The sequence below is a fragment of the Paraburkholderia strydomiana genome, from assembly GCF_031456815.1.
Lineage (GTDB): Bacteria > Pseudomonadota > Gammaproteobacteria > Burkholderiales > Burkholderiaceae > Paraburkholderia > Paraburkholderia caledonica.
In genome coordinates, this window is sequence record NZ_JAVDVL010000007.1 from 57672 (window position 1) to 115342 (window position 57671).

Annotated in this window: 50 protein-coding genes and 6 tRNA genes (2 of these 56 cut by a window edge); 24 read left to right on the plus strand and 32 right to left on the minus strand. The window is 62.4% G+C overall.

The window, feature by feature from the left end:
- A protein-coding gene (locus J2W46_RS19755; protein ID WP_310355632.1) for a CaiB/BaiF CoA transferase family protein crosses the window boundary here: on the plus strand, positions 1–874 show its 3' portion. 344 nt of this gene lie to the left of the window's left edge; the window shows 874 of its 1218 coding nt (coding positions 345–1218); its start codon lies beyond the left edge, outside the window; it ends in the stop codon at positions 872–874.
- Between the two features lie 128 nt (positions 875–1002).
- Here J2W46_RS19755 and J2W46_RS19760 read toward each other — a convergent pair whose 3' ends face one another.
- From J2W46_RS19760 to alr, 3 genes are all read right to left on the minus strand, one after another.
- A complete protein-coding gene (locus J2W46_RS19760) occupies positions 1003–1281 on the minus strand; it encodes a DUF2866 domain-containing protein (protein ID WP_020065610.1) in 279 nt (92 codons plus the stop codon).
- Between the two features lie 145 nt (positions 1282–1426).
- Entirely contained in the window at positions 1427–2803 is a 1377-nt protein-coding gene (gene radA, locus J2W46_RS19765) for a DNA repair protein RadA (protein ID WP_310355634.1), read from the minus strand.
- Positions 2804–2908: 105 nt separating this feature from the next.
- Positions 2909–3979, minus strand: coding sequence for an alanine racemase (gene alr, locus J2W46_RS19770; protein WP_310355635.1), 1071 nt, complete (start codon positions 3977–3979; stop codon positions 2909–2911).
- Between the two features lie 218 nt (positions 3980–4197).
- Here alr and lplT (J2W46_RS19775) point away from each other — a divergent pair, with 218 nt between their 5' ends.
- Both lplT (J2W46_RS19775) and thiD read left to right on the plus strand, forming a co-directional pair.
- A complete protein-coding gene (gene lplT, locus J2W46_RS19775) occupies positions 4198–5505 on the plus strand; it encodes a lysophospholipid transporter LplT (protein WP_020065607.1) in 1308 nt (435 codons plus the stop codon).
- A gap of 61 nt (positions 5506–5566) precedes the next feature.
- Positions 5567–6376: a bifunctional hydroxymethylpyrimidine kinase/phosphomethylpyrimidine kinase gene (gene thiD, locus J2W46_RS19780; protein ID WP_310355637.1), complete on the plus strand. Its 810-nt coding sequence runs from the start codon at positions 5567–5569 to the stop codon at positions 6374–6376.
- 10 nt (positions 6377–6386) lie between these two features.
- Here the strand turns inward: thiD and J2W46_RS19785 are convergent, their stop codons facing one another.
- From J2W46_RS19785 to tsaB, 4 genes are all read right to left on the minus strand, one after another.
- Positions 6387–7373, minus strand: coding sequence for a DUF1853 family protein (locus J2W46_RS19785; RefSeq protein ID WP_374726851.1), 987 nt, complete (start codon positions 7371–7373; stop codon positions 6387–6389).
- A 119-nt stretch (positions 7374–7492) separates the two neighbouring features.
- Positions 7493–8719, minus strand: a complete 1227-nt coding sequence (locus J2W46_RS19790; RefSeq protein WP_310355638.1) for a uracil-DNA glycosylase family protein — start codon at positions 8717–8719, stop codon at positions 7493–7495.
- The gene (rimI, locus tag J2W46_RS19795; RefSeq protein ID WP_020065603.1) at positions 8706–9200 is read right to left on the minus strand and encodes a ribosomal protein S18-alanine N-acetyltransferase; all 495 of its coding nucleotides are present in this window, start codon (positions 9198–9200) and stop codon (positions 8706–8708) included. The genes J2W46_RS19790 and rimI overlap by 14 nt, the downstream gene beginning before the upstream one ends.
- Entirely contained in the window at positions 9197–10000 is an 804-nt protein-coding gene (gene tsaB, locus J2W46_RS19800) for a tRNA (adenosine(37)-N6)-threonylcarbamoyltransferase complex dimerization subunit type 1 TsaB (protein ID WP_310355640.1), read from the minus strand. Before tsaB ends, rimI begins: the two co-directional genes overlap by 4 nt.
- A gap of 223 nt (positions 10001–10223) precedes the next feature.
- Between tsaB and J2W46_RS19805 the strand changes: the two genes are divergently transcribed.
- The 3 genes from J2W46_RS19805 (at position 10224) to aceA (ending at position 14318) form a co-directional block, all read left to right on the plus strand.
- Entirely contained in the window at positions 10224–10493 is a 270-nt protein-coding gene (locus J2W46_RS19805; protein WP_027775355.1) for an acyl-CoA-binding protein, read from the plus strand.
- A 429-nt stretch (positions 10494–10922) separates the two neighbouring features.
- Positions 10923–12545 carry a DEAD/DEAH box helicase gene (locus J2W46_RS19810; protein WP_020065600.1) on the plus strand — a complete coding sequence of 541 codons (1623 nt, stop codon included), beginning with the start codon at positions 10923–10925 and terminating at the stop codon, positions 12543–12545.
- A 465-nt stretch (positions 12546–13010) separates the two neighbouring features.
- The gene (gene aceA, locus J2W46_RS19815) at positions 13011–14318 is read left to right on the plus strand and encodes an isocitrate lyase (RefSeq protein ID WP_020065599.1); all 1308 of its coding nucleotides are present in this window, start codon (positions 13011–13013) and stop codon (positions 14316–14318) included.
- Between the two features lie 278 nt (positions 14319–14596).
- Here the strand turns inward: aceA and J2W46_RS19820 are convergent, their stop codons facing one another.
- Positions 14597–15031 carry a universal stress protein gene (locus tag J2W46_RS19820; RefSeq protein ID WP_020065598.1) on the minus strand — a complete coding sequence of 145 codons (435 nt, stop codon included), beginning with the start codon at positions 15029–15031 and terminating at the stop codon, positions 14597–14599.
- A 208-nt stretch (positions 15032–15239) separates the two neighbouring features.
- A complete protein-coding gene (locus J2W46_RS19825) occupies positions 15240–16142 on the minus strand; it encodes a LysR family transcriptional regulator (RefSeq protein ID WP_088174716.1) in 903 nt (300 codons plus the stop codon).
- Between the two features lie 181 nt (positions 16143–16323).
- On the opposite strand from J2W46_RS19825, the gene J2W46_RS19830 reads away from it, so the two are divergent.
- Positions 16324–17160: a (S)-2-haloacid dehalogenase gene (locus J2W46_RS19830; RefSeq protein WP_374726852.1), complete on the plus strand. Its 837-nt coding sequence runs from the start codon at positions 16324–16326 to the stop codon at positions 17158–17160.
- A 119-nt stretch (positions 17161–17279) separates the two neighbouring features.
- Positions 17280–18881: a malate synthase A gene (gene aceB / locus J2W46_RS19835; protein WP_310355641.1), complete on the plus strand. Its 1602-nt coding sequence runs from the start codon at positions 17280–17282 to the stop codon at positions 18879–18881.
- Positions 18882–19029: 148 nt separating this feature from the next.
- On the opposite strand, the gene J2W46_RS19840 is transcribed toward aceB, so the two are convergent.
- Positions 19030–19431 (minus strand): gamma-glutamylcyclotransferase family protein, encoded by a 402-nt coding sequence (locus J2W46_RS19840; RefSeq protein ID WP_088174719.1) that lies wholly within the window; start codon positions 19429–19431, stop codon positions 19030–19032.
- A 140-nt stretch (positions 19432–19571) separates the two neighbouring features.
- Here J2W46_RS19840 and J2W46_RS19845 point away from each other — a divergent pair, with 140 nt between their 5' ends.
- Positions 19572–20483 (plus strand): AraC family transcriptional regulator, encoded by a 912-nt coding sequence (locus J2W46_RS19845; protein WP_020065593.1) that lies wholly within the window; start codon positions 19572–19574, stop codon positions 20481–20483.
- Between the two features lie 16 nt (positions 20484–20499).
- On the opposite strand, the gene J2W46_RS19850 is transcribed toward J2W46_RS19845, so the two are convergent.
- The 7 genes from J2W46_RS19850 to gltX all read right to left on the minus strand — a co-directional run bounded on the left by J2W46_RS19850 (position 20500) and on the right by gltX (position 23477).
- Positions 20500–20964: a GNAT family N-acetyltransferase gene (locus J2W46_RS19850; protein WP_310355643.1), complete on the minus strand. Its 465-nt coding sequence runs from the start codon at positions 20962–20964 to the stop codon at positions 20500–20502.
- A gap of 141 nt (positions 20965–21105) precedes the next feature.
- A tRNA-Asp gene (locus J2W46_RS19855) sits at positions 21106–21182 on the minus strand.
- An 80-nt stretch (positions 21183–21262) separates the two neighbouring features.
- Positions 21263–21338: transfer RNA gene (locus J2W46_RS19860), tRNA-Glu, on the minus strand.
- A 61-nt stretch (positions 21339–21399) separates the two neighbouring features.
- Positions 21400–21476, minus strand: a tRNA-Asp gene (locus J2W46_RS19865).
- A 103-nt stretch (positions 21477–21579) separates the two neighbouring features.
- A tRNA-Glu gene (locus J2W46_RS19870) sits at positions 21580–21655 on the minus strand.
- A 186-nt stretch (positions 21656–21841) separates the two neighbouring features.
- Positions 21842–21917: transfer RNA gene (locus tag J2W46_RS19875), tRNA-Ala, on the minus strand.
- Between the two features lie 150 nt (positions 21918–22067).
- Entirely contained in the window at positions 22068–23477 is a 1410-nt protein-coding gene (gene gltX / locus J2W46_RS19880; RefSeq protein ID WP_310355644.1) for a glutamate--tRNA ligase, read from the minus strand.
- A 391-nt stretch (positions 23478–23868) separates the two neighbouring features.
- Between gltX and J2W46_RS19885 the strand changes: the two genes are divergently transcribed.
- Positions 23869–24828 (plus strand): patatin-like phospholipase family protein, encoded by a 960-nt coding sequence (locus tag J2W46_RS19885; RefSeq protein ID WP_310355646.1) that lies wholly within the window; start codon positions 23869–23871, stop codon positions 24826–24828.
- Positions 24829–24933: 105 nt separating this feature from the next.
- Here J2W46_RS19885 and J2W46_RS19890 read toward each other — a convergent pair whose 3' ends face one another.
- From J2W46_RS19890 to J2W46_RS19915, 6 genes are all read right to left on the minus strand, one after another.
- The gene (locus J2W46_RS19890) at positions 24934–25599 is read right to left on the minus strand and encodes a C40 family peptidase (RefSeq protein ID WP_027775367.1); all 666 of its coding nucleotides are present in this window, start codon (positions 25597–25599) and stop codon (positions 24934–24936) included.
- A gap of 137 nt (positions 25600–25736) precedes the next feature.
- Positions 25737–27329, minus strand: coding sequence for an ABC transporter ATP-binding protein (locus tag J2W46_RS19895; protein WP_310355873.1), 1593 nt, complete (start codon positions 27327–27329; stop codon positions 25737–25739).
- A gap of 68 nt (positions 27330–27397) precedes the next feature.
- Entirely contained in the window at positions 27398–28504 is a 1107-nt protein-coding gene (locus tag J2W46_RS19900; RefSeq protein WP_020065586.1) for an ABC transporter permease, read from the minus strand.
- Positions 28504–29541: a microcin C ABC transporter permease YejB gene (locus J2W46_RS19905; protein WP_204520569.1), complete on the minus strand. Its 1038-nt coding sequence runs from the start codon at positions 29539–29541 to the stop codon at positions 28504–28506. Before J2W46_RS19905 ends, J2W46_RS19900 begins: the two co-directional genes overlap by 1 nt.
- Positions 29542–29616: 75 nt before the next feature.
- Positions 29617–31572 carry an extracellular solute-binding protein gene (locus tag J2W46_RS19910; protein ID WP_310355647.1) on the minus strand — a complete coding sequence of 652 codons (1956 nt, stop codon included), beginning with the start codon at positions 31570–31572 and terminating at the stop codon, positions 29617–29619.
- Between the two features lie 294 nt (positions 31573–31866).
- Positions 31867–32214, minus strand: a complete 348-nt coding sequence (locus J2W46_RS19915) for a hypothetical protein (RefSeq protein WP_027775371.1) — start codon at positions 32212–32214, stop codon at positions 31867–31869.
- A 323-nt stretch (positions 32215–32537) separates the two neighbouring features.
- Between J2W46_RS19915 and J2W46_RS19920 the strand changes: the two genes are divergently transcribed.
- The 6 genes from J2W46_RS19920 to J2W46_RS19945 all read left to right on the plus strand — a co-directional run bounded on the left by J2W46_RS19920 (position 32538) and on the right by J2W46_RS19945 (position 37233).
- Entirely contained in the window at positions 32538–33359 is an 822-nt protein-coding gene (locus J2W46_RS19920) for a GntR family transcriptional regulator (RefSeq protein ID WP_310355648.1), read from the plus strand.
- On the plus strand, positions 33356–35095 hold the full coding sequence (locus J2W46_RS19925; RefSeq protein ID WP_310355649.1) for a fumarate reductase/succinate dehydrogenase flavoprotein subunit: 1740 nt from the start codon (positions 33356–33358) through the stop codon (positions 35093–35095). Before J2W46_RS19920 ends, J2W46_RS19925 begins: the two co-directional genes overlap by 4 nt.
- Positions 35096–35107: 12 nt before the next feature.
- On the plus strand, positions 35108–35353 hold the full coding sequence (locus J2W46_RS19930) for a 4Fe-4S dicluster domain-containing protein (protein ID WP_020065580.1): 246 nt from the start codon (positions 35108–35110) through the stop codon (positions 35351–35353).
- Positions 35354–35402: 49 nt separating this feature from the next.
- Entirely contained in the window at positions 35403–36422 is a 1020-nt protein-coding gene (locus J2W46_RS19935; protein ID WP_310355651.1) for a HEAT repeat domain-containing protein, read from the plus strand.
- Positions 36422–36745 (plus strand): gamma-butyrobetaine hydroxylase-like domain-containing protein, encoded by a 324-nt coding sequence (locus J2W46_RS19940; RefSeq protein WP_310355654.1) that lies wholly within the window; start codon positions 36422–36424, stop codon positions 36743–36745. The genes J2W46_RS19935 and J2W46_RS19940 overlap by 1 nt, the downstream gene beginning before the upstream one ends.
- A 155-nt stretch (positions 36746–36900) precedes the next feature.
- Positions 36901–37233 (plus strand): hypothetical protein, encoded by a 333-nt coding sequence (locus J2W46_RS19945; protein ID WP_310355655.1) that lies wholly within the window; start codon positions 36901–36903, stop codon positions 37231–37233.
- Between the two features lie 93 nt (positions 37234–37326).
- Here J2W46_RS19945 and J2W46_RS19950 read toward each other — a convergent pair whose 3' ends face one another.
- The 7 genes from J2W46_RS19950 to cysS form a co-directional block, all read right to left on the minus strand.
- Complete coding sequence (locus tag J2W46_RS19950) at positions 37327–37953, minus strand: class I SAM-dependent methyltransferase (RefSeq protein WP_310355656.1); 627 nt, start codon at positions 37951–37953, stop codon at positions 37327–37329.
- Positions 37954–38371: 418 nt separating this feature from the next.
- A tRNA-Ser gene (locus tag J2W46_RS19955) sits at positions 38372–38465 on the minus strand.
- A 189-nt stretch (positions 38466–38654) separates the two neighbouring features.
- Complete coding sequence (locus J2W46_RS19960) at positions 38655–39905, minus strand: aspartate kinase (protein ID WP_020065575.1); 1251 nt, start codon at positions 39903–39905, stop codon at positions 38655–38657.
- 409 nt (positions 39906–40314) lie between these two features.
- The gene (gene tilS, locus J2W46_RS19965; RefSeq protein ID WP_310355657.1) at positions 40315–41763 is read right to left on the minus strand and encodes a tRNA lysidine(34) synthetase TilS; all 1449 of its coding nucleotides are present in this window, start codon (positions 41761–41763) and stop codon (positions 40315–40317) included.
- A 59-nt stretch (positions 41764–41822) separates the two neighbouring features.
- Complete coding sequence (locus J2W46_RS19970; protein ID WP_020065573.1) at positions 41823–42794, minus strand: acetyl-CoA carboxylase carboxyltransferase subunit alpha; 972 nt, start codon at positions 42792–42794, stop codon at positions 41823–41825.
- 123 nt (positions 42795–42917) lie between these two features.
- Positions 42918–43997 carry a DNA-3-methyladenine glycosylase family protein gene (locus tag J2W46_RS19975; RefSeq protein WP_310355658.1) on the minus strand — a complete coding sequence of 360 codons (1080 nt, stop codon included), beginning with the start codon at positions 43995–43997 and terminating at the stop codon, positions 42918–42920.
- 47 nt (positions 43998–44044) lie between these two features.
- Positions 44045–45442, minus strand: coding sequence for a cysteine--tRNA ligase (gene cysS / locus J2W46_RS19980; RefSeq protein WP_310355659.1), 1398 nt, complete (start codon positions 45440–45442; stop codon positions 44045–44047).
- A 342-nt stretch (positions 45443–45784) separates the two neighbouring features.
- Between cysS and J2W46_RS19985 the strand changes: the two genes are divergently transcribed.
- From J2W46_RS19985 to J2W46_RS20000, 4 genes are all read left to right on the plus strand, one after another.
- Positions 45785–46597: a tetratricopeptide repeat protein gene (locus J2W46_RS19985; protein ID WP_310355660.1), complete on the plus strand. Its 813-nt coding sequence runs from the start codon at positions 45785–45787 to the stop codon at positions 46595–46597.
- Between the two features lie 48 nt (positions 46598–46645).
- Complete coding sequence (locus tag J2W46_RS19990; protein WP_310355661.1) at positions 46646–47230, plus strand: peptidylprolyl isomerase; 585 nt, start codon at positions 46646–46648, stop codon at positions 47228–47230.
- Positions 47231–47402: 172 nt separating this feature from the next.
- A complete protein-coding gene (locus tag J2W46_RS19995; protein ID WP_020065568.1) occupies positions 47403–47897 on the plus strand; it encodes a peptidylprolyl isomerase in 495 nt (164 codons plus the stop codon).
- Positions 47898–47949: 52 nt separating this feature from the next.
- Positions 47950–48747 (plus strand): UDP-2,3-diacylglucosamine diphosphatase, encoded by a 798-nt coding sequence (locus tag J2W46_RS20000; RefSeq protein ID WP_087751088.1) that lies wholly within the window; start codon positions 47950–47952, stop codon positions 48745–48747.
- 70 nt (positions 48748–48817) lie between these two features.
- Here the strand turns inward: J2W46_RS20000 and cysE are convergent, their stop codons facing one another.
- Entirely contained in the window at positions 48818–49786 is a 969-nt protein-coding gene (gene cysE, locus J2W46_RS20005; RefSeq protein ID WP_310355663.1) for a serine O-acetyltransferase, read from the minus strand.
- A 211-nt stretch (positions 49787–49997) separates the two neighbouring features.
- Entirely contained in the window at positions 49998–50837 is an 840-nt protein-coding gene (locus tag J2W46_RS20010) for an RNA methyltransferase (protein ID WP_027804240.1), read from the minus strand.
- Positions 50838–51276: 439 nt separating this feature from the next.
- On the opposite strand from J2W46_RS20010, the gene J2W46_RS20015 reads away from it, so the two are divergent.
- The 4 genes from J2W46_RS20015 to J2W46_RS20030 form a co-directional block, all read left to right on the plus strand.
- The gene (locus J2W46_RS20015) at positions 51277–52080 is read left to right on the plus strand and encodes an inositol monophosphatase family protein (protein ID WP_020065563.1); all 804 of its coding nucleotides are present in this window, start codon (positions 51277–51279) and stop codon (positions 52078–52080) included.
- A 325-nt stretch (positions 52081–52405) separates the two neighbouring features.
- Positions 52406–53704, plus strand: coding sequence for a lysophospholipid transporter LplT (lplT, locus tag J2W46_RS20020; protein WP_310355665.1), 1299 nt, complete (start codon positions 52406–52408; stop codon positions 53702–53704).
- Between the two features lie 227 nt (positions 53705–53931).
- Positions 53932–56616, plus strand: coding sequence for a DNA mismatch repair protein MutS (mutS, locus tag J2W46_RS20025; RefSeq protein WP_310355666.1), 2685 nt, complete (start codon positions 53932–53934; stop codon positions 56614–56616).
- Positions 56603–57671: the 5' portion of a hypothetical protein gene (locus J2W46_RS20030; protein ID WP_310355667.1), read on the plus strand. It continues 347 nt past the right edge of the window; 1069 of the gene's 1416 nt are visible here — the first part of the coding sequence; it begins with the start codon at positions 56603–56605; its stop codon lies off the right edge, out of view. The genes mutS and J2W46_RS20030 overlap by 14 nt, the downstream gene beginning before the upstream one ends.

The window sequence follows — 57671 nt, forward strand, 5'->3', positions numbered from 1 at the left end:
GTTGATCGAAAGCTTCCGGCCGGGGGTGATGGATCGGCTCGGCGTGGGCTACGCGACGCTGCGTGCGGCCAATCCGCGGCTCGTGTACTGCGCGATCAGCGGTTACGGCGCACGCGGCCCGTTCGCCGATCATGCCGGGCACGATCTGAACTACATCGGCTACGCGGGCGTTCTCGACCAACTCACCGACCGGGACGGCGCGCCAATCGTGCCGAATTTTCAGATTGCCGATCTGCTCGGCGGCGCGCTCAGCGCGGTCACGCAGATCCTCGCCGCGTTATGGCATGTATCGCGCGGCGGCGAAGGCCGTTTCGTCGACGTTTCGATGACACACGCCACTCATGCGCACAACGTGATCGCGCAGGTCGCGCTCGCTAATGGCGATTCCGCGGGAAATGCCGCGAGAGATAGCGCGGCCAGCGCCGCCGGGAACACGGCGCGAAACGCAACGGAACAGACAGCGCCAGGCGCGGGCCTGCTGAACGGCGGCGTGCCCTGCTACAACTTGTACCGTACGCTGGACGGCCGCTGGCTCGCGGTGGGTGCGCTGGAACTCAAGTTCTGGGAAAGCCTGTGCATGGCGCTCGACCGCCCCGAATGGGCCACGCGCCACTGGAGTCTCGGCCAGGCGATCGGTGGACCGGACGCCGTTGCGCTCACACGGGAACTCGCCGACGTCATCGGTTCGCGTGCGCTCGATGAATGGGTCGCGTTGCTGGAGCCGCTTGACTGCTGCGTCTCGCCAGTCTTGACGGCGGCCGAAGCGGCCCAGCATCCATTGTTCAATCCGCAAGCGCATGATGAGCACGACGAGCATGTCGAGCCGGACGAACTCGCAAACGGATCTGAAGACCCGAAGCGACGCGCGCCCTGAAGCGCGACCGGAGCACGATTGAACCGCACTTCAATACCGGCGCGAAACGCGACTGGAGCGCCGGCAAAGCGCAATCGAAGCCTGAGCCAGGCGTAACGCGCTTTAACACGTCGCGCCGGCCCGCAGCCTCACCGCCGCGCCACCGTCTGCCGCGGCAACGTCTGACGCGGCGTCTTTTCGTCGTCGTACAGCAGATGCTTGCGGCCTTCCACATGGCGATTGATGGTGGCGCGCACCTCGGCGGCGGTCGCGTCGCCGGCTACCACGCGGCGCGAAATCTGCCCCGTTCTGTCGATCCACTCGACGATCCGGCAAGTGCCGCCCCACGGCTGGTGAATGGGCGCTGAGACCCGACAGCCGCGCACCTGTATCGGCCCTTCGGCGATGGTTTCATGTGAGTGTTTCAAGGCGCGATCCTTTTTCGGGCATCGGAAGGGATGCAATAGCTTTGCAGCTTAAGGAAAAAGGAAGGGCTTGTTGGTTACAACCAACCTGGAGATATTTACGGCGCATTACGGCGCGCGCGTGGCGCACCACGCGCGCTATCGGCGTCTATTCAAGGGTGCGGACCCGGTCGATAGCCTGTTCGATACGTTCGACCGCAACAACCTGTAAGCCTTCTATCGGCTGCTTGGGCGCGTTGGCCTTTGGAATGACGGCGACCGAGAAGCCGAGCTTGGCGGCTTCCTTCAAGCGCTCCTGGCCACGCGGCGACGGCCGGATTTCGCCGGCAAGACCCACTTCGCCGAATACCACGAGCCCTTTCGGCAGCGGCTTGTTGCGCATCGACGAATGAATAGCCAGCAGCACCGCGAGATCCGCGGCCGGCTCGGTGATCTTCACGCCGCCCACCGCGTTCAGGAACACATCCTGATCGAAACATGCGATGCCCGCGTGCCGATGCAGCACGGCGAGCAGCATCGCGAGCCGGTTCTGCTCCAGGCCGACGGCGAGACGCCGTGGATTCGGTGCATTGGCGGAATCCACCAGCGCTTGAACCTCGACCAGCAGCGGCCGCGTACCTTCCTGCGTGACCAGCACGCACGAGCCCGGCACCGACTGCTCGTGCTGCGACAGGAAGAGCGCCGACGGGTTCGCGACGCCGCGCAAGCCGCGCTCGGTCATTGCGAACACGCCGAGTTCGTTGACTGCGCCAAAGCGGTTCTTGATCGCGCGCACGAGGCGAAACGACGAGTGCGTGTCGCCCTCGAAATACAACACCGTATCGACGATGTGCTCCAGCACGCGCGGTCCCGCGAGGGCGCCTTCCTTGGTCACGTGGCCGACCATGATGATCGTGGTGCCCGACTGCTTCGCGATGCGTGTCAATTGCGCCGCGCACTCGCGCACCTGCGCGACCGAGCCCGGCGCCGACGTGAGCGCGTCGGAATAGACGGTCTGGATCGAGTCGATGACCGCGACGTCGGGCTGCTGCTCCGCAATCGTCGCCTGAATTTTCTCAAGCTGGATTTCGGCGAGCAATTGCAGTTCGCTCGCTTTGGAGCCGGGTTCCAGCAGCGACAACCGTTGCGCGCGCAACGCAATCTGCGCGGCCGACTCTTCACCGCTGATGTAAAGCGCGCGCTTGTCGGCGGCAATCTCGGCGAGCGACTGCAGCAGAAGCGTCGATTTGCCGATGCCCGGATCGCCGCCGATCAGCACCACGCCGCCCGGCACGAGGCCGCCGCCGAGCACCCGGTCGAACTCGCCCACGCCGGTGGAAAAGCGCGGCACGTCGGAGGCTTCGATATCGGCGAGGCACCGCACCGGCGCACTCTTTGCGAGCGACTGGAAACGATGTGTGGAAGGTGTTTCGGCGACCGATTCGACGAGTGTGTTCCAGGCCTGACAGGACGGGCACTGACCCGCCCATTTTGGCGTTTGACCGCCGCATTCACTGCATACGTACAACGTTTTTGCTTTTGCCACGCGTTCTTGCCTGGTTACTGTTGTCTGGTTTTCCTGTTTCGAGCGCGCCGTTCGATGAAGCAGCGCGCTCCGCTATTGCCCCGCGTCAATACGCGTTGCCGGACATTACTCGGCACGCACCGGCACGCGCGGCGCGACCGAGCACATCAGCTCGTAGCCGATCGTGCCGCAGGCACGCGCAACGTCGTCGATCGGCAGCGACGCGCCCCACAGCTCGACGCGCGAGCCCACGTTCGCAGTAGGAATCGGCGTGAGGTCGACGGTGAGCATGTCCATGGACACGCGTCCCACGACCCGCGTGCGCACGCCCTCGACGATCACCGGCGTGCCTTCCGGCGCGACTCGCGGATAACCGTCCGCGTAACCGCACGCCACCACGCCGATGCGCATCGGCCCACGCGCCTTGAAGAGCGAACCGTAGCCGACCGTGTGGCCTTCCGCGATGTTCTGCACGGCGATCAGTTCGGACGTGAGCGTCATGGCGGGCTGCAAGCCGGTGCCCTGGATTGCCGCGGACATGCCCGACGGCGACGCGCCGTACAGAATGATGCCCGGGCGCACCCAGTCGAAGTGCGATTGCGGATGCCACAGCGTGGCCGCCGAATTGGCAAGGCTGCGCATGCCGGCGATGCCCTGCGCACCGCGCTCGAACGCTTCCATCTGATGAGCCACGCCACGCTCGCTGTCGGCGTCGGAAAAATGGGTCATTAGCGTGATCTGACCGACGCCCTGACAGGCGCGCGCCCGCTCCCACGCCGCGCGGTATTTCTCCGGCGTGTAGCCGAGCCGGTTCATGCCGCTATTCATCTTCAACTGGATGTTCACAGGCTTCGAAAGCCGCGCCATTTCCAGCATGCGCAACTGCTCGTCCGAGTGGAGCGCCGTGGTCAGGCTATAGCGGTCGATGACGTCGATATCCGTCGGACGAAAAAAGCCCTCGAGCAAAAGAATCGGGCCGGCCCAACCCAATTCACGCAACTTCACGGCTTCTTCGAGGTCCAGCAACCCAAAGCCGTCCGTTGCACGCAAACCTGGGAAAGCGCGCGCGAGGCCATGGCCGTACGCATTGGCCTTCACGACCGCCCAGATCTTCGATTTAGGCGCATAGCGGCGCGCGACGGCGAGGTTATTGGCGAGGGCGGAGGTGTGAATCGTGGCTGAGAGGGGGCGCGGCATGGAGTATTTTCGTAAAGACGCTTGCGAATCAGCGGCTTACAGGGCGTTTTCAACGCGCGGCAGCCCGCTGGGCGGTGCGATCAAGGATTCTGCTAGTCTGAATGCAGCTATTTTCATGATATAAAGCCGTGCGCACAACCCATTTCGAACGGCATAAGCCCGGACGCATAACAAACGGCCGGGGCGGACAGACCGCAGCGAGGACAGCATCGCATCAGATGAAAAAAGGTTTTTACACCATCATGGCCGCGCAGTTTTTTTCGTCGCTGGCCGACAATGCGCTTCTGATCGCTGCTATCGCACTGCTGAAAGATCTACACGCCCCGAACTGGATGACGCCGCTGCTCAAGTTGTTCTTTGTGCTGTCGTACGTCGTTCTAGCCGCCTTCGTGGGCGCCTTCGCCGATTCGCGTCCCAAAGGGCGCGTGATGTTCATCACGAACACTATCAAGGTGCTCGGCTGCATCACGATGCTGGTCGGCGCGCATCCGCTTCTTGCGTATGGAATCGTGGGTTTTGGCGCGGCTGCGTATTCGCCCGCCAAATACGGGATTCTCACCGAACTGCTGCCGCCTGACAGGCTCGTCGCCGCAAACGGCTGGATTGAAGGCACCACGGTCGGCTCGATCATTCTCGGTACGGTGCTCGGCGGAGCGCTGATCAGTCCGCATATTGCTGCGCCGATCCTGCGGCACCATATCCCCACGGTCAACACGCCCGCTGAAGCGGCGATGCTGGTCATCATGGTGATCTACGTCATCGCTGCGCTCTTCAATCTGCGTATTCCCGACACCGGCGCGCGCTACCCGAAGCAGGAACGCGGCCCGATCAAACTCGTCACCGATTTCGCCGACTGTTTTCTCGTGCTGTGGCGCGACAAGCTCGGGCAGATCTCGCTCGCGGTCACGACGCTGTTCTGGGGCGCGGGCGCCACGCTGCAATTCATCGTGCTGAAGTGGGCCGAAGTGTCGCTCAACATGTCGCTCTCGGAAGCGGCAATCCTGCAGGCGGTGGTGGCCGTCGGCGTCGCGGGCGGCGCGATCTTCGCGGCCTCGCGCGTGCCGCTGAAGAAGTCGCTGTCGGTGCTGCCGGTGGGCATCATGATGGGGCTTGCCGTCATGCTCATGGCCTTCTATACGCGCAATCTGTTCCCTTCTCACTGGGGGCTGTACTTCGGCCGGATGCACGTGCCGGGTTATCTGATCGTCGCTTATGTCTTCCTGATGATCGTCGGCGGCCTGTCGGGCTTCTTCGTCGTACCGATGAATGCGCTGCTCCAGCATCGCGGCCACGTGTTGCTGTCGGCGGGTCACTCGATCGCCGTGCAGAACTTCAACGAGAACCTCTCCGTGCTCGTCATGCTGTGTCTGTACGCGGTGCTCGTCTGGCTCGACGTGCCGGTCACGGCGGTCATCGTGCTGTTCGGCACCTTCGTCTGCCTGATGATGTGGCTCGTGATGCGGCGTCACCAGGCGAACCAGCGCGCGTTCGACTCCGTCGCGCTGATCGGCGAAGTCAAGCACTAACGCGTCTGGGCGCGTCCGCTTCTGCCGCCGCCCTCGCGCCTTCACCCTTTCCCGCTTTGCGATGACCCAACCGATTCCCAATGTGCTGACCATCGCCGGCTCCGATTCGGGCGGCGGCGCCGGCATTCAGGCCGATCTGAAGGCTTTCTCGGCGCTCGGCGCTTACGGCGCGAGCGTGATTACCGCGCTCACCGCTCAGAACACGCGCGGAGTCACCGCGATCCACGCGCCGGACGCGAGCTTCATCACCGCGCAACTCAACGCCGTGTTCGACGACATCCGCATCGACGCGGTGAAGATCGGCATGCTCGCCAACGCGTCGATTGTCCGTGCAGTTGCCGACGCGTTGCGCCGGCACAAGCCCACGTACATCGTCCTCGATACGGTGATGATTTCGAAGAGCAACCATGCGCTCTTGCTGCCGGATGCGGTCGCCGCATTGCGCGAAGAACTACTGCCGCTCGCCGATCTGCTGACGCCCAATCTTCCTGAAGCCGCCGCACTGCTCGACGGCGTGCAACCGGCTGCCGACGAAGCGGGGATGGTCGAGCAAGGCGAAGCGCTGCGCGCGCTCGGCGCCCGCGCGGTGCTGATGAAAGGCGGTCATCTGAGCGCAACCGACAGTCCGGACTGGCTGATCCAGGAAAGCGGCACGCTGCGGCTGGGCGGCCCGCGTGTGCCGGTGAAGAACACGCATGGGACGGGCTGCACGCTGTCGTCGGCGATCGCAGCACTGATGCCGCAACGCGACGATCTGGCGAGCGCGGTCGCGGATGCCAAGGAATACCTGACCGGCGCATTGCAGGCGAGCGATCGGCTCGACGTCGGCAACGGCGTCGGCCCGGTGCATCATTTCTATCGATGGTGGTAACGCGGCCGCGCTACTGCCTTGCGTAGGCCTGAGCCTGCTCAGGCCACTCGTCGGGTACGACAAAGCCACGCGAGCGTTCAACCAGGTTGCCCACCGCGTCTTCTGCCAATGCGGCGATCATGGTCGGGCCGGTTTGCTGGGCGCTTCGAGCGGTAAGCGTTAGCGGATCGATCGACGCCCTGCTGGCGGTCTGCTCCGCGTCTTGACCATAACGCCGGGGCGCCAGCCATTCAAGCCGCGGCAGGACGCGCCAATGCTGCGCATGCGCCGCTGCAAAGTCCGGCCACTCACTGCGTGTCACCCACCAGCCGCGGCCATGCGCGGGGTCGAGTTCGACCGCATCTGCCGGCGTCTCGCCATGCCGATAGAACAACCATCCTTTGACGAACATTTGCGGCGTCCACGGTCCCGGATAACCCGTCGATGCAAAGTCTTCGCGCGCGCTCAAGGGCAATTGATGACTGAGCAGATGGGCGAGCTTGAGGTCGAAGCGGTCCTTGAGGTTCGGGCCGACATAGTCCGATAACTGCGATGACGTGAGAGATGACGAGAGCGATGATGCGGACGGTGATAGCGGCGCGGTTCGCGCGTCGACATTGCCGGCATGCAGATAGCATTTCACCGCAAGTTCCCAGTGAAGCCGCGCACCCTCTTGCGTGTGCAGCAGAAAATCGCATTCGCCCAGCGTGACCCCCGCACGCCGCAGCGGCACGCCCGCCGCGATCAGCCTAGCCGTGGGGCCATGTTGCAGGAACCAGCCGAGCAAGCGTTCGGCGTAGCGGCCGAGGCGAGTCGTGCGCGTTGCGGCGAGATCGTCATGCAGCGGAGCGGGCGCTGCATCGAGCGCGCACAGCCAGTCGACGATGTCGTCGAGTTGCCGCAAGGACGCGAATGGAGTAGCGAGTTCGCCCACCGGCGGTTGCGGACGCAACAAATCGACGCTCAACAGCAGCCAGGCGAGATCGCGAACTGCGCAGTCGCGCAGCTTGTCGAGCAATGTGGGAAGAACGGCGTGCGCGCGTGCAGCATCGGCTGGGACGGAATCTCCGCTCCGAACAGCCGCTCCGACAGAGTAAGCGCCGGCGACGTTTTTGCGCGCCGCCGGCTCGTCCGCGCTCACTGTTTTGCCGCGTTCGACGCTGCGCCGCCGGCCGCACGCCACGTATCGCGCGCGAGGCACAAATCGGCCCATGCTTTGGCCTTGTCCGGCAGGCTACGCAGCAGATAGGCCGGGTGATAGGTGACGATCACCGGCACACCCTCGTACTCGTGGACGCGGCCGCGCAACGACGAAATGCTCGCGTCGGTCTTGAGCAGGCTTTGCGCGGCAAAGCGACCGAGCGCTACGATCAGCTTCGGCTTTACGAGCCCCACCTGGCGTTGCAGATAGGGTTCGCAGCGCGCGACTTCATCAGGCTCGGGATTGCGGTTGCCGGGCGGCCGGCACTTGATGACGTTCGCGATATACACGTTCGCGTCGCGCGCCAGCGTGAGTGAGCGCAGCATGTTGTCGAGCAGCTTGCCGGCCTGGCCGACGAACGGCTCGCCCACGCGGTCTTCGTTCTCGCCGGGCGCTTCGCCGATCAGCATCCAGTCGGCGTTCCGATCGCCCACGCCGAAAACCGTCCTGGTGCGTTTCTCGCACAGCCGGCAACGCTCGCAGGTTGAGACCCGCTCGCTCAGCGCGTCCCAGTCGAGCGTGTGGATCGCGGGAGGTTGAGGCGTGTCGCCGAGCGCGTGCATCGGTGCGCCAGCGTCGCCCGGCGGATGAAGAGGGAGATCGTCGAACCAGGCGAAGTCGTCGGCGGGAGGAGCGTCGAACGAGGACGAGTCTGGCACATGCGGCTCGGCGCTCGCGCTAGCCGGATTGCGGCTTTCGGCGGCACGTGGCGCGCGCTGCTGCGTCGCCTCCGCGCCATTTGCCGATTGATCTGCGCGGCGCGCGGACTGTTCCGCACGCGCAGCCGGCTCTGCCTGCCGCGAATTATTCAGCTGCGCTTCCGGCTGGGACCGCTGTGTTTCGAGACCTCGCGCATCGTTTCCAATCCGCGTCTGCGTCTGCGTCTGCGTCTGCGTCGGCGTCTGCATCTGCTCGTCGTCGGCTTGTCGCGACGGCTCTGCCGCGCGCATAGCCGGCGTGAGCGACTTCTGCGGCGTCAATCCGACCGAAGAAGGCTCGCGCGCATCGAGCCGCGTGAGGTCGCTTGCACGGTGCGGGCGCGGCGCGTCGGCGCCCTGCTCCGCGCCGGGTTCGTCAGCGGCTTCCGGCGTCGCGGCCATCCCGCGACGCACCCAGCGCGGCGCGAGCCCGAACTCTTCCAGTACTGATTCATGCAGCGCCATCCGCGCCCTCCCTGACAAACGATAAACGCATCACGATGGCGTCCTCCCGGCTGCGATGCCGCGCCGGATAATAGTTTTTGCGCCGGCCGATCGACGCGAAGCCGAAACGCTCATAGAGCCGGATGGCGCGATGATTCGACGGCCTCACCTCCAGCAGCAGACCGTCGAGTTTCTCGGCGCGGGTAATGCGCACGGCTTCCCGCAGTAGCGCGAGTCCTGCGCCCGCCCCTTGAGCGGCGGGCGTCACGCACAGATTCAGCAGATGCATTTCGTCGACGACCGGCATCAGCACGCAATAGCCGATCAGCGTACCCGTCACATGCCGCAGACAGACACCGAAATAGCCGTTGCGCAGGGAGTCGCCGAAATTAACGCGGCTCCAGGGGAATTCATAGGCGAGCTTTTCAATGGCGGCCACTTCGTCGAGGTCGCCTTCGGTCATGGGCGACATGTAGCGGTCCGCCAGCAGCACGCCGCTCATTGCCGTCCCTCGCGAGGCTCGGCGTGATGAGCGAGCGCCGCGGCCTGCTCCGCCTTGGCGGCCTTTTCCGCGACGCGCTCAGCCGTGGTCTGCGCGACCTTGTTCCGGATGTACTCGGGCGCGGCCTGATCGGCCGGGACTGTGCGGCCCGCGTGGAACGCACGCAACGCGGCGCACGCGAGCGGCAGCGCATGCGGCAATGCTTCATGATCGACGGTTCGGGCGGCTGCGAGCGCCGGAAGCCGCGCGCCGAAGGCCGCGGCGGCGTTGCCTGCGAGCGTGAACGGTTCGTCGGGTAACACGAGCCGCTCGGGCGTATCGAGCGATGCGCGTTGAACGATGCGCCATTCGCCGTCAACGTCGTCCCACGCGTAGTCGGCCCAGTAGATCTCGTCCATGCGGGCGTCGAGCGCCGCCAGCACGCGTGTAGCGGCCGGATCGCGGCGCCGCGCACTCTCCGCGCAAACCAGCAGCGTGCTGACGGGCACCACCGGCAGATCGAGGCCGAACGACAGCCCCTGCGCGGCGCCAGTCGCCGTGCGAAGGCCGGTGAACGAGCCGGGACCTGAACCGAACGCAATGGCGTTGCAGTCGGCGAGGGTCAGGCCGGCTTCGTCGAAAAGTTCGCGGATTGCGGGCAGCAGGCGGGTGCTGGACACGGCGCCCGTCTGCTCGTGACGGACCCACACACGCGACTCGGCGCGCGCGTGGCCCGCTGCACCGGCGTCGGGGGCAGACAGAAGCGCTACCGAGCAGAATTCGGTGGAAGTATCGAGGGCAAGAAGCACTGTTTGAGTCATGGACCGTATTGTAATCGGCGCCGCGCGCGCGGATGCGGTTTGGTCTCGGCTGCAACGCGCGTTGTTGCCACGCGGCCCACGCTAGCGTGACCACCGATACAAAACTGGTGCGCACTCCCTCTGCTCGCACGTGGCTCGCGTTTGGAATAAGCCCTCGGCCACGCCGTGGCATGCAATTGCTATGATCGTCGGCCACCTAACCATCCCGCCGGAGAGCACGACGATGACGGACCTCGACACGCAATTCACCCAAGCCCAGGAAGACGTCAAACAACTGCCGGAGCGTCCGGGCAACCTCACACTGCTGCGCCTTTACGCCCTGTACAAGCAAGCCAGCGAAGGCGACGTTCAAGGCGACAAGCCGGGCTTCACGGATATCGTCGGAAAATACAAGTACGACGCGTGGGCGGCGCTCAAGGGCACTGCGCAGGACGCCGCCAAGCAGCAGTACGTGGAACTGGTCGAATCGCTGAAGAGCGGCGCGTCCGCGTAAAGTGCAATTGGCGCCGAGCCGCTCGCAGCGGAGCGTCGCGCGATCTCAAGCGCGAGAGTCGCGCCAGGAAATGTCTTAACAGTGGCGCAGTGCAACAAATACCTATACAATGTTGCCTGCGCTTCACTGCTTTGCCCGGTTTTTCATTATCGGCCTTTGCGGCGCAGCGCCTCGTAGCGTTTAGCTCCAATCCAGTTTAGAACCTGTCCCCTCCTGCCTAGCCCCCTACGGGCGATCATGTCCCAGGCTGGCGGCAAGCCAATGTTGGCCTGTCGCATCCGATACAGCTTCTAACGAAAAACTCGCCTTTATTGTTGCGAGTTGCCCCCGTTTTTCGATTTGCTCGCTGCTTCTTTGCTCGCTGAATCCGACGACTTGGGTATGCCGATTGGCGCCGACGTTTTAATTCCCTGTGTTTCAAGGATTCTCATGACTTCGAGCAATACCCCCAGCAGCCCGTTGAACGCCATCGCCGACCAAGCCCTCGGTCTCGCCGACGCACCCGTGCAAGCCGCAGCCGTCGCTGCCGCGCCGGCCGTCGCCGCTGAAGCCGCCGCGCCCGCCGGTCCGACGTTCGCGTCGCTCGGCCTGTCCGCGGATGTCGTCTCCGCGCTGACCGCCGCTGGCTACCAGAACCCGACGCCGGTTCAGCAACGCGCAGTTCCTGCTGGCATCGCCGGTCGCGACCTGCTGGTTTCGAGCCCGACCGGTTCGGGCAAGACCGCCGCTTTCATGCTGCCGGCCATCGAACGTTTCTCGCAATTGCAGAAGGCGCAAGCCAGCCAGCCGCGCGAACCGCGTCCGGCTGACGGCGCACGCACGCGCCGCCCGCAACCGGTTGCCCGTCCGACCATGCTGGTTCTGACGCCGACTCGCGAACTCGCGATGCAGGTCACCACCGCTGCCGCTACGTACGGCAAGCATTTGAAGCGCCTGCGCACCGTCAGCATTCTGGGCGGCGTCGCTTATGGCCAGCAATTGATGCTGCTTGCAAAGAACCCGGAAATCCTGGTTGCCACGCCGGGCCGTCTGATCGACCATCTGGAACGCGGCCGTATCGACCTGTCGCAACTGCAGATTCTTGTGCTCGACGAAGCTGACCGCATGCTCGACATGGGCTTCATCGAAGACATCGAGACGATCGTCGCGGCCACGCCGGCCACGCGTCAGACCATGCTTTTCTCGGCCACGCTCGACGGCAAGATCGGTTCGCTGACCGGCCGCCTGCTGAAGGATCCGGAGCGTATCGAGATCGTCCAGCGCCTCGAACAGCGCACCAACATCGCGCAAACCGTTCATTACGTCGACGACCGCGATCACAAGGACCGTCTGCTCGACCATCTGCTGCGTGACGCGGGCCTCGACCAGGCTATCGTCTTCACGGCGACCAAGATGGACGCGGACCAACTGGCCGGCCGTCTTGCTGACGCTGGTTTCGAATCGGCGGCACTGCACGGCGATCTGCCGCAAGGCGCGCGTAATCGCACAATCAAGGCACTGCGCGAGCGTCGCGTTCGCGTGCTGGTCGCAACGGACGTCGCCGCTCGCGGTATCGACATTCCGGGCATCACGCACGTGTTCAATTACGACCTGCCGAAGTTCGCCGAAGACTACGTGCACCGTATCGGCCGCACTGGCCGTGCTGGTCGCTCGGGTATCGCAGTGAGCCTCGTGCATCACGCCGAACAGGGCGCACTGAAGCGCATCGAGCGCTTCGTCCGCACTCCGCTGCCGGTCAACGTCGTCGCTGGCTTCGAGCCGCGCAAGTCGGCTCCGTCGGGTAACGGCCGTCCTGGCTTTGGCGGCCGTGGCCGTCCGGGCGGCGGCAATGGCGGCGGTCGCCGCTTTGGCAGCGGCTCGGGCAAGCCGGCCGGTAACGGCAGCAGCTCGCGCAGCGGCACCGGCGGCGGTTGGGCCGGCAAGTCGGCTGGCGGCGGTTCGCGTGACGGCGGCTTCGGCGGCGGTTCGCGTGAAGGCTACGGCGGCTCGCGTGACGGCGGCTACGGCGCACGCCGCAGCGACGGCCCGCGTACCGCGCGTCGCGGCAGCTAAAGCGCGCTAGCGCGCGCGGCCAGCAAGCGGTTTGGCTGCTTCAATGCGGCAGCCGCGCCCAACTGGCAGCAGCTAGATCTAGTTGTACAGACCCCGCAGCCTTGCGCTGTCGTCGGGTCGAACGAAAACCGGTGCTCATGCACCGGTTTTTTTTCGCCCGCACTCCCATCACCTCCCAAATTTCACGATGTGCAAAAATTTTTTGCGTCGTAAAAAATCGTGCTGCACGGCACAACTTGGCAATTGCAAGATGGGAAAAATCGTTTCTTAATGTGGAACACAATACGTAAACCTTTGATTTTTATCATTAATAAATATCGGAAAATCGCGCGCAGGCCGCTGTTGTGTCTCCATGGATTTGCCTAGACTCTTATATAAGAGTTCGGGAAACGGAACGCCTTCAAGGCCAACCGCTTCGACGAAGACAGATTTGAACATCCATTTTAGGCAACCAAGGAGAACATTATGACGACGCGCGAAGAACAAGCCCGCCAACTTCAACAGCAATGGGAAACCGATCCGCGCTGGAAAGGCGTCAAGCGCAGCTACACCGCCGAGGACGTGATCCGTCTGCGCGGCTCGGTGCAGGTCGAGCACACGCTCGCCAAGCGCGGCGCGGAAAAGCTCTGGCATAGCGTGAATACGGAGCCGTTCGTCAATTCCCTCGGCGCGCTGACCGGCAACCAGGCAATGCAGCAGGTGAAGGCGGGTCTGAAAGCCATCTACCTGTCGGGCTGGCAGGTCGCGGGCGATGCCAACGTGGCCGGCGAAATGTACCCGGATCAGTCGCTTTACCCGGCGAACTCCGTGCCGCTCGTCGTCAAGCGCATCAACAACACGTTGACGCGTGCCGATCAGATCCAGTGGTCGGAAGGCAAGAACCCGGGTGACGAAGGCTACATCGACTACTTTGCGCCGATCGTCGCGGACGCCGAAGCCGGCTTCGGCGGCGTGCTGAATGCGTTTGAACTGATGAAGGCGATGATCGAAGCCGGTGCCGCAGGTGTGCACTTCGAAGATCAGCTTGCGTCGGTCAAGAAGTGCGGTCACATGGGCGGCAAGGTGCTGGTGCCGACGCGCGAAAACGTCGCCAAGCTGACAGCTGCGCGTCTCGCCGCGGACGTGTCGGGCGTGTCGACCGTGCTGCTCGCTCGCACTGACGCGGAAGCAGCGGACCTGATTACGTCGGACGTCGACGAGAACGACAAGCCGTTCCTGACCGGCGAGCGCACTGTCGAAGGTTTCTACCGCACGAAGCCGGGCCTCGAACAGGCCATTTCGCGTGGCCTCGCTTACGCTCCTTACGCCGACATGATCTGGTGCGAGACGGGCAAGCCGGACCTCGAGTTCGCGAAGAAATTCGCCGACGCCATCCACAAGGAGTACCCGGATCAACTCCTGTCGTACAACTGCTCGCCGTCGTTCAACTGGAAGAAGAACCTGGACGACGCGACCATCGCCAAGTTCCAGCGCGAACTGGGCGCGATGGGCTACAAGTTCCAGTTCATCACGCTGGCCGGCTTCCACGCGCTGAACTACTCGATGTTCAACCTCGCGCACGGCTATGCCCGCAATCAGATGACGGCGTTCGTCGAGATGCAGCAGGCCGAATTCGCGGCAGCGGAAAAGGGCTTCACCGCCGTCAAGCATCAGCGCGAAGTGGGCACCGGCTACTTCGACGCGGTCACGCAAACAGTCGAGCGCGAAGCATCGACCACCGCGTTGCACGGCTCGACGGAAGACGAACAGTTCTTCGACAAGAAAGTCGCGTAACGGCCTCGCGGCCCGATCGCGAAACGTAAGGCAGACAGACGGCGGAACAACGGCGAAGCGGTTTTGCCGGGGGTTCGCCGTCGACAGGGAGGAGTCTCGCCATCGCCGCATCGGCAGATCAACGCCGGGCAATGGCGGGTTCTCGCATGGCGGGGGCTAGACAGAAAGCCAGCACAAATCATTGTGCGGCGAATGGGACGACGCGCCGGCTGACTGCCGGCGCGTTTTCCGCTGGAGCTGCGAGCCGCAAGGCTGCGATACCGTAACGTCTCCGCAGTTCAGCGGTACACCAGCACCGGAATTTTGGTATGGGTGAGCACCCGTTGCGTTTCACTGCCGATCAGCAGGCTGCCGAGACCGCGACGTCCGTGGGAGGCCATGAAGATCACGTCGCATGCGCCCCGCTCCGCAGCTTCGATGATGCCGAGATAAGGCGCCGGATGCACGCTGGTGCGCCTGTCGACGACTACCCCGACACGGCTCGCGGCAAGCTCCACTTCGCGCAGATGTTGTTGCGCTTCGCGTTCGCTGCGTTCGAGAAACTCGGACGGCGGTTCGACAACGATGTCGGAGAACGGCGCATACGGATATTGCGGCAGACATGCGTAGGCGGTGATGCGCGCGCCGACCGCCTGCGCGAGGTCGATTGCGCCGGCCATCGCCTTGCGCGAGAGATCTGAGCCATCGGTCGGAACGAGAATGTGCTTGAACATGTGCCCTCCGTATCCGTATCCGTATCCGGCTGCCCTCTCGCCTTCGTTCGGCGCGGCATTGCCACACTTTTTCAGGCTCGTGAACGGCCCATCCGTCAGCGCCGGCCGAGGCTTCGCGTGCTGGCCTCAAAAGAATTGTAGGTCGTGGATACCTGTCGCCAACCGTTATTGAGGGTCTGTCCGAGTATGGAAAACCCGTTGCGCCGCGTCAGCCCCAGTACTCCGGAAGGCCATACGTATGCTTGAGAAAATCCAGGAAAAGCCGCACTCGCAACGGCAAATGGCGGCGCTGAGGAAACACCGCATGAATGCCGATGGGCGGCGCGGCGAACTCGTCGAGCACGCTCACGAGGCGCCCCGCCGCGATGTCCGCGCCCACTTCCCACCACGAACGCCATGCGAGGCCGTGGCCTTCGAGACACCACTCGTGCAGCACGGCGCCGTCCGAGCATTCCATCGTGCCGGACACCTTGATCGATACGACTTTGTCCGCCTGCTGGAACATCCAGCCACGCTGCTGGTTGGCGCTTGCACCGAGCGCGAGACAATTGTGCCGAGCAAGATCCGCAAGGCTATGCGGCGCGCCGCGCCGGCTCAGATACGACGGCGATGCCACGCACACACGCCGGTTTTCGCCGAGTTTGAGCGACACCAGCGACGAATCGGGCAATTCGCCGAGCCGCACCGCGCAATCGAAACCTTCGTTGACCAGATCGACAAGCCGGTCCGACAGATCGAGCGTGATCGAAACATCCGGATGCGCGACGGTGAACGCCGGCACCAGCGGTGCGACGTGTCGGCGCCCGAAACCGGCCGGCGCGGAGAGCCGCAAGTGGCCGCTCGCCTTGACGCCGCCCGCCGACACGCTCGCCTCGGCGTTCTGCATGTCATGAATGATGCGCTGACAATCTTCGAGAAACGCCGAGCCTTCGAAGGTCAGCGTGATCTTGCGTGTCGTGCGCACCAGCAATTTGACGCCAAGGCGTTCTTCGAGCGCATCGATTCGCCGTCCGATGATCGCGGGCGCCACGCCTTCGGCAAGCGCCGCGGCGGACAGGCTGCCTTTCCCGGCGACAGTGACGAAGGTCTCGATCTGCTTGAAACGGTCCATGGAAGGACGCCGCTAGCGCAGCGAAGTTGGCCGGAGCGCGTCAGATTAGGTGGATGAAAGTAAAAGATCAAGTGATCTTTGCCCTCTTTTTTAGCGCTCAGCAGCGCTAATACAATCCGTCCTGACCTCTGACAGGAGCGCACGGCAATGTCGGCCACAACGACACTCTCCCCCCAAAGCAGTGATTTTCGACGCCTACGGCACGCTTTTCGACGTGCATTCGGTGATCGCTGCCGCGGAGCAGTTGTTCCCCGGACACGGCGACGCCCTCTCGCAGTTGTGGCGTCAGAAACAGATCGAATACACGCAGTTGCGCACGCTGGCCGATGCCGGCGGCGACGCTGCGCACTACCGGCCGTTCTGGGACATCACGCTCGACGCGCTGCTCTTCTCTGCGAAAAAACTTCAGATCACCCTCGGCCGTTCCGCTGAAAAGCGTCTGATGGATGAATACGCGTGCCTGTCCGCGTTCCCCGACGCGGTGCCAACGCTGCGTTTGCTAAGGGACTCGGCGTCTGTGTCTGCGTCCGGGGTTGCGGCCGGGCTGTCGCCGGCATCCGCATCCCGAGCCTCACGCGGGCCGGCCTCTGCAGTAGGCACGTCAGGCGGTTCGCGCCCCGGCCTCGCGATTCTGTCGAACGGTAACCCTCAAATGCTCGACGTCGCGGTGAAGAGCGCGGGCATGAGCGGCCTGTTCGACCATGTGCTTTCCGTCGATGCCGTACGCGCATACAAACCCGCGCCCGCCGCCTATGCGCTCGGCCCTCAGGCCTTCGACGTGCTTCCGCGCGAGATCGTCTTCGTGTCGTCGAATGGCTGGGACATCGCCGGCGCAACGTGGTTCGGCTTCACGACGTTCTGGCTCAACCGGCAAAACGCTCCGCTCGAAGAACTGGGCGTGACGCCGCACGGCACGGGCGCGGGGATGAGCGATCTGTTGGCTTTTTTGAAGACCGTCACATCTGCCGGACGCGCCCACACCACAGCGAGCCGCATACGCCACAGCCCCGGCGCATGAAGCTCCCCTCTCGCAACTCATTGAATCAACTGAATCAACTGAATCAACTGAATCAACTGAATCAACTATCGCTGCATTTCAACTTTGCATTTTGCAATCTGACCGACCAAGGAGAAAACATGGCGAATCCGCTGTCATCGTTGTCGCTGCCGCAGGGCATGGAAATCACCGCTGAAATCAAGCCGGGCTATGAAGCGACCCTCACGCGCGAAGCGCTCGAACTCGTCGCCGCACTGCATCGCACATTCGAGCCGCGTCGTCAGCAGTTGTTGCAGGCGCGGACGGAACGCACGAAACGGCTCGACGCCGGCGAGCGTCCCGACTTTCTCGCCACGACGAAGAGCGTACGCGACGGCGACTGGACCATTGCGCCGCTGCCTGAAGATCTGAAATGCCGCCGCGTGGAGATCACCGGTCCGGTCGAGCGCAAGATGATCATCAACGCGCTGAACTCGGGCGCGGATTCGTACATGACCGATTTCGAGGATTCGAACGCGCCCAGCTGGGACAACCAGATCACCGGCCATGTGAACCTGAAAGATGCCGTGCGCCGCACCATCTCGCTCGAGCAGAACGGCAAGAGCTATAAGTTGAACGACAAGGTCGCCACGCTGATCGTACGTCCGCGTGGCTGGCATCTCGACGAAAAGCACGTGAAGGTGGACGGCAAGCGCGTGTCGGGCGGCATCTTCGATTTCGCGCTCTTCATGGTGCACAACGCAAAGGAACTGGTCGCGCGCGGCTCGGGCCCGTACTTCTATTTGCCGAAGATGGAGAGCCATCTCGAAGCGCGCCTGTGGAACGACATTTTCGTCGCGGCGCAGGAAGCGGTCGGCGTGCCGCGCGGCACGATTCGCGCGACGGTGCTGATCGAAACCATTCTTGCCGCGTTCGAGATGGACGAGATTCTGTACGAGCTGCGGGAACATAGCTCGGGGCTGAACGCAGGCCGCTGGGACTACATCTTCTCCGCGATCAAGAAGTTCAAGTCCGACCGCGATTTCTGTCTCGCCGACCGCTCGCAGATTACGATGACCGCGCCGTTCATGCGCGCGTATGCGCTGTTGCTGCTGAAGACGTGCCATCGCCGCAATGCGCCGGCCATTGGCGGCATGAGCGCGCTGATTCCGATCAAGAACGACGCGGCCGCGAACGACAAGGCAATGGCCGGCGTGCGCTCGGACAAGGCGCGCGATGCCGGCGACGGCTATGACGGCGGCTGGGTTGCGCACCCCGGTCTCGTGCCGATCGCGATGGAAGAATTCGTCAAGGTGCTGGGCGACAAGCCGAACCAGATCGGCAAGCAACGCGTCGACGTGCTCGTCACTGCCACGGACCTGATGGACTTCCGTCCGGAAGCGCCGATCACCGAAGCCGGTCTGCGCAACAACATCAACGTCGGCATTCACTACCTCGGCTCGTGGCTCGCGGGCAACGGCTGCGTGCCGATCCACAATCTGATGGAAGATGCCGCTACCGCCGAAATTTCGCGCTCGCAGGTGTGGCAGTGGATTCGCTCGCCGAAGGGCACGCTCGACGATGGCCGCAAGGTAACGGCCGAGCTGGTGCGTGAACTCGCCGTGCAAGAACTCGACAAGGTGAAGCAGGCCGTCGGCGGCGATACGAAACCGTACGAACGCGCGGCTCAAATCTTCGAAGAGATGTCGACGTCCGAGCAGTTCACCGACTTTCTGACGCTGCCGCTTTACGAAGAGATCTGAGCGCGAACGCCTGTCGTGTTGTAACGACGAGTGCGTGCAACGATTGTTCGAGCGAACGGCCCGTCAGGCGCATGCCTGGCGGGCCGTTTCTTATGCGCGGGAACGCGCATACGGGCGCATCAGCACATACGAGCGCGCGGCGGCCGCGTCAGCGCGTGGCGCGATACTCGACCCAATCGCCGGACTTGATTTCCGGCAGGCCCTTCACCGCGTGAGGCGTGACCGGATAGAAGCGACAGTTCACGACGTTGCCGTCCACTTTCACCATCACTTCCCGGGCCAGAAAGCGATCTTCGACGCCGGGATACACCGCTTCGATCTCGTCGAGCACCGCGACGAGTTCGTCGTCAATTTCGTAGACATCGCCGGTCACGTCTACGCCCTGTTCGTCGACAACGAGTCCCGGGTACGAACCGAAGTCGAACAGATGGCCGCGAACCGTGGCCGTGCCAAGCAGATTCGGCTCCGCTATTTCGTTGCGAGCCGCGGCTTCGCGGATGTCGTTCACTTCGCCCGCCCGCAGCGTGCCATATACAAAGACGGTTTGCATCGTGGTTGGTGCTCCTCGAATAGGTCGTCGGTCAATCGGACATTATGCAACGTCCAACACTATGCACGCTCTACAATGAGAATCCGCTCGGGTTCGGGCCTCGTGCCCGCAGCGTTTTGTTCCGTGGATCGACTTTTGCCATGACTCCGTACGCCGGCTCGGACCGGTCCAGCTTCGTCAGCTTGACCGACACTCCGCCAGAGTTTCAGCCGAACGACACGCATCCGATTCGCGTGCGCTCGCGACCCATGCCGATGGGTTCTCACTTCGCGCGTCATACGCATGCGTGGGCGCAGGTTGCGTATGCATCGCGCGGCGTGCTGCGGGTGGCGACAACTGGCACGACGTGGATGGTGCCGCCCTCTCGCGCGATCTGGGTGCCGCCGCATGTCACGCATGAAGTCGTGGCCGTCGAAGACGCGTTCCTGCGCACGTTGTACATCACCGAAAGCACGGCGCCTGCCGGGCTCGACGCCCCACGCGTGGTCGAAGTCTCGAATCTGCTGCGCGAAGTGATAGCCGCGCTCGACACACCAGGCATCTCGCCCGCCCGCGAGCAGTTGCTCGGCGCGCTTGCGATAGATGAGCTAACCCGTTCAGAGCCACTGCCGCTATCGGTGCCGATGCCGAACGAAAAGCGGCTGCGCGCGCTATGCGAGGCGGTAATCGCGGATCCGACGCCGGGGGAATCACTCGAACAGTGGGCGGCGAGCGTAGGAGCGAGTACGCGGACGATCGCGCGTCTCTTTCGCCAGGAGCTCGGCGTGAGTTTCTCTCAATGGCGGCAACAGGCGATTCTCGCGCGGGCGATTCCGCTGCTGAGTCAGGGACGGCCACTGTCGCATGTCGCGCAGGAGTTGGGCTATCAGAGTCAGAGCGCCTTTTCCGCGATGTTCAGGCGGGCGTTTGGCGAAAGCCCGCGCGCGTTTATCGAGCGGGGATCGGAGCATCGACTGGAAAACGGAGGAGACCGCGACGATCCGCAAATCAACGACGTAGACGGTCCGGTCGCACGGAACCACGCGGACGCGGCGAGCGACGCGGATCGCTAAACCGCCGCCTGGCGGCTCAAACTCGCCGAGCGAGATGACGGATCGCGCCCAACTGGGCAAGCCGCGGGCCGGCCAACTTGTAGCCTTTGCGCTGATAGAGCCGCGCCGCGGGATTGTCGACGAACACACGCAATTGCAGTTCGCGCAGTCCGCGCTCGCGCGCCCATTGGTGCGACATATCCAGCAGATAGGTGCCCGCGCCGAGCCGCCGGTATCCCTCGGCAATCTGCACGTCGCGGATATGAAGCGAATCGCCTTCCTGCGTGATGCGCAGCACGCCAATCGGCTTGCCATCCATTTCGAGGATGAAATTCTCCGACTCGCGCCAACTGCCCAGAAACAGATCGCCGCGCCAGACGAGATGATGGCGCTGATAATAGCCACCCATGTTGCTATGAGTCAGCGCCTCGGCAAACTCGAAATCATCCATGCTGGCTTTACGCAGATGGAACGATGACGAAGCTTCGGTTGGATCGAACATGGCGGCACGGCGAAGAGAAGTCGGATCAACGGTAAAACAGGCCGCGCGCGCTGGCAATGGCTGTTTGTCCCGAGCATATCCAGGCGGGACCGTCAGCGGAAACAAAAAAGCCCACTTCTTACGAAGTGGGCTTTTTGAATCTGGCGGAGCGGACGGGACTCGAACCCGCGACCCCCGGCGTGACAGGCCGGTATTCTAACCAACTGAACTACCGCTCCAGATTTTGACACCAGGCAAACAAGCTGCGCTCGCTTACCGGCAGCACCGTTCAACTTCCAACCGAACGACGCCGATTTTTTGGCGTCCCCTAGGGGATTCGAACCCCTGTACTCACCGTGAAAGGGTGATGTCCTAGGCCTCTAGACGAAGGGGACAACGTACTGCTTACACCTTTAATGAAAAAGCCCGTTCAAGTGTTTATGAACGGGCTTTGTCTGGCGGAGTGGACGGGACTCGAACCCGCGACCCCCGGCGTGACAGGCCGGTATTCTAACCGACTGAACTACCACTCCAGTCTTCACACCCTGGCTTGCGAGCGTCGGTTATTTCTCTGCAAGCTGCGCTGCTTTACTGCAAATCCGGGATTAACCCGAACACTAAAGCGACGCTGATGTTTGGCGTCCCCTAGGGGATTCGAACCCCTGTACTCACCGTGAAAGGGTGATGTCCTAGGCCTCTAGACGAAGGGGACATAATCTTTTCAGACATGTCTTTTACTCGCCGCTGATTCGGACTAACTAGCGCAACGCTAACTGCTAGATAGTTGTTCCGTCAACTGCGAAGACCGCTATTTTAACTACGATACTGCTGCTTGTGAAGTCTTTTTTGCTACAGGTTCCATGCTTCGGAACGACTTCACTCTGCTCTTCTGCTCTGATGGTGGAGGTAAGCGGGATCGAACCGCTGACCTCTTGCATGCCATGCAAGCGCTCTCCCAGCTGAGCTATACCCCCTTGCAGAACAGAAACGAGATTCTAGAGGCCATTCTGCGCTTTGTAAATACCCTTTGAGCAATTGCATGCGACTTTTTTCCGAAGTCGCATGCAAACAATCTCAATGCGTCCGGGAATGCACTCAGGACCACTTGTTGGCCCTACCGTGCCTCATGCCAACGCCTTTTCGATACGACCGACGACCACGTCGCGACCGAACAGCATCAGAACCATGTCAATCGACGGTGTATGCGTCGTGCCGGCCACGAGCAGTCGGACCGGCATTGCCAGTTGGGGCATTTTCAGCTTGTGCGTGCCGAGCGTCGTTTTGAGCGCAGCGGCGATCGCCTCCTTGGTCCACTCCACCGTCTTCAGCGCAGCGGCAAGGTCGGCGAGCGCCGGGCGCACTGCGTCAGTCACATGCTGCTCTAATGCGTCGGCGTCGGGAGCGGGCGTGCGATAGAACATCGCGGCGTTCTCCGCGATCTCCTTGACTGTCGACGCGCGGTCCTTCAACAAGCCCACGACTGCCGTCAGATCGGCGCCTTGAGCGATGGTGGCCTCGTCGATACCCAGTTCCGCGAGGAACGGCCGTGCAAGTCCGGCGAGGCGCCCGTTATCCGCTTCCTTGATGTAATGCGCGTTCAGCCAGTTCAGCTTGTCGTGGTCGTATTGCGCCGGCGACTTGCCCAGATGCTCGAGATCGAACCATTCGACGAACTGCTCGCGCGAGAAAATTTCCGCGTCGCCATGCGACCAGCCAAGGCGCGCCAGATAATTGACCACCGCCTCCGGCAGATAGCCGGCGTCGCGGTAACCCATCACGCTCATCGCGCCATGGCGCTTGCTCATCTTCTCGCCCTGCTCGTTGAGCACGGTCGGCAAGTGCGCGTACACCGGCGTTTCCCCGCCGAGCGCCCGCAGAATGTTGATCTGCCGCGGCGTGTTATTCACGTGGTCGTCGCCGCGAATCACATGCGTAATGCGCATGTCGAGATCGTCGACCACCACGCAGAAGTTATAGGTCGGCGTGCCGTCGGGCCGCGCGATGACGAGGTCGTCCAGCTCCTCGTTCGATATCTCGATGCGCCCTTTTACCGCATCGTCCCAAGCCACCACGCCAGTGAGCGGATTGCGGAAGCGCAGCACCGGCTGCACGCCGGCCGGCGGCTCAGGCAACACCTTGCCCGGCTCCGGGCGCCATGTGCCGTCGTAGCGCGGCTTTTCGCCGGCTTCGCGCTGACGCTCACGCAACGCGTCGAGTTCTTCCGTCGACATGTAGCACGGGTAGACGAGCCCCGCGTCCTGCATCTGTTTCAGCACTTCGCGATAACGGTCCATGCGCTGCATCTGGTAGTACGGACCTTCGTCGAAATCGAGGCCGAGCCATTCCATGCCTTCGAGAATCGCGTCCACGGATTCGGACGTGGAACGCTCCACGTCGGTGTCCTCGATCCGCAGCACGAAGGTCCCTTTCATCTTGCGCGCGAACGCCCACGGGTAGAGCGCGGAGCGAATGTTGCCGAGGTGAATGAAGCCGGTGGGACTCGGTGCGAAACGGGTACGAACGGAGGTGGTCATTAGCGGTTACTCGAAGACTGGCGCCGACGCAGGACAAGCATCGCCCGTAAAGCGCGGCAGCGAACCGCGCCCATACGGCACGACGGCTGCCGTGCATGGACACGAAGGAATTGAAGCGAATGTCGAATTATACCTTTCGTGAGCGCGCGGCCCGCCCTCGTCCGAACGGGCTATTGACGGCCACGGCCAGTGGCTGTGCAACGTTTCATTACCGGCCGCCGCGCGCGCGCCGCTTTGATTTATGATGTGCGCGCGCTGGAGCGGAGACGCCGCCATCCGCGCATTGAACCGGTATTTGCATTTGCCCCGACCTTTGCCTGAGCGCGGCGAAAAGTGGCTACTCGCGCCGTACGCGCCCCACGTGCCCCACGCGCCGTTGCTGGAGAATTCGTTGAAACCTTCGTCGCCTCGTTACGGCCGTCGCAATTTTTCGCTTGCGGCCGCCTCCGCGGTACTCGCCGCCTGTACCACCGCGGGCAGCAAAATCGACGGCGTGTCGTCGTCGAGCCCGGCCACCGCCACGCCTACCACGAACACGCCGCCGCTCGACAAGCCGCAGCGGCCGATTCGGGTCGCCCTTGCGCTAGGCGGCGGCGCTGCGCGCGGCTTCGCGCATATCGGCGTGATCAAGGCGCTGGAAGCGCGCAATGTCCAGGTCGATCTGGTGGCCGGCACGAGCGCCGGGTCGGTGGTCGGCGCGCTCTACGCGTCAGGCATGAACGGGTTCGCGCTCAACAAACTGGCGCTGAACATGGACGAAGCCTCCATTAGCGACTGGGCCATGCCGTTTCGCACGCGCGGTTTTCTGCAAGGCATCGCGCTGCAAAATTATCTGAACACAACGCTCAACAATCGCCCGATCGAGAAGATGGCGAAGCCGCTCGGCGTGGTCGCGACCGACCTGAAAACCGGCCAGCCGATCCTCTTTCAGCGCGGCAATACCGGCGTCGCAGTGCGGGCGTCGTGCAGCGTGCCGTCGATCTTCGAGCCGGTCAAAATCGGCGGGCATGAGTATGTGGACGGCGGGTTGGTGAGCCCCGTGCCGGCGTCGTTCGCACGCAAGATGGGCGCGGACTTCGTGATCGCCGTGGATATCTCGCAGCGCCCCGAAAGCGGCCTGACGGCCAGCTCGTTCGACGTGCTCATGCAAACCTTCACGATCATGGGCCAGACCATCAAGGCGTATGAGCTCGATAAATACGCCGACATCGTCATCCGGCCGAATCTCGCGGCCATGAGCGGCGGCGACTTCTCGCAGCGCAATGCCGCAATTCTGGCCGGTGAGGAAGCCGTCTCCAAGATCATGCCGGAGTTGCAACGCAAGCTGGCCGCGAGCCGCGCGCAGGCTTAGGGTTACTCACGCGCAGTAAGCTCAGGGATCAGACCCGCCAAAACGCAAAAGCCTGCTTCAAACGAAGCAGGCTTTTTTGTTGTTGCCTGAAGCGCCGGCGCTGAATTAGTTGTTGCCGCCAAGCGTAGCATTCACACGTTTGCGCAGATCTTCGCCTTCCTGGTACGACGTCTCGATCCGGCGTGCACCGGTGAAACGCTTTTCCCAGTAGCCGCTATCCATGTCGTCCACGCGGATCGTGCTGCCCGTGGAGGGCGAATGCACGAACTTGTTGTCGCCGATATAGATGCCGACATGCGAGAACGTGCGGCGCATGGTGTTGAAAAACACCAGATCGCCCGGCTTCAGGTCGCTCACGCGGACCTTTTCGCCCACACGGCTCATTTCCTCGGCGCGGCGCGGCAGCGCCATGCCCAGCGTGTCCTGGAACACATAACGCACGAAACCGCTGCAATCCAACCCGGAGTCAGGCGTATTGCCGCCCCAGCGGTAGCGAACACCGATCATGTTGAGCGCGCCGACAACCACGTCGCCTGCCTTGCCGGCCATGCCGGAAAGGAACGAGCGGGCGCCGCCGTCAGTGTTGCTGCTGAGCGTTTGCGAATTGGAGGAGGACGAGGAATTCGCCGGGTTGCTCGGCGAAAATGAGGCATTCTGATTGAAACTGCTGACTTCGTCGGCGAAAGCGCCGGGAGCTGCTGCGATCAAGACGCCAATGAACATCCCGGCGACGGCGCGCGTGCAAGCCTGGGTCAAATTTCTGTGCTGCATTGGTCGGTATTTTTTGCTAAAGAATCAGTGGGATACGGAAAAAAGTTTGGTCGATACTAGCCAGTAAGTATTCACGTGTCAAAACAAATAGAAAAATACAATCGAGACCCGCACCCAATTGGTGAAAGGGTGAAAAATCAGCGGTCCAATGCTGCTTTCAGGAGCTTTCGAGTGTAGGGGTGCTCGGGCGTCGCAAAGATTCTCTCAACCTCTCCACTTTCCACGATAGAACCGTTTTGCATCACCGCCACGCGGTGCGCCATCGCCCCGATCACCGCCAGATCGTGGCTGATGAAAACGAAGCCCAAGTTGTATTTCTGCTGCAACCCGGCGAGCAGTTTGAGCACTTGCTGCTGGATCGAAACGTCGAGTGCGCTGGTCGGTTCATCGAGGATCAGAATCTGCGGTTCGACCACGAGCGCCCGCGCAATGGCGATGCGCTGGCGCTGCCCGCCGGAAAACTCATGCGGATAGCGCAGCAGCGCGGTCCGGTCGATTCCGACCTCGCGCAGCACCGCAACCACTCTGTCGCGCCGCGCTTGCGGCGTCATTTGCGGCCGGTGCAGCGCCAGCCCTTCGCCGACGATTCGCTCGATCGTCTGACGAGGTGAAAGCGAACTGAACGGGTCCTGAAACACGACCTGCATGTTCGAGCGCAACGCAGACTGCTGAGCGCCTCGGTAGGTGGAGAGCGCCCTGCCCTGAAACTCGATCTCGCCGTGCGCGGTCCGCTGCAACCCGAGCAACGCCATAGCGAGCGTCGACTTGCCCGAACCCGATTCCCCAACGATGCCGAGCGTTTCGCCCTGACGGACCGAGACGCTCGCGTTTGCGACCGCGCGGAACCGCCCGGCCCGGAACCAGCCCGCAAATCCCGGCACCTTGGTTTTGAAATCGACGGAAACGTCGCGGGCCTGCAGCAGCACCGGCGAAATGGGCAGCACCGGCACAACCGAGCGCTGCGGCCGGCTTTCCAGCAGCCGTTGTGTGTAAGGATGTTGCGGCGACTCGAACACCTGCTCGACCGGCCCGCTTTCCACGAGCACGCCCTTCTCCATCACCGCGATGCGCTGAGCGAAATGGCGCACGAGGTTCAGGTCGTGCGTGATCAGCAGCACCGCCATGCCGCGCTTTTGCGCTTCGTCGCGTTGCAGTTCAAGGAGCAGCTCCACGATCTGCGCGCGAATCGTCACGTCGAGCGCGGTAGTCGGTTCGTCCGCGAGCAGCAGACGCGGACGGCACGCCAGCGCCATTGCGATCATCGCCCGCTGGCGCTGTCCGCCCGAAAGTTGGTGCGGGTAGCTGTTCACGCGCTTGCCCGGCTCGGGAATTCCCGTGCGGCCCAGCAGCGCGACCGCGCGCTTGCGGGCTTCCGCCGGCGACACGCCGTCGTGCACGACGATCGTCTCCGCGATCTGCGCACCGACCGTGTAGAGCGGATTGAGCGCGGTCATCGGCTCCTGAAAGATCATCGCGATGTCCGAGCCGCGCATGCCGCGCATCTCACGCTCGCTTTTCGCAAGCAGATCCTCACCGTCGAACCGGATCGAGCCGCTGACCTGCGCGTCGCTCAGCAGACGCAAGATCGACAGCGCGGTGACGCTTTTTCCCGAGCCCGATTCGCCGACGAGCGCAACGCGTTCGCCGCGCTGGATCGCCAGCGTGACGTCGTTCACCGCCACCGTATCGCCGAAACTCACATGCAGATGATCGAGTTCCAGCAACGGCACGGCATTCGGTGCTTCGGCGCCGTCGTGCCCTCGCCCCTTGCGCTGTCCTGGCGCTTGCGTTTGAGCGGTCACTGATTGCCTCCAGCGCGCATTGCATCGGAGATGCGGGTATCGAGCGCATTACGCAGCGCGTCGCCCATGAACGTGAGCAGCAACAGCATCGCGACCAGCACGCCGAACGTAGACAACGAGATCCACCACGCGTCGAGATTCGCCTTGCCCTGCGCGAGCAACTCGCCGAGACTCGGCGTAGGCGAAGGCACGCCGAGGCCGAGAAAGTCGAGACTGGTCAGCGCGAGAATCGCACCGCTCATGCGAAACGGGAGGAACGTGATCACCGGCGTAAGACTGTTGGGCAAAAGATGCCGCCACATGATTTGCCAGTTCGACAGACCCATCGCCCTCGCCGCGCGCACGTAATCCTGCTGCCGGTTACGTAGAAATTCCGCCCGCACATAGTCGGATAAGCCGATCCAGCCGAACAGGGAAAGCAGCACGATCAGCAGAATGAAACCCGGCTCGAAGATCGATGAAAAAATGATCAGCAGATAGAGCTCCGGCAACGCGCTCCAGATTTCGATCAGACGCTGCCCCACGATATCGGTACGTCCTCCGAAATATCCTTGCACGGCGCCCGCTGCAATGCCGAGTATCGTTCCAATGAAAGTGAGCACGAGACCGAACTCCACTGAAACGCGAAAACCGTACAGCAGTCGCGCGAAAACATCGCGGCCGCGGTCGTCGGTGCCGAGCCAGTTTTCACGCGAAGGCGGCGCCGGGTTCGGAGCCTTCGAGAAATAGTTCAGCGTGTCGTAGTAGTAATGATTCGGCGGATACACGGCGAAATTGCCCGGTGCGTCGAAACGCTGCTTGATGTACGGATCCAGATAGTCGGCAGGCGTTGGGAAATCGCCGCCGAACGTGCTCTCCGCGTAGGTCCTGAAGAGCGGGAAATAAAGGTGGCCGTCGTAGCGCACCACGAGCGGCTTGTCGTTCGACCAGAGCGGGCCCGCGAGGCTCGCGGCAAACGCCACCACGAAGATGATGAGGCTCCAGTAACCCAGACGTTGCTGGCGGAACCGCCGCCATACACGGCGCGCAGGCGAAGGCGAGACGAATGCACGCGCGGGTTCGACGCGCGCCGCTGCATCGGCTGAAAGGCGGGCTCGATTCATCAGCGCTCCAGTTGTTCGAATTGGATGCGGGGATCGACCCACACATAGCAAAGATCGGACACCAGCTTCGTCGCGAGACCGATCAACGTGAACAGGTACAGCGTGCCGAGTACGACCGGGTAGTCGCGTCGCACGACCGATTCATACGACAGCAAGCCGAGACCGTCGAGCGAAAAAAGCGTTTCGATCAGCAGACTGCCGGTGAAAAAAGCGCCGATAAACGCAGCCGGAAAGCCGACGATCAGCGGCAGCATGGCGTTGCGAAACACATGCTTCCACAGCACGCTTTTTTCGGAGAGACCCTTCGCCCGCGCGGTCAGCACGTACTGCTTGCGAATCTCGTCCAGAAACGCATTTTTCGTGAGCATCGTGATTACCGCAAAACTGCCGACGACCGATGCCGTGATCGGCAACGCGATATGCCATAAATAGTCGAGGATCTTGCCCACGACGCTCAGTTGCGCCCAGTTATCCGACGTGAGATTGCGCAACGGAAAAAGCTGCAGGAATGTGCCGCCGCCAAACAGCACGAGCAGCAACACGCCGAGCACAAAGCCCGGAATCGCGTAACCGATCAGCACCACGAGGCTCGTCGCAATGTCGAAGCGCGAGCCGTTGCGCACCGCTTTCGCGATGCCGAGCGGCACCGAAATCAGATACGTGAGAAAGAACGTCCATAAGCCGATGCTGATGGACACCGGCAGCTTCGATACGATCAGCGACCACACGCTCTGATGGCGGAAATAGCTCTGCCCAAGGTCGAACGTCGAGAAACGCTTGAGCATCAACACGTAGCGCTCGAGCGGCGGTTTGTCGAAACCGTATAGGGCTTTCAGTTGCGCGACCTGCTGCGCGTCGACGCCGTTATGCGCGCGCAGACCGAACGGCACAGCGCCCTCTGCGCCCTTGCGCAGTTCGTGCTGCATCTGTTCGACGGGGCCGCCGGGCACGAACTGGATCACGACGAACGTGAGCGTGAGCACGCCGAGCAGCGTCGGGATCATCAGCAGCAGGCGTTTGAGGATGTAGCTCCACATGGCGGGTGTTTCCGTTGCGAGGGCGAGGTATGAATAGCGATAGCCGGAACCGGATGACCAGATCGACCGGCTGCGTTACTGCGGCGGCGCCGGCGTTGCTGCTTGCGGTTGCGCGAACCACCACGTCGACGTAATCCAGCCTTCGGCTCCATAGTACAGGGGCAGCGTGGACGGCCACGCAAGCCCGCGTTTGAACGCCACGCGATGCGTCGCGCTGTACCAGTGCGGCACGACGTAGTAGCCATGCATCAGAACGCGATCGAGCGCATGCGTCGCGTCGAGCAGTTGCTCGCGCGTCTGCGCCTGCACGAGGGCGCGCAGGATTGCGTCGACCGCGGGCGACTTCAGTCCGATCATGTTGTCAGAGCCGTTCGTGTCCGCCGCCTTGCTGCCGAAGCGCCCGATCTGCTCGGAGCCGGGCACCTGTACGTCGGGCATGCGGATCGTCGTCGTGTCGAAGTCGTATGCATCGAGCCGCTTCTGGTACACGGCATAATCGGCGACGCGAAATGTTGCGGTAATGCCGAGCTTTTTCAGGTTTCGAATGAACGTCGCGACGATCGGCTCCATTTGCGCGGCCGATCCCGAGTCGTCGAGTATCTCGAACTCGAACGGCTCGCCCTTTGCGTTGCGCAGCGCACCGTCGCGGTACGTCCATCCCGCTTGCTGCAACAATGCGCGGGCTTGCAGCAGATTCGCACGTAGAGAGCCTGGCGGGTCGGTGTCGGGCTGCTTCGGCGGCGGCCCGAAAACCGCCGGATCGAGCTTCGCGCGCCACGGTTCGAGCAGCGCCAGTTCACCTGGCGAGGGCAGGCCCTTGGCCCGCAGATCGGTGTTGGCAAAGAAACTGTCGATACGTGTGTACTGATTGAAGAACAACTGCCGGTTCAGCCATTGGAAGTCGAGTGCGAGATCGAGCGCTTTGCGTACGCGCACGTCCTTGAACAACGGACGCCGTGTGTTCAACATGAAGCCCTGCATGCCCGTGCCGTTGTGCTGCGCGAACACTTTCTTGATCAGCTCGCCGCTGTCGAACTTCTTGCCGACGTCACGCCGCACCCAGTTTCGCGCGACGTATTCGACGAGTGCATCGTATTCGCCGGCCTTGAAGGCCTCCAGCCGCGCGACGTTATCGGAATACAGCTTGTAGACGATGCGATCGAAGTTATAAGTGCCCGCACGCACCGGTAGTGCCGCGCCCCAATACTCCGGGTTGCGCCGGTATGTGATCGTGCGTCCGTTGTCGTAGCGCTCGATTAGATACGGGCCGCTCGTGACCGGCTTTTCGAACGCCAACTGATCGAACGGAATATGGCTGCCGTCCGGCTTTATTCCCCACTTGCGCGAGAACACCGGCATGCCGCCGGCGAGCAACGGCAACTCGCGATTTCGGTGTTGAAACTCGAACCGCACGGTGTGCGGATCGACAACCACCGCGCGGACAATCTGTCCGAAGATCGACATGAATTGCGGCGCGGCCTGCGGGCTTTTCAGTGTGTCGAGCGAATACTTGACGTCGTCCGCGGTAACCGGGTCGCCGTTCGCAAACCGCGCGCGCGGATTGATATGGAACGTGGTCGACAAGCCGTCCGGCGCGACCTTGATATCGTCGGCGAGCAATCCATACGCGGAAGCCACTTCGTCGCTGCTGCCGGTTGTCAGGCTCTCGAACAGCAGGTCGACGCCGGGCGCGGTGTTGCCGCGCAAAGTGAACGGATTGAACTTGTCGAAGCTGGTGAGGCGGCTCGGATTGGCCAGCACGAGTGTGCCGCCCTTCGGCGCATCCGGATTGACGTAGTCGAAATGCTTGAAGTCGGCTGGATATTTCGGCTCGCCGTACTGAGCGATCGCATACACCGCGTGCGCCTCTGGCGCTGCGAACCAGCCGGCAGCGGCCAGCGCGCCACACAGAATCGCGACACGGGCCCTGCGCAAAGAACGGGACGCGAGCGCGGGACCGACACACGAGGGCCTGAAAAACGTGCATTCAGATGCACGAGGCGATGAAACCCGTCGCGAGCCAGTTGTCATAAGCGCCTTGGTGATCAGTGGGCAATTGCGTTGTCACGGAATTCTACCCAATAAACCTCCGCAAACCGACGTCGCGACTGTCACCTTGAGCGACCGGCGCGCGATTTGTGAATATGCCGCGATTTACTTCGCGACGGTATTTTTCCACGCAAGCACGACGCTTTCTCGGAGCGTCGTCTGATGCGCAGCGTTGTGCGCTTACGGCAACTCCGCAGATCCGGTCAAGCGATGCGCGCGAGCATGAAAAAACCGCCCATTGGGGCGGTTCTGTTGTCACTACGGTTCCTGCAGCGTTCAATGCCAGCCGCGACGATGATCGTAGTGATCGCGGCCGTAGTCGTAACGGCCGGGGGGATGATGACGATACCAGTCGTCGCGCGCCCAGTAGCGACGGCCGTCCCAGTAGCGGTCCCCGTGCCAGCCGATCACCACAGCCGGAGCGCCGTAATAGACGGGCGCGGGCTGATACACGACTGGCGGCGGAGGGGGCGGTGGCGGCGCATAGACAGGCGCCGGCGCCACATAAACCGGCGCGGGAATGCCGATATTGACCCCGATGTTGACCCCGCCGGCCATGGCGGCACTCGACGCGCCCAACGCGATAACCCCGATCACAAGTGGAACAAAACGAGCGGACTTCATGGATTACCCTTGGAAGAATGTGTTGTTGGCGGAAATATAACGCAAGCTCGGCAGCGGCGTATTTCAACTTTGTAATAACTGATGCATAAGATCGCAGCCACGGCACGACGTTACGTGTCGTTACATTCGGACGCTTCTGAGCCGATAAAGGTCGAAATGTCGGAAGCACAGCGCGCCCTCGCCCTTTGCGGCTTCCCGCCTTCTCTGCCGCACCAACGCGATAACCTGCCCGCGCGGCCAGAAATACATAGCAGAAAAACTTGGTTTGAAGCGAGACGACGTCTTACTAGACTGCACATCGTCTTGTAATAACAAGTTGAGCAATGTCGCAAACGACCCTCGTGCCGGTGCAAGCTGATTCGCCAAGCTTATCTGCCGCAACTCGTCCGCTTTACGCGCAGATCAAGGACGTGCTGCGCGAACGCATTCTCGACGGCAGCTATGCGCCGCATTCGCAGATGCCGTCGGAACACGAACTGTGCCGCATGTTCGACGTGAGCCGCATCACCGTGCGCCAGGCACTCGGCGATCTGCACAAGGAAGGCTTGCTGTTCAAGGTGCATGGCAAGGGCACGTTCGTCTCGAAGCCCAAGGCGTATCAGAACGTCGCTTCGCTGCAGGGTTTTGCGGAAGCCATGTCGTCGATGGGCCATGAAATCGTCAACCAGCTGCGCAGTTGCAGAATCGTCGAAGCCGGACGCCACATTGCCGCGCGCCTGAACATCGCGGAGGGCGCGCCGGTCACCGAGATCCATCGTGTCCGGCTGCTCAATCGCGAGCCCGTATCGCTCGAACTGACCTGGGTCCCGCTGACGCTCGGCAAGCGCCTCGCGAACGCGGACCTTACGACACGCGACATATTTCTGATCCTCGAGAACGACTGCGGTGTGCCGCTAGGTCATGCCGATGTGTCCATCGACGCAATACTTGCCCACGACGACATCGTCGATGCATTGCGCGTCGAAGAAGGCAGCCCCGTGTTGCGTATCGAGCGTCTCACGCATGACGCGTCGGGTCGGCCGGTCGATTTCGAATACCTGTACTTCCGCGGCGACGCCTTCCAGTACCGGCTGCGTATCGACCGCGCAAACGACCTCAAAAAAGACCCGAAAAAGAGCAGCAAAAACGCAATGGAGGCGCGATGAACACACATGTACTCGACTATGACGTCGTAGTGGTCGGCGGTGGAACGGCGGGCCCGATGGCCGCGATCAAGGCGAAGGAGCGCGATCCGTCGCTAAAGGTATTGCTGCTCGAGAAGGCCAACGTGAAGCGCAGCGGCGCGATCTCGATGGGCATGGACGGTCTCAACAATGCCGTGATTCCGGGCCATGCGACGCCTGAACAGTACACACGCGAGATCACGATCGCAAACGACGGCATCGTGGATCAGGAAGCCGTATACGCATACGCGCGCCATAGTTTCACGACGATCGAGGAACTGGACCGCTGGGGCGTCAAGTTCGAAAAGGACGGCAATGGCGACTATGCGGTTAAGAAAGTGCATCACATGGGTTCGTACGTGCTGCCGATGCCCGAGGGTCACGACATCAAGAAAGTGCTGTACAGGCAGCTTAAACGCGCACGCGTGGCGATCACCAACCGCATTGTCGCCACGCGGCTATTGACCGACTCGCAAGGGCGCGTTTGCGGCGTGCTGGGCTTCGATTGCCGCACGGCCGACTTCTACGTGGTGCGTGCCAAAGCCGTCATTCTGAGTTGCGGCGCCGCCGGAAGGCTGGGGCTGCCGGCATCGGGCTATCTGATGGGCACATACGAAAACCCGACGAATGCCGGCGACGGCTACGCCATGGCCTATCACGCAGGCGCCGCGCTCGCGAACCTCGAGTGCTTCCAGATCAACCCGCTCATCAAGGACTATAACGGCCCCGCTTGCGCATATGTGACCGGCCCACTCGGCGGCTTCACCGCGAATGGCAAAGGCGAACGCTTTATCGAATGCGATTACTGGAGCGGCCAGATGATGTGGGAGTTCTATCAGGAACTGCAAAGCGGCAACGGGCCTGTGTTTCTGAAACTCGACCATCTCGCGGAAGAAACGATCCAGACGATCGAGCAGATTCTGCACACGAACGAGCGTCCGAGCCGCGGCCGCTTTCATGAAGGACGAGGCACCGATTACCGCACGCAGATGATCGAGATGCACATTTCGGAAATCGGCTTTTGCAGCGGACACAGCGCGTCGGGCGTGTACGTCAATGCGCGCGCGGAGACGACCGTGCCCGGCCTCTATGCCGCCGGCGACATGGCCGCAGTGCCGCACAACTACATGCTCGGTGCGTTTACCTACGGATGGTTCGCGGGTCACAACGCGGCAGAATACGTATTGGGCCGAGAGCACGGCGCCGTCGACGAAGAACAGATCGACGCCGAACGCGCGCGCATTTATGCACCGCTCAAGCGCGAGAACGGTATTGCGCCCGCGCAGGTCGAATACAAGTTGCGCCGCATGGTCAACGATTACCTGCAACCGCCGAAGGTTACACGCAAGATGGAAATCGGCCTGCAACGCTTTGCAGAAATCACTGAGGATATCGAATCGATATCGGCCACACATCCGCACGAACTGATGCGCGCCGCAGAAGTTCGCGCCATACGGGATTGCGCGGAAATGGCCGCTCGTGCGTCGCTTTTTCGAACCGAGAGCCGCTGGGGTCTTTACCACCATCGCGTGGACTATCCACAGCGCGACGATGAGCAATGGTTCTGCCATACGCATCTGCGCAAGGACGCCAATGGCCGCATGACGAGCGAAAAGCGTGCGGTCGAGCCGTATATCGTCGCGCTCGACGAAAACGAACGCAACGCCTATCGCAGCCTGCGTATCGGCGAGCCCGCCCTCGACCCCGCAACCGCCTGACGGAGTAATCCGATGTCTTTTACGCCGCACGATATTTTCCAGCGCAGTTCAGCCCCCGTCACGATCGATGAAAGCAAGTGCATTGCTGAAAAAGGCTGCACTGTATGTGTCGATGTTTGCCCACTCGATCTGCTTGCAATCGACATGAAAAAGGGCAAGGCGTATATGCAGTTCGACGAGTGCTGGTACTGCATGCCTTGCGAACAGGACTGTCCGACGGGCGCCGTGAAAGTGTCCATTCCGTATCTTCTGCGTTGAGCGATGCGCGAAGTTCCTCCTCCTCATTCACGTCTATTCACGTTCATTCATGTCCCACGCGACCGGTCCAACCGACCCGAACCATCCGGGCGATCCGCTGAATACTATCGCCGGAGAAGCAGCCGCCCTGCTGTCACGGCTCGCCGACAACGATGCCGTCGTGCGCCGCATTGCGCTGATCGAACTCGCCGATCTCGAGGATGCCTGCGTGATAGCACCCATCGTCGCAGCATTGCAGCGCGACGCCTCGCCCGAGGTGCGCGCCGAGGCGGCCCGTTTGCTCGCTTCATGGGAGCGCGACGACGTGGTGAACGCCCTATGCAACGCATTGCTCGATCGTGACACACAGGTTCGCGCGAGCGCCGCACAGAGCCTGTCGGAACTGAAGCAGGCGTCCTCTGGCGCAATACTGCTCGACTGGTTGAAGGAACCTGACCCATTCGTGCGATCGGCGTTGTTGCGCGCGCTGCGCGAACTTCGGGTGACGGACGCGCTTGCACCGGCGCTGCAGGCACTCGCCGACGCGGACGCCAACGTGCGCGCCGAAGCCGTCGGCGTGTTGGGATGGCTGAAGAATTCCATTGCGCTTAGCCCGTTGGCATCCGTTGCGACCGGCGACGCGGATGCATCGATCCGGCGCGCTGCGACAGGAGCGCTCGGCTTCGCGCCGCCGGCCCACGCCGAGACAACCGCAGCGCTCCTCACCGCCCTGCAAGACGACGCCTGGCAGGTGCGCGAAGAAGCTGCCACGACGCTCGGCAAACTGCGTGTCGCAGAATCGCGCGATGCGCTGATCAAAGCACTCGACGACGCCTACTGGCAAGTACGTTTGCGAGCGCTGCGCGCGTTGGGTCAGATCGGCGATGGTGCCAGTGCGGCGCACGTCGCCGCCCTGCTCTCTCATCGGATTAGCAACGTGCGCAAGGAAGCCGCGCTTGCACTCGGTGAAATCGGCGAAATGAGCGATGCACAGATGCTTACCGCACTTGAAGCCGCAGGAACCGACGCGGACCCGGAAGTACGCAAGGCAGTGCGTATCGCACTGACCCAGATCGCCGGGCGCCGATGATGAACGCGCCTGAGCTGGTGGCGATCGACGCGGCTAGCGCGAGCTTGTCCATGCGCTGGCCGGACGGTGCGGTCTGCGAGTTGCCGTTTGCGTTGCTGCGCTCGGCATGCATGTGTGCACAGTGTCGCAAGCGCAAGCTCGATGGAGAGACGCCGTTATCGTCACCCGACGTGAAGCTGGTCGACGCGCGGCCGTCGGGCTACGGTCTGCAACTGGTGTTCGACGACGGACACGAGCGCGGAATCTTCCCGTGGATTTATCTGAAGCGGCTCGCAAGGGATCAGCAGACTGCGGCGGATCGTCAGGAGTCAAGAACGCTATAGCGAGCGCACTCGGTTAAATGAGAATCCTCCCATTTTTGCGACGCACTCGCGCACAGATACTCGTCGATCAGACAGGCGCACCGGCGCACATAAAGACGAGACAGGCAATGAATGTGTTTTTGTTGAGCGACCTCGTCGCTCACGAACTGGTGTCCATGCAGATCGATCAGAAGTGGCTCTCATTTGCGCATTTCACAGAGTCGGCGCAGCTTTGGCTCTCGCGTCATGCACCTGACCTTGAGTTTTCGGAAGCGTTGCTTCACGAGATCGAACGTGAGGTTCTGCAGATTGCAACCCGACTCTCCGACAACCAGGCCACTGCGGACGACTACTTGCCATCACCACATCGATTCGACGATCTTCTGACAGCCAACTACACGCATCCTCTGGGCGAACAAGCGCTGTCCGCAACGCTTGCGGCGTGTCGCGAAAAGGGTTCCTGTGGTGCTCTATGTGCAGCATTGAGCGAACGCGCGCGCAGGCGTTGACTTGCCACCCGGCGCTTTGGCGATTGGCCTGCAATGCGGCAACTTCGCTGAGCGCGCTGACTTGCGCGGTCGTGGTGTATGGGAGAAAAGGCTTCAGCGTTTCGTGATGCGTTTCCTGAAGGCGAGTCGCGTCCATGTCACTCCGCTATTGCGGTTTGTCTGTTGGATCGACGGGGTGGCAACACAAAGCACGGCTTGCAAACCCGCAACGCGTGCAAGCTCGATGGTTTCTTCTGGCGCCACGTCGAACATGCATCGACCGCGTGGAACGGGCCCATGACGCAGCGACATGATCAACACGCCATCGTCTCGCAGAAGAGAACTTATGTTGGGCATAGCGCGGCACCGCTGTTCATAATCGAGATGCATCCACACCGCGGTCAGCATTACCACGTCAAACGTTTCGTTCATCGAAGTAATAATGCGCAGATCGGGAAGACTGTCGTCAATCCATTCGATGCGCGATGACCGATGCAAATTGATGGCTGTAGTGCGCAGTTCGCCGACCGGTTCGACGGCTACCACCGTGTGCCCCATCGCCGCTAGCGTAGCCGCATCCGTTCCGATCCCCGCACCGATGTCGAGGACGCGCGACGGGGCGTCCGGCAACAGATGTACAACCTGAGAGTGCTGATCGGCGAACGAGATGCTCTGCCATCGCCGTATAAGACTTTCCGCTTCCTGCGCATAGCCTTCGGTGCCACTGACCTTGACAAGCATTGACGGTGCCTTGCTTCGACGGGTTTGCCAGATCGTCGGCCTTGCCTTTTAAGCTGGCTCCAATCAGGCGCACCTAGCAAAAAAGCGGCTCTTAGACGCCGTATTCGCGCGGTTGGACGACGTGGGGCCGGGAACGTGCCACGGGCGGCCGGGCGTTACACCGGCTGCTATGTCCGCGCCACTGTGTCGGGCGATTTCTCCGACCATACGCTGGCGAGTGATGCGGACCTTCACACCTGGAATGCAGGCACCCGTGGATGCTTATTTTGCGCTCTTCCCGCTGGCGTGGCGTGGACGAGGTTACGAAACGTTGGCATAACGCATACGGGCACGTCTCTTACGATGAGCCGCGCACTATGCGACCGAGAAAACAAAAACCCCGTAAGTCTTCCGACTTACGGGGTTTCGCCACCATCACTGGCGGAGACGGAGGGATTCGAACCCTCGATCCAGGTTTTGGCCCAGATGCTCCCTTAGCAGGGGAGTGCCTTCGACCTCTCGGCCACGTCTCCCAAACTTTCGGTCGCGCAGGGAGTCAGCGCGACGAAGCCAAGATAATAGCGGGCCGAACAGCCAAGGTCAATGTCTGACGAACGCTTTTTGTGCCAATCTCGTCATTGAATTGCCATTTTGTTCGCGCAGCCGCACAAACAGACATCAACGACCGTAGCGCTTCTGTACGCCCCGCCGTTTGCGTCGAATTACGCCTGATCCAGTTCGAACGCCTTATGCAGCGCGCGCACCGCGAGCTCCATATACTTCTCGTCGATCAGCACCGAAATCTTGATTTCGGACGTGGAGATCATCTGGATATTGATCCCCTCTTCCGACAGCGTACGGAACATCGTGCTCGCAATACCCACGTGCGAACGCATACCCACGCCCACCACCGAGACCTTCGACACCTTCGGATCGCCCAGCACCTGCTCGGCCTGAACGTGACCCTTCACCTGGTTCGTGAGAATGTCCATGGCGCGCTGATAATCGCCGCGGCCCACCGTGAACGTGAAAGCCGTTTTGCCTTCGACGCTCTGGTTCTGGATGATCATGTCGACGTCGATGTTGGCGTCCGCCACCGGGCCGAGAATCTGATACGCAATGCCCGGCTTGTCGGGCACACCCATCACGGCGATGCGAGCTTCGTCGCGCTGAAACGCGATACCCGAGATGACTGCTTTTTCCATGGTCTCGTCTTCTTCAAAAGTAATCAGGGTGCCCGACTTCATTTCAGCGTCGAGCGGGATGAGCGGATCGGTCAGGCTCGACAGCACGCGCGTCTTGACCTGATATTTGCCGGCGAATTCCACCGAGCGGATCTGCAACACCTTGGAACCCAGGCTTGCCATTTCCAGCATTTCTTCGAACGTCACGCGGTCGAGGCGGCGCGCCTCTTCGACCACGCGCGGGTCGGTCGTGTACACGCCGTCGACGTCCGTATAAATCAGGCACTCGTCCGCCTTCAACGCAGCCGCAACCGCGACCGCCGAGGTATCGGAACCGCCGCGGCCGAGCGTGGTGATGTTGCCGTCAGGATCGATACCCTGGAAGCCCGTGATCACCACCACCTTGCCCGCGTCGAGATCGCGCAGAACGCGTTCGCCGTCAATCTCGCTGATGCGCGCTTTAGTGAACGCACTGTCTGTCCTGACCGGCACTTGCCAGCCGGCGTAACTGACCGCGTCGACGCCGGCTTCCTGCAACGCGATGGCGAGCAGACCCGAACTGACCTGCTCACCCGTGGCGGCGATCATGTCGAGTTCGCGCGGGCTGGGCTGGGTCGTGATCTCTTTCGCGAGGCCGAGCAGGCGGTTCGTTTCGCCGGACATTGCCGACGGCACGACTACCATCTTGTGACCGGCCTTATGCCATTTCGCGACGCGCTTGGCGACGTTCTTGATGCGCTCGACCGAGCCCATCGAAGTGCCGCCGTATTTATGTACGATGAGTGCCATTGTCGTTCTGAACTGGAGGAGAAACCGCGCTGGCGCGCTCGCGACGACCGCACAAAAGCACAGGGGCGCAACGTCTCGTGAACGGCGGCAAAGTGTGTGGCGGCGTAAATGCAGCGCGCGTGCAGCACGCGCGGATTTGCCCGTGATTGATCGCTAATGGCTTACCGGAAAATTCGGATCACGATCGGGAAACCGACAAAAGCGACGGCAAAAGCGGGTCGGGCAAACAAGTTAACGTACCCGATCGTACGCAAAAAGACAAGCCGCACAGCCCGCGGCGCCGCTTGCAACGCCGCCGGCAAACGCTTGCAGCGCGCACCTCAGCACCTTTTTTCGTCGCCTCGTTCGAACCGGTACTCGCGCCCTATTTGAAGACTCAAAGTTGATCACCTTGCGACCGACCGGCCGGTCAGGCGATCAGCAGATCCTCGCGCCAGACGATCTTTACGCAGGCCTCGTCGGGCGGCAACGTTGCCGGCAACGCGGCGCGATTCACGCCGAGCAACGGCACGAAGAGCAGTTCTTCGCCGATATACAGCAGCGGCACTTCACGCTTCCATGCGGGAATGCCGCGTTCCTGAAACAGGTTTTTGAGCGTCCGACTGGGCGCGCCGGGCGCATCGCTCGTGCGCATGCGTTCGCCGCCGCTGCGCGCACGCGCGCTGAGCAACTCGCGCTGTAAGACGCTAACGGGAATCGCATCGGATAAAGCAGTGGTAGTCGATGAAGTCGCCTCTACCGCTTCGAACACGAACGTGCCGCGCCATTGCGGCAAACGCCACGTCGCTTCGCCGTGCCAGGCAAGTTCGCTAACCTCGCGTTCGACAAGCGCAGACTCGTCGGCGGGGTCGCCGCTATCGCCGGCTTCCCAGTACACGAGTCCTCGATAGCTGCGCAACGCGTGCCCTGCGTGGTCGATACGCAAGCGGTGCCCGTCACCGCCCGCGCCTACTTCACGCAGTTGACGCAGCGCGTCGCCAAGACGCGCGCTCGATGCGGCGACGAAGCCCTGCGAGCGCATCCAGTAACGCATCAGGTTGAGCGCGCGGTCGTCGTCGAGCGCGATGAGCGCGTCGTGAGAGAGCGCACGGCCGTCGTCGCGCGAGACGATGGCGAGGTCGATACGCGCCAGTTCGTCCAGCAAGCGTTGCGCTGCAGCGGCGTGCGACGCGGTGCGGGCGAGCGCATCGCGGAAACCGGGAAAGTGCACGGCCAACGCAGGCGTGACGTGGTGGCGCAGCGCGTTGCGTGCATAGCGCGTGTCCGCGTTCGATTCGTCGTCGATCCAGCGCAGATGGCGTGCGCTCGCGTACTGTTCGAGTTGCGCGCGCAGCAGATGAAGCAAAGGCCGCACACGCACCGCCGCTGAACCCGAAGGCGAAGACTCCCGCGCCATGGCCGCCAGACCTGCGAGGCCGGCGCCGCGCAGCAGTTGCAGCAGCACGGTTTCAGCCTGATCGTCCGCGTGCTGCGCGAGCCATAGCGAATGAACGTCATGCTCTGCGCAAAGCGCGTCCAGCGCGCGATAGCGGGCCTCGCGCGCGGCGGCCTCCACGCTGACACCCGCATCGCGCGACACCTCGACGCGCCGCACCGCGAACTCGACGCCGCGTTCCTGCGCGAACGCATCGCAATGCGCAAGCCACGCATCGGCGTTAGCACTCAAGCCGTGGTGCACATGAAGCGCCACGCAACGCGACGCGCCCGCAACGCGCACGGCCGCATCGAGCAGCACGCTCGAATCGACGCCGCCGCTGAACGCGACCGCAATCCGGGCATGAGAAGGCAAAGTGGAAAGCGCAACGCTGATCGCCTCGAGAACGAGGCGATCAGCGGGCGATTCGGCTGGAGGAGTCACGTCGTTCAGCGCAGTATTAAAGCGTCATGCGCCGATGGACGAAGAGAGAACGCACGGGCTTAGGCGCCCGGCGTCGTCTCCTTGAACTTGCCGTATGACATCAGGCGTTCGAAACGGCGTTGACGCAGGTCGTTGATGCTCATGCCCTGGAACTGGCGCAGCGAATCGGCGAGCGCACGGCGCAGCATGGCAGCCATTCCCTTCGGATCGCGATGCGCGCCGCCGAGCGGCTCGTTGACGATCTTGTCGATCAGGCCGAGCGCTTTCAGACGATGCGCGGTGAGGCCGAGCGCCTCCGCTGCTTCCGGCGCTTTCGCCGCGCTCTTCCACAGAATCGACGCGCAGCCTTCCGGCGAGATCACCGAATAGGTCGAGAATTGCAGCATCAGCACGCTGTCGCCGACCGCGATAGCAAGTGCGCCGCCCGAACCGCCTTCGCCGATGATCGTTGCGATCAGCGGCGTTTTCAGTTCTGCCATCACATACAGGTTGCGGCCGATGGCTTCCGACTGCCCGCGTTCCTCGGCACCGATGCCAGGATAAGCGCCCGGCGTATCGATGAACGTGAAGATCGGCAGGCTGAATTTTTCGGCGAGACGCATCAGACGCTCGGCCTTGCGATAGCCTTCGGGACGCGGCATGCCGAAGTTGCGCAGCGCGCGCTCTTTTGTGTCGCGACCCTTCTGATGACCGATCACCATGCAGGCCTGGCCGTTAAAACGCGCGAGGCCGCCCACGATCGACAGGTCGTCCGCATAGTGGCGGTCGCCGTGCAGTTCGTGGAAATCGGTGAATAGCTCGTTCACATAGTCGAATGTGTACGGGCGCTGCGGATGTCGGGCGATTTGCGAAACCTGCCACGGCGTGAGGTTCGCGTACAGATCTTTGGTGAGCTGCTGGCTCTTCTTGGACAGCCGCTCGATCTCTTCCGAAATATCGACGGCCGAATCGTCCTGCACGAAGCGCAATTCTTCGATCTTTGCTTCGAGTTCAGCGATCGGCTGTTCGAAATCCAGAAAGGTGGTCTTCATTGGTTTTAATCCTTGGACTTACCGGCAGCGCGTATTCTAACCGCGCTCGCCGATGTCTAAACCACTTCGCAACTATCAAAATACAACAATTGATAGCTGCAAAGCGGCATCGCTTCTATTGTTTCAGTAGTCGACCGGCAATGGGTCAAGACTACGCCACATGTACCAGGTGGCGACGGTGCGCCACGGCTCCCAGTTCGCTGCGACCTCGCGCGCTTCACTGCGCGTGACGGGCTCGCCGCTAAAATAATTGACGCTGATCGCGCGAATCAGACCGAGGTCGTCAAGCGGCAGAACGTCCGGACGCGACAGGTTGAAGATCAGGAACATCTCCGCGGTCCAGCGGCCGATGCCGCGAATCTGCGTGAGTTCGGCGATCACCGCCTCGTCTTCCATCGACCTCCACTTGCCGACGTGCAGCGCACCGGAAACGAAGTGCTGCGCGAGATCGAGCACGTACTCCGCCTTGCGTCTCGACAAGCCGCAGGCGGTCAGCTTTTCCTGCCCCAGCTTGATGAACTGCTGCGGCACGAGCTTCGGACATGCGGCCGCGACTTTCGCCCATACGGCCTGTGCGGACGCCACCGAAATCTGCTGACCGACGACCGAGCGCGCGAGCGTGACGAACGGGTCACCCCGACTCAGAAGATGCACCGGACCGAACTTCGGAATCAGCTTCTTCAAAATGCGATCGCGCTTGACGAGATCGGCGCACGCCTTGTCCCAGTAGTCGGGACGCGTCACTTCGGGCGCGAGGCCGCCGATCTGCACCGGCACCGCGACTTCACTTGCGCTCACCGCTTCGCCGCCCGCCGCGGACGACGCTCGCGTCTTGCGCACGATCTCGCCTCCCTCACCCTCTTGCGCCTTCGCGACGCGCGCGATTTCCTGCACGTCGCCTGCAAGTTCTGCCGGCAACGCGCCGTTGCTGCTGCCGCTATTCGAGCGCGACGTTCTGCCCGACGATGCTTTCCCGCGTTTCGCAACCGGCGCGTGCGCGGACGTGCCGTTGAGCGCACGCTTGACAGCGGTCTTTTTCGACGCGCCGGCCGCGGTTTTCGCCGCCGCCCCCGCGCCTTTCGACGATGCCGCTTTCACCGCGCTGCTTGCCGTGCGAGCCGACGTTCGAGTCGACTTCGGTGCGGCTGCTGCGTTTGTTTGAGACGTGGCTCGTTTAGCCGGCGTCTTCGTGGCCGTTGCCATCCTGCCTCCTGCCTGGCGAGTCGTTCAGAGGGAAGTACGAGGTGCGCTCACACGCGCCGCCACTCGGTCAACCCGCCGGGTTTGTCTTCAAGTGCAACGCCGGCCTCGAGCAATTCGGCCCGGATCCGGTCTGCTGCCGCATAGTCTTTCGCCTGCTTGGCGGCCACGCGCTCGGCGATCTTCGCTTCGATCGCGGCGGGTTCCAGCGCGCCCTGTACCGCGGTGCCCGCTGCCTGCTGCAGGTATGCACGCGGCTCGCGCCCGAGCAACCCGAGCACCGCGCCGAGCGAGCGCAATTGACGGGCCAGCGCGGGGTCGCGCGTGCGATTTACTTCAGTTGCCAACTCGAACAACACCGACACTGCAACCGGCGTGTTGAAGTCGTCGTTCATTGCTGCCTGGAAACGTTGGGCATGCATTTCGTTCCAGTCGAGCGCGGCGCCGTCCGGCGTGACGTCCTTGAGCGCGGTGTACAAACGGCTGAGGGCGTTGCGGGCGTCGTCGATATGCACGTCGCTGTAATTCAACGGCGAGCGGTAATGCGCGCGTGCGATGAAAAAACGCACGACCTCGGCATCGTACTGCGCCAATACTTCGCGAATCGTAAAGAAATTATTCAACGACTTCGACATCTTCTCATTGTCGATCTGCACGTAGCCGTTGTGCATCCAGTAATTCACGAAGGTCTGACCGGTAGCCGCTTCGCTTTGCGCGATTTCGTTTTCGTGGTGCGGAAACTGCAAGTCCTGCCCGCCGCCATGAATGTCGAAGCGCTCGCCAAGCAACGTGCAACCCATAGCCGAGCATTCGATATGCCAACCGGGACGGCCACGGCCATACTTCGAATCCCAGCCGGTGTCGGCGGGCTCACCGGCCTTCGACTGCTTCCACAACACGAAGTCGAGCGGATCTTCTTTCGCGTCGTTTGCGGCAACGCGCTCGCCCGCGCGCAAATCTTCCAGCGACTTGCCGGAAAGCTTGCCGTAGCCCGCAAACTTGCGCACCGCGTAGTTCACGTCGCCGTCGCTCGCCTGATACGCGTAGCCGTTCGCTTCGAGCTTCTCGATCATGCCGAGCATCTGAGGAATGAAGTCGGTGGCGCGTGGCTCGATGTCGGGCCGCTCGATGCCGAGCGCGTCCGCGTCTTCATGCAATGCATGGATGAAGCGGTCGGTCAGCGACTTGATCGTCTCGCCGTTTTCGACGGCGCGGCGAATGATCTTGTCGTCGATGTCCGTGATATTTTGCACGTACGTTACGTCGTAGCCGAGCGTGCGCAACCACCGCTGCACGATGTCGAATACGACCATCACGCGCGCATGACCCACGTGACAATAGTCGTACACGGTCATCCCGCAGACGTACATCCGCACGACGCCTGCTTGCAGGGGCACGAAAGTTTGCTTGTCACGCGCGAGCGTGTTGTAGATGCGCAGTGATTCCATAGAGAACGGTGCGTGGGCCGAAAGAAATCCGCAATGTGTTTCGTGCGTGCCGTCCCGCAAACACAAGACGGCCGGGACGAACTGTTGCCTGACTATTACCTGACTCCAAGCCGGGCTGTTGCTTGACTGCTGCTTGACTATTACCCGACTGAGTCTGGCTATGTCCGGCTGTCGCCCGACTGTTAAAACACGCACGGCAGCAAACCGGTGCACCTGGTGCGGCGGTCAGACTGCTATCAAGGCGGAGACGACCACGAGTGGCGAAAAGACAGCCGGCGGTTCGACGGAACGCGCAGACCTTTTGTTAGAATGGCTCGGAGTATAACATCCAGACCCGAGCCTATGAAACCTTCCAGCGGCCGCGCGCGCAGCGCTGCGACCCTTGCCGCGACGGCCTTCGAGAGCCCCGTGGGCAGCGCCCGCCGCGGCATTGCGCGTGACGTTGTACGCAGCCTCGCACGTGCCGTCACGCTGCGCTTTACCGTGGCTGTCGCCCTTGGCATCGTGCCGGGCGCCGCAGCGTTCGCGCAGAAAACGCCGACCGTGTCGCAAGGTCCCGCAGTGCGCGACAACACGCCGGAAATCGACGCATCCATCGCACAGAAAGACTGGCAAGCCTCGCTGACGCAGCTCGACGCGCGCATCGCCACGAACCCGCGCGACGCGCAGGCCAAGTTCAAGCGCGCCACGGTGCTCGCGCATCTGAATCGCGACGACGAAGCGATCACCGCCTTCACCGAGCTCACGCAGCTGTATCCCGAGTTGCCCGAGCCGTATAACAATCTCGCCGCGCTGTACGCGAAGCACGGCCGTTATGTGGAAGCGCGCGCGGCGCTCGAAACCGCGACCAAGGTGAACCCTGGCTACGGCCTCGCTTATGAGAACCTGGGCGACCTCTACCTGCGCATGGCCAACGAAGCGTACCGGCGCGCGCAGAGCCTCGGCAAGGCAAGCGCCACGACCACGCAGCGCCTCGCCGACATCCAGAAGATCGTGTCGCCGCCCAAAACGGGCAAGTCGACCAAGCGAGCCGCTGCAGTGCAAGAGAACTACACGGAACGGGCCACCGCGAACATGACGCAAACGCCGAGCTTCCAGTACGGCGGCGCAAACGGCTCGCTCGCCATGCCGCCTTACATGGCGCCCTCGCAATAAAGCGGCCACCTTCGCGGCCATACGTTTTTTCCAACCCTGAGGATCTTCATGAAATGGTTGATGTTGGCGCTCGGCAGCGCCGCCCTGATCGCAAACGCACCGGCGTCTGCGCAGTCCGGTTCGCAAGCCGCGCATCCGTCCGTCCTCCTCAAGACGTCGGAAGGCGATATTCGCGTCGAGTTGTATCCTGAGAAAGCGCCCAAGACAGTCGCTAACTTTCTCGACTATGTGAAGTCCGGTCAGTACAGCGGTACGATCTTTCATCGTGTCATTCGCGGCTTCATGATTCAGGGCGGCGGTTATACGCAAAGCTTCGCTGAAAAGCCCACGCGCGCGCCGATTCCGCTTGAAAGCCGCAACGGTCTGAAGAACATGGCAGGCACACTGGCCATGGCGCGCACCAGCGATCCGAATTCGGCCACTGCGCAGTTCTTCATCAACACGGTGGACAACGCCGGCCTCGACTACCCGAATCCGGATGGCAACGGCTACGCAGTATTCGGCAAGGTCACGAGCGGCATGGAGGTCGTGAAGAAGATCGAAGGCACGCCGACCACCACACGCGGCCCAATGGGCGACGTACCCCAGAAGCCGGTGGTGATCGAATCGGTTAGCGTCGTCAGCAGCAAATAGCAGTACAACGACAGTACAACAGCACTAACGGAACACGGTACGCTCACGCAAGCGTCAGATCACGCCCCGGCGCGGCCCGCAGCCGAATGCATGAAGCGCACTCAAGCGCATGAATGCACACGGCGGCTCACCGCGCCTCTTTCACCCACCCTGTTCATCAAAGGATTCCATCATGGTTGAACTGCATACGAACCACGGCGTCATCAAGCTCGAACTGGACGCCGAGAAAGCGCCGAAGTCGGTTGAGAACTTCCTCAACTATGTGAAGGCCGGCCACTATGACAACACGGTGTTCCACCGCGTGATCGACGGCTTCATGATTCAGGGCGGCGGCTTCGAACCCGGCATGAAGCAGAAGCCGACGGCCGAGCCGATCAACAACGAGGCGAACAACGGTCTGAAGAACGTGAACGGCTCCGTCGCGATGGCTCGCACCAACGACCCGCATTCGGCAACCGCGCAATTCTTCATCAACGTGAACGACAACGACTTCCTGAACCACTCGTCGCCCACACCGCAAGGCTGGGGCTATGCCGTGTTCGGCAAGGTGGTCGAAGGCATGGACATCGTCGAGAAGATCAAGAAGGTCAAGACGGGTTCGAAGGGTTTTCATCAGGACGTGCCGGTTGACGACGTCGTGATCGAAAAGGCCGTGATCGTCGACTGATTGCTGGTCGCAGGCGCGCTCACACTATAAAGACCAGACTCAGGCACCTTCAATGCTGCAAGAAACGCCGCTGCGAAGCGTCGCCGCGGGCGTGCCTGGCGAGGGCAAACGCCCGCACGCCGCACGCCCGTTTTTGTTTCTCTCCGACATTCATTTGAGCGAGGCGATTCCGCGCACGGTCGCCGCGTTCGAACACTTCATTCGGGTCACAGCCGACCAGGCGGATTCCGTTTTCATTCTCGGCGATCTGTTCGAATACTGGATCGGCGACGACATGCTCGTCGAGCCGTTCGTCGCGCGCATGGCCGCTCTTTTGCACACGCTGACCGAGCGCGGTATTGCGCTTTACATCATGCATGGCAATCGCGATTTTCTGCTCGGCAAGCGCTTCATGCGAGCGGCCGGCGCAATCTGGCTACCCGATCCGTTCGTGATCACCGCATTCGGCACGCGCATCGCGCTCGCGCACGGCGATCGCCTGTGCACCGCCGATCGCGGTTATCAGATCTTCCGTGGCTTCGCGCGCAATCGTCTCGCGCAGATGCTGTTTCTCGCGTCTCCGTTTTCGTGGCGTCAGGCACTTGCGGAAAACATGCGGTCGAAAAGCGAGCATGGCCGCTCGCGGCCTGTCTCGCTGAAATACGACGTGACGCCGAAAGGCGTCGCGTCGTTATTCAAATGGTCGAAAGCGGCAACGATGATTCACGGGCATACGCACCGCCCTGCTCGACATCGCGAGCCCGGCGGAATACGCTGGGTACTGCCGGACTGGGATCTGGATCATGGCGAACGGCGCGGCGGCTATCTGCGTATCGACGCCGAGGGAATTCGCGCGTTGCCGCTCGATTGAGCGCGATGCAAGGCTAAGGCCGCCGCGCATTGCGCACAGCGGCGTCACTACTGATCCGTCACCGGTCGGATCAACGCCCCACCACTGCTCCATCCAGCTTCCCTGCAATGGCCGCGGACAGGCGTCGCAAATCCAGCAGTGCTGCGTCGGCGCCTTGCAGTCCTTCGAGACTGGTGCCGAGATGCTCGAGCGCCATGACGATTTCGTCGATGCGTTTCGCTTGCGTGGCCGCATGATCGATGAGCCCATGAATGGCGAGCGACACGGGATCGTCGGCATTCGGCGTGATCCCGTATGCGCAGAAGCCACTGCGCTCGACAGCGAGCTTGCCGCTCTCACGCGTTGCGTCGTTAGCGGAAGCGGGTGCGTTCGTTGCAGGGTCGAGAGCAGCACTCGCGACGCCGTCGATAGGCGCATTCACAGCCGCACTCACAGCCGCACTATCAACCCCGTTGCCCCCCGCACTGGCGGCCGCTTTTGCGACGACCGAAGCAGCAGCGGCCGCGGCAGCAGTTGAAGCCGCCGCCGGCACGATGACTCTCGCCGGATTGCCCACAGCAGTGCCGCCAGCCGGCACGGGCTTGGTCACCACTGCATTCGATCCGATCTTCGCGTCCGCGCCGATCGTAAAACCGCCGAGAACCTTCGCGCCCGCACCTACGATCACGCCGCGCTCAAGCGTCGGATGCCGTTTTGCGCCGCGCGTGAGCGATGTGCCGCCGAGCGTCACGCCTTGGTAGATCGTGCAATCGTCGCCGATCTGCGCGGTCTCGCCGATCACCACGCCCATGCCGTGATCGATGAACACACGACGCCCGACGGTCGCCCCCGGATGAATTTCGATGCCGGTCATGAAGCGCGCCATCTGCGAGACGAAACGCGCGAGCCAGCGGCGCCGCGCCTGCCAGCATGCGTGCGCGAGCCTGTGAAGCACCAGCGCGTGCAAGCCCGGATAACACGTGAGCACCTCCCAGGCACTGCGGGCAGCGGGATCGCGCTCGCGGATCGTGGCAATGTCTTCGCGAAGTCTCGTGAACATGGCAGGGACTGTGTTGTGTGGGATAGAGACCGCATGCGCTAACCGCATTGCGCGTGCAGGAGCGCCGCATAGCAGCGCGGCAGCTTTGCTTAGAACGTCTGGAGGATTGTAGGACGGTTCCCGAAAACCTGCCGGAAGTCCATGTAGCGCAAAAGGTCGTCATGTTAGTCGAGCGCCGCCAACCTGCCGCTCGTACAGCCGGCGCGCCGCGCTACTGCGAGCCACCGTCCTTGTGGCCCGTCTTCAGGAGGATGTGTTTGGCGATGCCTCGCACGATATTGACTTCCTCCCGCTCCAGGCCCGAGCGCGCAAAGAGCCGCCGCAAGCGCGACATCAGTTTCTTCGGATTCGCGGGGTCGAGAAACTCGATTGCGACGAGCGCGCTTTCGAGGTGCGCAAACATGCTTTCAATTTCATTGCTCGCAGCACGCGCGCCTGCCGGCTCGGCAGATGCGGCCGACGTTTGCGGCGCACGCATGGCAGGCGCGGTTGTGTCGGCGCCGCTCGTCAGATAGATCATGCGCAACTCGTACGCCAACACCTGCACCGCTTGTGCAAGGTTGAGCGAACTGTAGGCGGGATTGGCGGGAATGTGGGCAAGCGCGCTGCATCGCTCGACGTCTTCATTCGATAAGCCAGTGCGCTCGTTGCCGAATACGAGCGCGATCTCGCCGTGCAACGCCTCGTCGCGCGCGAGACTTGCGGCTGCGCGGGGCGTCCATTGTGGAGGACCGTATTCGCGCTGCCGCGCGGTCAGCGCGATCGACCAATGCACGCCGGAGAGTGCATCGGCAAGCGTCGGCACGACATGGGCCGTGGCGAGCACGTCGTCAGCGCCGCTTGCCATTGCGATGGCTTCGGGGTCGCTCTGCACATTCGGCACACGGGGCGAGACCAGCACGAGCCGCGAAAAACCCATGGTTTTGAGCGCCCGAGCGGCGGCGCCGACGTTGCCCGGATGGCTCGGTTCGACGAGCACGAAGCGTGTAGAGGTGAAGCCGCCGCGTAGGTCTGCCACGGCGGGATCGGAGGAATGGTGGGTGTGGTCCACGGTGAAATTCTGCTAGCGAAAGAACGCGTATGGTAGCGCCAACGCAGGGATCCGCCGAAATACCTGCGATGTTGCACGCGATAGCACGTGATGGCACGCGCCGCGTTGCCCGTCATATGGCACGTCGCATCGCTTGTCACATTCCGCGCCGCTCGCCCATTGAAATGCGCACGACGGCCCTGCCCGCCTCGAACGCTGCCGCGACCTGCGGACTGAGGTAAAATATCGCGATTCGCGTCCGGCACAGTCAGTGCATGCAATGAGCAAAACCGGGCGCTTCGTTCTTATTCAATTCGTCTCCGTTGGCGGAATGCGTACCGGTCAAGTGCCGGGCGAGCATTCCGTGCTGTTTCTGCGCCTCATCGAGGGCGCCAATTAGTGTGCGCGTAGCGCCATTCACCGGCAAGCAGCCGTGCTGCCCCGGCACAAGGATCAATCCATGCATCCCATGCTCAATATCGCTGTCAAGGCCGCGCGCCGCGCAGCTCAGATCATCAACCGCGCATCGCTCGACCTCGATCTGATTCAGGTCAGCAAGAAACAGCACAACGATTTCGTCACGGAGATCGACAAAGCGTCTGAAGCTGCAATCATCGACACGCTGAAGACCGCCTATCCCGATCACGCGATCCTCGCCGAAGAATCCGGCAAGTCGGACAACGAGTCCGAGTACCAGTGGATCATCGATCCGCTCGACGGCACCACCAACTTCATTCACGGCTTCCCGTACTACTGCGTGTCGATCGCGCTGGCTCACAAGGGCATCGTGACGCAGGCCGTGGTCTACGATCCGACCCGCAACGACCTCTTCACAGCTTCGCGTGGCCGCGGCGCGTTTCTGAACGACCGCCGCATTCGCGTCGCCAAGCGTGACCGGCTGGCCGACGGCCTGATCGGCACCGGCTTTCCGTTCCGCGAAACCGACGGCCTCGAAGCGTATGGCCGCCAGTTCGCGGAAATGACGCAAGCGTGCGCGGGCCTGCGCCGTCCGGGCGCCGCCGCGCTCGATCTCGCGAACGTCGCCGCGGGCCGCATGGACGGCTTCTTCGAGCAAGGCCTGAACCCGTGGGACGTCGCCGCGGGCAGCCTGCTGATTACGGAAGCCGGCGGTCTGGTGGGCAATTACACCGGTGACTCCGAGTTCCTGCACGTTGGCGAAATTGTCGCCGGCAATCCGAAGATCTACGCGCAGATGGTGCCGATCCTGTCGCGCTACAGCCGCACGCGTCAGCAAGCGGCTTAACAGCGCGTAGCGAGGCTCGGTCGTAGTCAGTTTCCCGACATACAGAGAACTGCAACCGGCTCGCCCGGTCCTTTCAATCTGCGTCAATGCAGGGAGAGAATCGAGCGAGTCAGGAATCGCAGCGAGCAGAATCACGACAAGCGGCTTCGGCCGCTTTTTCGTTGGCGCGCCTGCATCGTGCGAGCGTTCGTGCTACAAAGCGGGAAGCCGCGCCGGCGCACCTCTCTCGCCGGCTGCATTTCGCGTTCCACGCTGCGCCCGCATGCGCGCCTCGTTTGCGCCTTTCTCTGCGCCTAAGGCTAGCGCGCAGCTTCCCATCCGCTTCATGAAAAAAGGCTTCTACACAATTATCGCGGCGCAGTTCATTTCGTCGCTGGCGGACAATGCTCTGCTGATCGCCGCCATCGCATTGTTGTCGGTGATCCGTTCGGCCGCGTGGGTCACGCCGTTGCTGCAAATTTTTTTCACCGTCTCGTACGTGCTGCTCGCGCCCTTCGTCGGCGCGTTCGCGGACTCCATGCAAAAGCGACACGTGATGTTCATCTCGAACGCGCTGAAGGCGAGCGGCTGTCTGATGATGATCGTAGGCGTGCATCCGATGATCGCCTATGGCGTGGTCGGCTTCGGCGCGGCCGCGTATTCGCCTGCGAAGTACGGCATTCTCACCGAGCTGCTGCCGGCCGAAAAACTCGTCAAGGCAAACGCATGGCTAGAATCGGCCACTGTGCTGTCGACGATCGTCGGCACGATGGTGGGCGGTGCGCTCATCAGCACATTTGCCGATAAATTCGTTGCACACGCTCATCTGCCGCTGATCCGCTCATCGGCCGATCTTGCGATGTTCGCCGTGATGCTCACCTACGCGATCGCCGCGGGCATCAACGTGTTCATTCCCGACACCGGCGCCCGTTATCCGAACCGCCTGTCAGAACCGACGAAGCTCGTCGGCGACTTCTATCATTGCTTCAACGTGCTGTGGGCCGACAAACTCGCACAGATCGCGTTATGGGTGACGACGCTCATGTGGGGCGGAGCCGTGACGCTGCAATTGCTCGTGCTGAAATGGGCCAATGTGAACCTCGGCTTGTCGCTCTCGAAGGCGGCCGTCATGCAGGGCGTCACCGGTCTGGGCATTGCCGTCGGCGCGGCAGCGGCGGCCGCGCTGATTCCGCTGCGCCGTTCGCTCAAGGTGCTGCCGGTCGGCATCGTCACCGGCGCGGTGGCGATTGCAATGGCGTTCTACAACAAGAACCTGTTCCCCGCCGACGCCGGCATCCACATCGGCTCATATGTCGCACCGGCCTATATCCTTCTCGCCTATCCGCTGATGATCCTGCTCGGCGCGCTGTCCGGCTTTTTCATCGTGCCGATGAACGCGATTCTTCAGCATCGCGGCGCGACGCTGCTGTCTGCCGGCCATTCGATCGCGGTGCAGAACTTCAACCAGAATCTGGCCGTGCTGCTGATGCTCGGCGCGTACGCGCTGCTGCTCACCGCGCAGATGCCCGCGCAATGGATCATCGTCGTGTTCGGCGCGTTCATCACGTTCATGATGTGGCTCGCGAAACGGCGCAGCGCGGCGAACGAGCGCACCGCCGATATGCGCGCGCTGCTCGAAGAATGACGTCTGCACGAGCGGGAAGTTATTTGTGCATGTCGCGGACGTGTGTGCGAGTTTGCTGCGCCAGGGTGTGCTGGTGTGAGCCTGCGGTTGCCCGGAATATGCTTACCTGTGCTCGCGGCCCGAGCAATCCGCTTGACAGCGTGGGTTGGCCATCCGGCCAGGGTCCGCTCACCGCGTCGCCGGGTTAAACTCACGCCCTGAACAGCTAACGCAAAAAGATACCGAGGATGGGCACTCAAACCGCAGCGGCCAGCGACGTCGCACAACACACGCCGATGATGCAGCAGTATCTGCGCATCAAGGCGGAGCATCCGGGCACGCTGGTGTTCTACCGGATGGGCGACTTCTACGAACTCTTTTTCGAAGACGCGGAAAAAGCCGCACGTCTGCTCGATCTCACTCTCACGCAGCGCGGCGCGTCGGCAGGCAATCCGATCAAGATGGCGGGCGTGCCGCATCACGCGGTCGAACAGTATCTGGCGAAGCTGGTAAAGCTCGGCGAATCCGTCGCTATTTGTGAGCAGATCGGCGACCCGGCCACGTCTAAAGGTCCAGTCGAACGCAAGGTAGTGCGCGTCGTCACGCCGGGCACGCTAACGGACGCCGCGCTGCTGTCGGACAAAAGCGACGTCTTTCTGCTCGCCATGTGCGTCGCGCACAACCGTCGCGGCGTCGCGACGGGCGTCGGCCTCGCGTGGCTGAATCTCGCGAGCGGCGCATTGCGGCTCGCGGAAGTCGCACCTGATCAGGTGGCCGCGGCGCTCGAACGGATCGGCCCTGCGGAAATTCTGGTTGCCGACACCGCTGCGGATTCCGCGAGCTGGACACCGCCCACCGGCGCGCGCGCACTGACTCGCGTGCCCGCCTGGCATTTCGATGTCGCCTCAGGCACGCAACGTCTGTGCGATCAACTCGAAGTAGCGGGCCTCGACGGCTTTGGCGCGCATTCACTCACTTGCGCATGCGGCGCGGCCGGCGCGTTGCTGCTGTACGCGGCGGCCACGCAAGGTCAGCAACTGCGGCACGTGCGCAGTCTGAAGGTCGAATACGAGTCCGAATATATCGGCCTCGACCCCGCCACGCGGCGCAACCTGGAAATTACGCAGACGCTGCGCGGCACCGAGTCGCCCACGCTGTGCTCATTGCTCGACACGTGCTGCACGACCATGGGCAGCCGCTTGCTGCGGCACTGGCTGCATCATCCGCCGCGCGACCCACTCGTCGCGCAGTCGCGTCAGCAGGCTATCGGCGCGTTGCTCGAGGCGCCCGTGGGTGCGGACGTCGACTCGCTGCGCAGCGCATTGCGACATATCTCGGACATCGAGCGAATCACCGGACGGCTTGCGCTGCTTTCCGCGCGGCCCCGCGATCTGTCGAGCTTGCGCGACACCTTCGCCGCGCTGCCCGAGCTTCGCGCGAAGATGGCGGCTGTTTCATCGAATGCGGATTCGCTCGCTCGCATCGACGTGTCGCTCGAACCGCCGCAAGCTTGCGTCGAGTTGCTCACGCGCGCTATCGCACAGGAGCCGGCCGCCATGGTGCGAGACGGCGGTGTCATCGCGCGCGGATACGATGCGGAGCTCGACGAGTTCAGGGATATTTCGGAGAACTGCGGGCAGTTCCTGATCGATCTCGAAACGCGTGAACGCGCGCGCACTGGCATCGGAAATCTGCGCGTCGAATACAACAAAGTGCACGGCTTTTATATCGAGGTCACGCGCGGCCAGACCGACAAGGTGCCGGACGACTATCGCCGCCGTCAGACGCTAAAGAACGCCGAGCGCTACATCACGCCGGAACTGAAAACGTTTGAAGACAAGGCGCTGTCCGCGCAGGAACGGGCACTCGCCCGCGAGCGTTCGCTTTACGACGCGCTGTTGCAGACGCTGCTGCCGTTCATTCCGGATTGCCAGCGCGTCGCGTCGGCACTCGCGGAGCTCGATTTGCTGACTGCCTTTGCCGAACGTGCCCGCGCACTCGACTGGGTTGCGCCGAGCTTCTCGCCGAACGCAGGCATCGAAATCGAACAGGGGCGTCACCCGGTTGTCGAAGCGCAGGTCGAGCAATTCATCGCGAACGACTGCACGCTTACGCCCGAGCGCAAGCTGCTGCTGATCACCGGCCCCAACATGGGCGGTAAATCGACCTTTATGCGTCAGACAGCGCTGATCGCGTTGCTCGCGTATGTGGGCAGCTACGTGCCCGCGCGGCGCGCGGCGTTCGGCCCAATCGATCGCATTTTCACGCGCATCGGCGCAGCGGACGATCTCGCCGGCGGACGTTCGACGTTCATGGTGGAAATGACTGAAGCCGCCGCGATCCTGAACGACGCGACGCCGCAAAGCCTCGTGTTGATGGATGAGATCGGCCGCGGCACGTCTACCTTCGACGGTCTCGCGCTCGCATGGGCCATCGCGCGGCATTTGCTGTCGCACAACGGCTGCCATACGCTTTTCGCGACACATTATTTCGAGCTGACGCAGTTGCCCGCCGAATTTCCGCAAGCGGCCAACGTGCACCTGTCGGCGGTCGAGCATGGACACGGCATCGTGTTCCTGCACGCCGTCAACGAAGGTCCGGCGAACCAGAGCTACGGCTTGCAGGTCGCGCAGCTCGCCGGCGTGCCGAACGCGGTGATTCGCGCGGCGCGCAAACATCTCGCGCACCTGGAACAGCAGTCGGCGGCGCAGCCCACTCCGCAACTCGATCTGTTCGCCGCGCCGTTGCCAATGTTGCTCGAAGATGCGGACGACGAACGTGCTGGCAGTGAAACGCCTTCGCAATCGCCTGCAATGACAGCGCTCGTCGAGCGTCTGCGCGGCATCGACCCGAACGATCTGCGGCCACGAGAAGCGCTCGATCTGCTGTATGAACTGCACGAGCTGGCCGCAGCGCCGGATGCCGATCACTGACGCACGCGGCTGTCTTGCGCAACGTCCGCGCCGACTCGGCGCGGAATTGGCCACGGCCTTCACGCGAGCGTGCGGCCGGCGGTTCGCCGCCGTTTTCGCGTCTGTCTTTGCTGTCTTGTTGCCCGCATCGGGGGCGTATGCGGCAGCGCCCAGCTACAGTTTCGCGGTCATCGCGAACACCATGCAAAGTCCCGCCGACGAAGCGCCGACCCAGCGGCTGATCGATGCAATCGGCCGGGAGCGTGGCCTGTCGTTCATCGTGTACGACGGCAATCTGAAGGGCCCGAAAGAAGCCTGCCGCGATGCGCTGTATGAACGGCGGCATGCAGTGCTGGAAACATCGCGGCCCGCGCTATTTTTCATTCCGGGTCAGCACGACTGGATCGATTGCGCGAGTGCGCAGGCAGGCGGTTTCGATCCGGTCGAACGGCTCGACCAGCTTCGCCAGACGCTCTTTAGCGACGCGAATTCGATGGGTCAGAACCCGATTGCGTTGACGCGCGAAAGCGAGGTATCGCGCTTTCGTCCGTATCGGGAAAACGTGCGCTGGCAAGCAGGAGACACCGTGTTCGTCGGGCTGAATGTGCCGAGTCCGAACAATCATTATCTGACCGCCGGCGGTCGCAACGGCGAGTTCGAGGACCGGGTGATCGCCAATGCGTTCTGGCTCGAGCATGCCGGCGAATTTGCGAAGCGACGCGACGCGCGCGCGATAGTCGTGTTCATTCAGGGCGATCCCGATCCCGAGCGCTATGAACGGCCCGAGCGTTTCGCCTGGCTGCGCTTCGGGCACAATCCGCGCCGCGACGGATTTCTGGAGTTCAAGCGCAGCCTCGTGAAGCTCGCGCAGATCTTTCCCGGCCCGGTGCTCGTCATCCACACCGACGACGAACGCGCAAGCGCGGGCTTCGTGATCGATCAGCCGCTACGCAACGACAAGGGGAACCTGGTGACGAACCTCACGCGTGTCGCGCTTGCGCCGCATGATCGCCTCAACCAGTGGATTCAGATAGAAGCGGACTTGGAAAGAAAGCCGCCGTTTCGCGTGACCGTGC

Coding starts and splice junctions, on each gene's coding strand:
- J2W46_RS19995 (WP_020065568.1), top strand. CDS start 47,403: ATGGTTGAACTGCATACGAACCACGGCGTCATCAAGCTCGAACTGGAC.
- J2W46_RS19940 (WP_310355654.1), top strand. CDS start 36,422: ATGAACGCGCCTGAGCTGGTGGCGATCGACGCGGCTAGCGCGAGCTTG.
- J2W46_RS19890 (WP_027775367.1), bottom strand. CDS start 25,599: ATGCAGCACAGAAATTTGACCCAGGCTTGCACGCGCGCCGTCGCCGGG.
- J2W46_RS19920 (WP_310355648.1), top strand. CDS start 32,538: ATGTCGCAAACGACCCTCGTGCCGGTGCAAGCTGATTCGCCAAGCTTA.
- J2W46_RS19850 (WP_310355643.1), bottom strand. CDS start 20,964: ATGTTCGATCCAACCGAAGCTTCGTCATCGTTCCATCTGCGTAAAGCC.
- J2W46_RS19925 (WP_310355649.1), top strand. CDS start 33,356: ATGAACACACATGTACTCGACTATGACGTCGTAGTGGTCGGCGGTGGA.
- J2W46_RS19845 (WP_020065593.1), top strand. CDS start 19,572: ATGACTCCGTACGCCGGCTCGGACCGGTCCAGCTTCGTCAGCTTGACC.
- cysS (WP_310355659.1), bottom strand. CDS start 45,442: ATGGAATCACTGCGCATCTACAACACGCTCGCGCGTGACAAGCAAACT.
- alr (WP_310355635.1), bottom strand. CDS start 3,979: ATGCCGCGCCCCCTCTCAGCCACGATTCACACCTCCGCCCTCGCCAAT.
- cysE (WP_310355663.1), bottom strand. CDS start 49,786: ATGTTCACGAGACTTCGCGAAGACATTGCCACGATCCGCGAGCGCGAT.
- J2W46_RS19810 (WP_020065600.1), top strand. CDS start 10,923: ATGACTTCGAGCAATACCCCCAGCAGCCCGTTGAACGCCATCGCCGAC.
- J2W46_RS19945 (WP_310355655.1), top strand. CDS start 36,901: ATGCAGATCGATCAGAAGTGGCTCTCATTTGCGCATTTCACAGAGTCG.
- J2W46_RS20015 (WP_020065563.1), top strand. CDS start 51,277: ATGCATCCCATGCTCAATATCGCTGTCAAGGCCGCGCGCCGCGCAGCT.
- J2W46_RS19915 (WP_027775371.1), bottom strand. CDS start 32,214: ATGAAGTCCGCTCGTTTTGTTCCACTTGTGATCGGGGTTATCGCGTTG.
- J2W46_RS19960 (WP_020065575.1), bottom strand. CDS start 39,905: ATGGCACTCATCGTACATAAATACGGCGGCACTTCGATGGGCTCGGTC.
- lplT (WP_310355665.1), top strand. CDS start 52,406: ATGAAAAAAGGCTTCTACACAATTATCGCGGCGCAGTTCATTTCGTCG.
- gltX (WP_310355644.1), bottom strand. CDS start 23,477: ATGACCACCTCCGTTCGTACCCGTTTCGCACCGAGTCCCACCGGCTTC.
- J2W46_RS19990 (WP_310355661.1), top strand. CDS start 46,646: ATGAAATGGTTGATGTTGGCGCTCGGCAGCGCCGCCCTGATCGCAAAC.
- J2W46_RS19975 (WP_310355658.1), bottom strand. CDS start 43,997: ATGGCAACGGCCACGAAGACGCCGGCTAAACGAGCCACGTCTCAAACA.
- J2W46_RS19985 (WP_310355660.1), top strand. CDS start 45,785: ATGAAACCTTCCAGCGGCCGCGCGCGCAGCGCTGCGACCCTTGCCGCG.
- rimI (WP_020065603.1), bottom strand. CDS start 9,200: ATGAGCGGCGTGCTGCTGGCGGACCGCTACATGTCGCCCATGACCGAA.
- J2W46_RS19935 (WP_310355651.1), top strand. CDS start 35,403: ATGTCCCACGCGACCGGTCCAACCGACCCGAACCATCCGGGCGATCCG.
- aceB (WP_310355641.1), top strand. CDS start 17,280: ATGGCGAATCCGCTGTCATCGTTGTCGCTGCCGCAGGGCATGGAAATC.
- J2W46_RS19905 (WP_204520569.1), bottom strand. CDS start 29,541: ATGTGGAGCTACATCCTCAAACGCCTGCTGCTGATGATCCCGACGCTG.
- J2W46_RS19840 (WP_088174719.1), bottom strand. CDS start 19,431: ATGCAAACCGTCTTTGTATATGGCACGCTGCGGGCGGGCGAAGTGAAC.
- lplT (WP_020065607.1), top strand. CDS start 4,198: ATGAAAAAAGGTTTTTACACCATCATGGCCGCGCAGTTTTTTTCGTCG.
- J2W46_RS19820 (WP_020065598.1), bottom strand. CDS start 15,031: ATGTTCAAGCACATTCTCGTTCCGACCGATGGCTCAGATCTCTCGCGC.
- thiD (WP_310355637.1), top strand. CDS start 5,567: ATGACCCAACCGATTCCCAATGTGCTGACCATCGCCGGCTCCGATTCG.
- J2W46_RS19825 (WP_088174716.1), bottom strand. CDS start 16,142: ATGGACCGTTTCAAGCAGATCGAGACCTTCGTCACTGTCGCCGGGAAA.
- mutS (WP_310355666.1), top strand. CDS start 53,932: ATGGGCACTCAAACCGCAGCGGCCAGCGACGTCGCACAACACACGCCG.
- J2W46_RS20000 (WP_087751088.1), top strand. CDS start 47,950: ATGCTGCAAGAAACGCCGCTGCGAAGCGTCGCCGCGGGCGTGCCTGGC.
- J2W46_RS19790 (WP_310355638.1), bottom strand. CDS start 8,719: ATGGCGCTGCATGAATCAGTACTGGAAGAGTTCGGGCTCGCGCCGCGC.
- J2W46_RS19805 (WP_027775355.1), top strand. CDS start 10,224: ATGACGGACCTCGACACGCAATTCACCCAAGCCCAGGAAGACGTCAAA.
- J2W46_RS19900 (WP_020065586.1), bottom strand. CDS start 28,504: ATGAATCGAGCCCGCCTTTCAGCCGATGCAGCGGCGCGCGTCGAACCC.
- J2W46_RS19950 (WP_310355656.1), bottom strand. CDS start 37,953: ATGCTTGTCAAGGTCAGTGGCACCGAAGGCTATGCGCAGGAAGCGGAA.
- J2W46_RS19910 (WP_310355647.1), bottom strand. CDS start 31,572: ATGACAACTGGCTCGCGACGGGTTTCATCGCCTCGTGCATCTGAATGC.
- J2W46_RS19970 (WP_020065573.1), bottom strand. CDS start 42,794: ATGAAGACCACCTTTCTGGATTTCGAACAGCCGATCGCTGAACTCGAA.
- aceA (WP_020065599.1), top strand. CDS start 13,011: ATGACGACGCGCGAAGAACAAGCCCGCCAACTTCAACAGCAATGGGAA.
- tsaB (WP_310355640.1), bottom strand. CDS start 10,000: ATGACTCAAACAGTGCTTCTTGCCCTCGATACTTCCACCGAATTCTGC.
- J2W46_RS19930 (WP_020065580.1), top strand. CDS start 35,108: ATGTCTTTTACGCCGCACGATATTTTCCAGCGCAGTTCAGCCCCCGTC.